Source organism: Butyrivibrio sp. FCS014 (genome assembly GCF_000526935.1).
Lineage (GTDB): Bacteria > Bacillota > Clostridia > Lachnospirales > Lachnospiraceae > Butyrivibrio.
Genome location: NZ_JAHA01000010.1, coordinates 57,672 through 115,342 on the forward strand (window position 1 = coordinate 57,672; position 57,671 = coordinate 115,342).

Here is a 57,671-nt window from a genome sequence, read left to right on the forward strand (position 1 = left end):
CTTAGGCTGAACTGAAACTGTTAATGTAAGAGGAGCTTCATCCTCACTGCTGTCTGCTGTAACAGCCTCAACTGCAACTACCTCACCCTCTGCTCCGATAAAGGTAACATAGTAAGTAGTCTGAACCTTAGCTCTTACAGTGTACTTAGCCTCATTTGTCACATCACTCTTAACACCAAATTCAACCGGTTCTCCAAAGTCGTTTGCATCAGTATCCCAGAAATACCATCCTTGGAATACCTGATTTTTGGTCAGTGAAGGAATCTCCGGACATGCAAGCTCGTCACCACTGGTAATGTCCTGCTCGGAAACTGTTTCCCAAACATCTGATGAATTTTTTACTTCAAAGGTATAGTGCTCAACCTTACGAAGGATTTCATCGTCATTATCAGTTCCGGCAACAATGAATACTGAGAACTCGTTTGATGTAAAAGTTGCCTCAGTAGCATTACCTTCTGCATCCTGGCTGATGCTGGCGCCGATGGTCTCTACATCACCATGATCATGAACAACCGCAAAGTTGTCGCCCTCAAGAGCTGCTTTAAGTGTCATTGACACGTTAACATACTTGCTGTTCGCAGGCTGAATCTCTTTTCCGTCTACATCATGGAAAGTGATATCAACACCCTTAGCTGATGTTGCAGCAGGGATAGCTTCCTTAGCTGTAGCAAGTGCCTGGTCATCACCAATCTCTGTAATTGTAACTGTTGTGCCAGCGGGGAATATACCAGCCTCTGCACTAACAGTGACTTCCAGAGTGCTTGATGACAAAGAACCTGATACTTTAGGCATCAGCTCTTCAATATTATCAACAGCAACAAACTTAGCTGTGAAGGTAGCATCTTCTGTAAGACCAGCAGGAGTAAAGGTTGGCTCTGTGCAAACCTGAATACCGTCTGCGTCTACCCACTCTGTAAACTCATACTTGTCATTCCAAGCTGTAGCTGTAGAACCCTTGAAAGCAGCATCCTTGTCGTTTACGTTAATAGTCTCTGACTTATCAGAAACGTATCCGCCCTTGTCTGCTGTATAGGTTACAGTTACATTCTTCTCTTCAGTTGCTTCTTCAGAAGCTTCCTCGTCCTCTTCTGCCTCTTCGGCATCCTCATCGGACACTTCATCTTCATCCTCTGCAGGCTCTTCCTCTGTAGGCTCAACTACTTCGGGAACCTCCTCAGGATTCTTCTCCCCCTCAGGAACAACCTCGGGTATCACCTCAGGTACAACCTTAGGCTCATCCTCTACTGCAGGAGGTGTAGTCTCCTCAGTAGTGGGTTCTGTGATCTCGGACCAAGTCTCTGTCTCTGTCTGTGTCTCAGCAGGGGCTTGTTCTTCGACAGTTATTGTTTCATCCGTGCCTTCTTCCGCATACGCCTTAGCACTGGCGAAATCACTACCGAAAGTTGTGATCACAAGTGCGATTGACAGCATGAACGCAAGAATTCTGTTCCACTTCTTCAACATATCTTTCTCTCCCTCTCATATATTGTTAATATTGTTAAAAAATAATAACCAACTGTTACTGCAACAGGTCATGCCTGCTGCTCAATAGATATCTGCTGTCCGGAAGCCATGGCTTCATCCATCAGCTTGACAAGTTCAAGCATGCTCCGGAACCGCTCTGTTCTATTTTCTTCAGCCCAAACAACCTTGCCCTGCCATGTCTCGTTCTGACAATACTCAATCTTCACAACGAAAGTGCCTTTTCGGCGGCCGGGATCCGGATTGTTTGTGATGCTCAACGCTTTTCTACCCATAATAGTATCCTCTCGCTTTTATCATTGTAGAAAAAGAGTCATCATATCACCCATCATATTTTGAATTATTTTTGTTCTTTTTGTGAAAAAAATGTGAACTCCCTTAATAGCCATTATACTAGCTAAGTTTATAATCAAAAATTAAATTTCAATAAATTTTAATTCGATGTAAACTTTATTTCGTTGAAAATCCTTGGAGAATCGGTAAACCTATCTGGAAGCATTTATTCACTGCCTTTATTTAACGGTATAATCTATTGTGTTTTACCCTCATTGCTCTTGCCAAAGGCAAGGATGCTGTCAAAGAGGAGTCAGTGAAAATCAACGCCATAGAATAGAATGCCCCGCAAGCTATGTATTCATGAGTTCCAACGAAAACTAAATCACGCTGCAATCCAGGCCGCATGTTGATTGCGGCCTTTAATAATGTTCCAATATAGAAATAGCGGGCAGTCGGTGTTAACCGGCTACCCGCCATCTTATTGTTTCTTATTCGGGAAAAGAGCTATCGGATTATGCCTCGTCCTCTTTCTTCTTTCCCTTGAACATAAGAGAGATTGCAACTGCTGCTGAAACAATGATTGCAAGCAATCTTGCTGCTGCATTTGTTGTCTCATCTGCTGTTCTTCCTCTTCTTGCTCCGAGTACTGCTGCGCCGTTGCCTTCAAGCTCTCTCTGTGCTCCCAGGACTGCGCCCGCAGGCATTGCTGCGAGAGGTGTAGGATCATCAGGGATAGGTGTAGGATCATTGCTAGGCACAGCTGTAATAGCAAGGCTTCCTTCACTAATCTCAATATCATAGTTGTTTAAGAAGAGTGCTTCATTATTAATGTACTTCTCTGCACTAAACTCGTATGCTATCTTGTTTACAACAGCAGGGCCAACATCAGTTACAGATCCTGTCGCGCGAAGGTTTGTGATCTCTCCATCAACAAATCCACTGCCACTTACATGTACAGTAGGTTTTGTAAGCGGTGTTCCATCATAAGTCTTTGTTCCAGAATCAGATGTGAGTTTAACATCTCTCTTTGTTACAGTCATTGTTCCGATTGTGCTTGTACCTTCAAATCCCTCAGGTGTAACAATCTGAACATCAAACATCTTAGCAACATTCTCACCATTGAGTGTGATCTTCATTTCTGATGTATCAAGCTTGGTTTCATACAAGCCCGCATCAATTCCCGTCTCACTGATGATCTTTATGCCTGTAACATCAAAAGTAACAACATCATCACCATCGCCATATTTGATTGAATCATTGATCTTTGTTTCCTTGATACCCTTTTCAATCTGGAATGATTCTGTTTCAGGAGCAGCCTGATCACTGATATCTTCGTCAAGCGCATAAACTGTAAGTACTCCCAGATGTGCCATTGTATGAAGGAATGATCTAATGATATCACCACTATCTTCTGTTGCTGTCTCAAGAACTGCAAGTTTTTCCTCAGCCTGATCTTCAACTACAGGATCATCATATCCCGGAAGGTCAACACTATGTACCTTTTCATCGGTAATCTCATGTGAAAGAATTATCGAAACAGGAAGCTCGTGTTCAGCACCGTCATACATCATAGAGTCAGTGTTCTTGCCGTTTCCATCAATGTCAAGTTTGACATAAAGTTTAAACTTGTCATCTCCCTCAAGCTCTGTCACTACAAGATCACCATCACGAAGATCAACATCGTAGTTCTCTGCATTGAAGGTTCCTTCCTTGAAGTTCCAGCTTGTGATAACGTTCTTACTGCTTCCGAAGAAGGTCTGTGAACCCTTTACATATACTTCAAGTCCGCTAAACTCATCAACATCTGTGCCGTCATCTGTATACTTGGCAAAAGAGCCTTCCTCAATCTTATAAGAACTCTTAACAAGAGGAGTTCCATCAAACTTCTTGGTATCGTCAGAAGCACGAAGTGCTACAAAACGCTTGTTAATTTTAAGTGTTGCTACTGATCCTTCGTCGAGTGTGTACTGCTCAATTACTGACTTACCAGCACCATCAACAACATCAGCCTTAAGCATAAAGCTCTTGGATCCTGCATCTGTGATCGAAAGCTGATTTGAAGGAGTTCCCTCAACACCATCTACAACCTCAACATACTTAACATCGAGCGAATGGCCTTTCTTGACTTTACCTTCGATTACTGAATAAGATGCAACAAGTGGTGTTCCATCATAAGTCTTTGCAAAGGACTGAGTGTCTACAGCAGCTGCTGCAAGCTTGATGACTGTCTTATCTTCATACACAGCTGTGTAAGTAGCATCCTTGAGAACTTCCATTGCGCCAAGGTCTGATGCAGTCCATTCTATGCCTTCCTCATCTACCCACTTTACAAAATACTGAGTGGATGGTGACTCAGGCCTAGCCATATCAAAGCCATCTCCAGCTGTAGGAGTGAGATCCCAGTGCTTTACATTAAATGTCTTTGTCTGATTTCCGTAGTCATTCTGCCAATCAAATGTCACAGTATGTTCTTTAATTGTAAAGTAGCCATAAAGATCAACATTATAATCAGGCATTGTGAACTGTACGTTATCCTCGTCCGCAACTTCCTGTCCAAGTATTTTTCTTACATAATCCGCAATCTGTGTAAGAATTGGCTTCTCAGCATCCTGTGTCTCAACAGATGTATACCATCCCGTAAAGTCAAAGCCATCCGCAGTCGCTTTAGGATTAACTTTTACTACTGCTCCATATTCATACTGCATTCTGGTCAATTCGCTCTGCGCAGGATTAGGAACCGCTCTTTCCGGTACACTTGTGTATGAATATGTTACATAGTACTTATTTCTTGTGTAGTAATAATCTACTACTGTTGTACCATCTGCTGCTATTGTTACCTCTTTGGCTGCAGGTGATGTAAATCCAGTAATCGTAAGAACTGCAGGGGTTACCTTTGCATCGGATGTTCCTGTAAGGCTATCTGTCTGATAGTTTTCATAGTTAGTATCATTTTCCGGTGTAGCAGATTTATTAAGCTTCTGTGTCCAGTGCCTTACAACATATGCTGTGTCTGTCCTTGCTGTCCATGTTGCATAAAGAGTGAGATCAGCTGCATTTCCATACTCTGCATTCACTCCATAGGAAGCTCCGGTTCCATCCTTCTTTGTGTTCCAGCCTGCAAAGTCATATCCCTTCTTGGTAAATCCGTTATTTCTGATGTTTACCTTGCCAGGGTATGTGAATTCCTGGCTGGATGTTGATCCGCCTGTGTGTCCATTTCCCTCATACGTTACTGTATAGCTGATTCCCTTGTAGTAATAATCTACTACTGTTGTGCCATCTGCTGCTATTGTTACCTCTTTGGCTGCAGGTGATGTAAATCCAGTAATCGTAAGAACTGCAGGGGTTACCTTTGTATCGGATGTTCCTTTAAGGCTATCTGTCTTATAGATTCCATAGTTGGTATCGTTCTCTGGAGTTGATGGCCTTCCTGCCTTCTGTGTCCAGTGCCTTACAACATATGCTGTGTCTGTCCTTGCTGTCCATGTTGCATAAAGAGTGAGATTAGCTGCATTTCCATACTCTGCATTCACTCCATAGGAAGCTCCGGTTCCATCCTTCTTTGTGTTCCAGCCTGCAAAGTCATATCCCTTCTTGGTAAATCCGTTATTTCTGATGTTTACCTTGCCAGGGTATGTGAATTCCTGGCTGGATGTTGATCCGCCTGTGTGTCCATTTCCCTCATACGTTACTGTATAGCTGATTCCCTTGTAGTAATAATCTACTACTGTTGTGCCATCTGCTGCTATTGTTACCTCTTTGGCTGCAGGTGATGTAAATCCAGTAATCGTAAGAACTGCAGGGGTTACCTTTGTATCGGATGTTCCTTTAAGGCTATCTGTTTTATAGATTCCATAGTTGGTATCGTTCTCTGGAGTTGATGGCCTTCCTGCCTTCTGTGTCCAGTGCCTTACAACATATGCTGTGTCTGTCCTTGCTGTCCATGTTGCATAAAGAGTGAGATTAGCTGCATTTCCATACTCTGCATTCACTCCATAGGAAGTTCCGGTTCCATCCTTCTTTGTGTTCCAGCCTGCAAAGTCATATCCCTTCTTGGTAAATCCGTTATTTCTGATGTTTACCTTGCCAGGGTATGTGAATTCCTGGCTGGATGTTGATCCGCCTGTGTGTCCATTTCCCTCATACGTTACTGTATAGCTGATTCCCTTGTAGTAATAATCTACTACTGTTGTGCCATCTGCTGCTATTGTTACCTCTTTGGCTGCAGGTGATGTAAATCCAGTAATCGTAAGAACTGCAGGGGTTACCTTTGTATCGGATGTTCCTGTAAGTCTATCTGTCTGATAGATTCCATAGTTGGTATCGTTCTCTGGAGTTGATGGCATTTCTGCCTTCTGTGTCCAGTGCCTTACAACATATGCTGTGTCTGTCCTTGCTGTCCATGTTGCATAAAGAGTGAGATTAGCTGCATTTCCATACTCTGCATTCACTCCATAGGAAGTTCCGGTTCCATCCTTCTTTGTGTTCCAGCCTGCAAAGTCATATCCCTTCTTGGTAAATCCGTTATTTCTGATGTTTACCTTGCCAGGGTATGTGAATTCCTGGCTGGATGTTGATCCGCCTGTGTGTCCATTTCCCTCATACGTTACTGTATAGCTGATTCCCTTGTAGTAATAATCTACTACTGTTGTGCCATCTGCTGCTATTGTTACCTCTTTGGCTGCAGGTGATGTAAATCCAGTAATCGTAAGAACTGCAGGGGTTACCTTTGTATCGGATGTTCCTGTAAGTCTATCTGTCTGATAGATTCCATAGTTGGTATCGTTCTCTGGAGTTGATGGCATTTCTGCCTTCTGTGTCCAGTGCCTTACAACATATGCTGTGTCTGTCCTTGCTGTCCATGTTGCATAAAGAGTGAGATTAGCTGCATTTCCATACTCTGCATTCACTCCATAGGAAGCTCCGGTTCCATCCTTCTTTGTGTTCCAGCCTGCAAAGTCATATCCCTTCTTGGTAAATCCGTTATTTCTGATGTTTACCTTGCCAGGGTATGTGAATTCCTGGCTGGATGTTGATCCGCCTGTGTGTCCATTTCCCTCATACGTTACTGTATAGCTGATTCCCTTGTAGTAATAATCTACTACTGTTGTGCCATCTGCTGCTATTGTTACCTCTTTGGCTGCAGGTGATGTAAATCCAGTAATCGTAAGAACTGCAGGGGTTACCTTTGTATCGGATGTTCCTTTAAGGCTATCTGTCTTATAGATTCCATAGTTGGTATCGTTCTCTGGAGTTGATGGCCTTCCTGCCTTCTGTGTCCAGTGCCTTACAACATATGCTGTGTCTGTCCTTGCTGTCCATGTTGCATAAAGAGTGAGATTAGCTGCATTTCCATACTCTGCATTCACTCCATAGGAAGCTCCGGTTCCATCCTTCTTTGTGTTCCAGCCTGCAAAGTCATATCCCTTCTTGGTAAATCCGTTATTTCTGATGTTTACCTTGCCAGGGTATGTGAATTCCTGGCTGGATGTTGATCCGCCTGTGTGTCCATTTCCCTCATACGTTACTGTATAGCTGATTCCCTTGTAGTAATAATCTACTACTGTTGTGCCATCTGCTGCTATTGTTACCTCTTTGGCTGCAGGTGATGTAAATCCAGTAATCGTAAGAACTGCAGGGGTTACCTTTGTATCGGATGTTCCTTTAAGGCTATCTGTCTTATAGATTCCATAGTTGGTATCGTTCTCTGGAGTTGATGGCATTTCTGCCTTCTGTGTCCAGTGCCTTACAACATATGCTGTGTCTGTCCTTGCTGTCCATGTTGCATAAAGAGTGAGATTAGCTGCATTTCCATACTCTGCATTCACTCCATAGGAAGCTCCGGTTCCATCCTTCTTTGTGTTCCAGCCTGCAAAGTCATATCCCTTCTTGGTAAATCCGTTATTTCTGATGTTTACCTTGCCAGGGTATGTGAATTCCTGGCTGGATGTTGATCCGCCTGTGTGTCCATTTCCCTCATACGTTACTGTATAGCTGATTCCCTTGTAGTAATAATCTACTACTGTTGTGCCATCTGCTGCTATTGTTACCTCTTTGGCTGCAGGTGATGTAAATCCAGTAATCGTAAGAACTGCAGGGGTTACCTTTGTATCGGATGTTCCTTTAAGGCTATCTGTCTTATAGATTCCATAGTTGGTATCGTTCTCTGGAGTTGATGGCCTTCCTGCCTTCTGTGTCCAGTGCCTTACAACATATGCTGTGTCTGTCCTTGCTGTCCATGTTGCATAAAGAGTGAGATTAGCTGCATTTCCATACTCTGCATTCACTCCATAGGAAGTTCCGGTTCCATCCTTCTTTGTGTTCCAGCCTGCAAAGTCATATCCCTTCTTGGTAAATCCGTTATTTCTGATGTTTACCTTGCCAGGGTATGTGAATTCCTGGCTGGATGTTGATCCGCCTGTGTGTCCATTTCCCTCATACGTTACTGTATAGCTGATTCCCTTGTAGTAATAATCTACTACTGTTGTGCCATCTGCTGCTATTGTTACCTCTTTGGCTGCAGGTGATGTAAATCCAGTAATCGTAAGAACTGCAGGGGTTACCTTTGTATCGGATGTTCCTTTAAGTCTATCTGTCTTATAGATTCCATAGTTGGTATCGTTCTCTGGAGTTGATGGCCTTCCTGCCTTCTGTGTCCAGTGCCTTACAACATATGCTGTGTCTGTCCTTGCTGTCCATGTTGCATAAAGAGTGAGATCAGCTGCATTTCCATACTCTGCATTCACTCCATAGGAAGTTCCGGTTCCATCCTTCTTTGTGTTCCAGCCTGCAAAGTCATATCCGTTCTTGGTAAATCCGTTATTTTTGATGTTTACCTTGCCAGGGTATGTGAATGTCTGGCTGGATGTTGATCCGCCTGTGTGTCCATTTCCCTCATACGTTACTGTATATTGTTTGCTTGACCAAACGGCATACATAACAACAGGCTCACCGGTGAGAACAGTAATCTTGTTATTAGTAAAGGTCTCAGCCTGGCCTCTATCAGCACTTGCCTTATCCCTGTTCCAGCCTATGAGAGTATAGCCTTCCCTCGTGAATTTAACGTTATTATTAGTCTTGTAGTCAAGAACCGTGAAATCACGAGATGTTTCCTGCTGAGTACTTGATCCCGATGAAGAATTAGGATCCTGATAAATTTTTCCATTTCCACCATTAGGATCATATCTTACATCAAATGAGTATTTAAATTCATCGTATTTGGCATAAAAATCGAATCCTGTTTTCCCGCCGCAATCTTTAGCAGCCTTAACAAAGTCTTCATACTCATAAAACTTTGTTCTCTTCCACTCAGCGGATGTCTCACCAGTACGGAATTCAAACTGTACCGTATCCTTGGTTGATACATTGATATCCAGCAGTGTAAACTCGTAGCAGTTGTCCTCCATGCCATCACGCTGAATCATTGGATACGGAGTACCATTAATATATACATACATCTTGCCTTCAAGTTTTCTGAATTCCTCTTCGTCCGGAATACGCATATCAACATGTGTTTTCCTTATTACCGGCTTTGTCGGATCAGTAGTTATATTGTTATTGGTATAGAAGAAGAATATTTGTGAATCTTCAGGAATAGTTCCTAAAGCTCTATTTCCGTCGTACAACTTTACTTTTTTAGTAGTAGTAGTCCAAAGCCAAAATCCAGATGTTTCTTCGGTGTATTCAACATGCGTAATCCTTGTTACTGTGTTCTGAGAATTCACAACTCCCGCATGATTATATGTATATCCGTTAATCTTAGGAGCGATTGTATTAATTGCAGTCTTGACCTGCTTAGCTGAAATCTGTAGCTCGTTACCTGTTGCTCCGGTATCGATTTCTCGTACATATGCTGAATCTTCAGGATCATACTCATATGTAACGGCATATATAGAAGCATAAGTGGAATTTGATCCACTTTTATATACTGCAACTGTATATGTTGAGAAATGCTTAGCATCAATAACGATGGCATTAGTTGTATTATTCTCTAATACCTTTTCCTGATTAACGCCCGACATATCATCTTCTACGTGATAAACCGCAAGGCTTGTATCAGAACTTGTTACATCACTCTCAGCTTTGCTGATATCATCAAAAGTAACCCTGACGGTTCCATCCTGTGGCTGAACCTTACCTTCAGGATTCTCATCTGTGATCATGCTCTTAGCAAAGAAGTTGATGTCAAATGAAATAGTCTTCTGTACTTCGATTTCAGCTTCAGTATCTGCATTCAGATCCTCTTCGATCATGTCAGCAATCTGAGCTTCTTCTTTTGAGCTTAAAGTATCAACTGTGAAATATACATCGTCAGGAAGAACATCTTTAGCTGCAAAGAAAGAAATCTGGATACCATCAACAGTTGTGCTGTCCTTGAAGATCATATTGTATGTAGGACCTTCTGCATCCTCCTCTTCTTTCTCTTCCTTATTCTCAGCAAATACAGCTGTGTATGTATAGGTCAGCTTTGCGCCTTCTGCTTCAAGTGCCTCTTTTTCGGGAACAGCAGGAACAAAGGTGGGTTCATCGGTAATGAACTCGCCGTCCTCATCTTCCCATCGGATGAATTTATATCCTTCTTCTGCCTCGGCAGTTGAACCCTTAAGTTCAAATTTCTCCGCATCAAGAGCAATCTTTTCACTCTTTGGAGATACCGAGCCGCCCCCGTTAGTAGAATACTTAACTACAAGGTAACCCTCTTCAGGGGTAGCATCCTCATCAGTTGCCTCATCAGTTGCATCATCGGCAACTTCCTCGGTCTCCTCATCGGATGCCTCTTCATCGTCTCCATCCTCGGCCTGCTCTTCTTCAGTCTTGTTGACCTGCTGTTCAGGATCCTGTACTTCTTCGGTAGATCCCTCTACAGACTGAGCGGCGCCTGAGGCCTGAGCTTCATTCCCGGAAAAGGTCTGCTCTGCAGGCGGTGCTGTCTCCTTCCCATTAGTTTCCTCGACAATCTCTGACCAGGTGTTGCCTTCGGCATCATTGGTCTCGTCTGTCTGTGCTTCGATTTCTGCGGCATCCATAGCATATGCTCTTGTGCTTGCAAAGTCGCTGCCAAAGGTGGTTACGACCAGAACAAATGCCAGTACGAACGCCAAAAATCTGTTCCACTTTTTCAACATGTCTCTTTCTCCCTTTTATAATAATAGTTGCTTGTGAATAATAACCTTGTTTAGTGCGGAGGGGTTATGCTTCCCTCTCGTATGAAATCTCCCGGCCCTGGGCCAGTGCCTCATCCATGAGCTTCACCAGTTCAAGCATACTCCTGAACCGCTCGCTCCTGTTCTCATCTGCCCAGGTAACTTCCCCCTGCCAGGTTCCGTTGCTGCAGTAATCCACTTTGACGATAAAAGTGCCCTTCTGCCTCCCGGGGCCATGAGTAGTGCTGTTTAATTTTGAGTTGTCCATAGTTGTATCCTTTCCATCTTTTCCATTTTAGGAAAAGAGGTATCATATCACCCATCATAATTTAGAAATTTTTTGTTATATTTCTAAAAAAATCGTGAACTTTTGAATAATTATACTATGTTTTCGCCATATTAAAAGACTGAATTTCATAAAGAAAGCCTTCGAAAACCCGTGTTTATGGGCTCGAAGGCAGTATCAATCTAATTGCTCGCAATTTATAAAATTTTTATAAATTTTTTTGATTTTCAGATGTACATGTTTCGCTGCAATTCCTCTCTTGATAAAAATGGAGCCATATCTTCCAAAGGCGGGCTTATGATTGAGCCGTCCGCCTCACATTTTGCGGTGTTTTTGGGCTCCCAGACCTGTTTCGTGTCGGTGAAGACTTCACAGATAAGAGGTCCCTGGCTTTCCAGTGCGTTTCGGATTCCTGCCGACAGCTCTTTTCCCGAGGTGATGGATAGGTAGCGGTAGCCGAAAGCCTCCGCGATCTTCCTGTATGAGGGAAAAGAGATATCACCGCTGTCGGGGCCTATGCCAACCTTGGGGGCATCGCCGAAGAAGTTGTTCTGGGTGATGCGGATGGACTGATAGCCTTCGTTATTAATCAGGAATATCTTCACCGGAAGATTACCTGTGATGATGGTCTGCAGCTCCTGAAGGTTCATCATGATACTGCCGTCACCTTCAAGGCAGACGGTGTCTCTTTTGCCCGAAGCGATGCAAAGACCGATAGCGGCAGGAAGGCCGTAGCCCATGCTGGCTACCGCGTTGTTTACGATAAACCTTGTGCCGGGTTTTATGACGTAGGCCTGGTGGCCGGCGACGCAGCAGGCGCCGTTGCTGACTGCGGTAAGGCTCCCCTGAGGAAGCGCCTCGGAAAGCGCGCGGATGAAGCCGTAGACGTTGACTTTGTCATCCCCGGTGTTTATCTGGTCCTCTCGGACAACGGGATAGGTCTTTTTCCAGGAAAGGCATTGACGGCGCCAGTCCTCGGCGGGCGACAAGTACCCGTCACGGGGAAAAGAGCCATCGAAGGAATCAAGTTCCCTAAGGGCCGCCTCCATGAAGGCTTTGGCGTCGCAGCGGATTTTGAGATCCACGTGGATAGTGTGTTTGTTGAGCTCGGCTTCGTCTATATCCACCATTATTACTTTGGCGGCGCGGGCCCAGGTGTGGTAGTTGTAGCCCACCTGGCGGATGGAGAGGCGGGAGCCGATGACCAGAAGAAGGTCAGAGTTCTGGACGGCAAAATTGCCGGCACGGCCCCCCATGTTGCCGGCGCGGCCGCAGTATAGAGGGTGTTCGTCCTCTATAAGGTCAATGGAATTCCAGTAGGTGCAGACGGGAATGCCCAGCTTGTCCACAAGTTTGCGGAAAGCATCAAAGCCGCCGGATATTCGGACTCCGCCGCCTGCGTAGAGAACGGGACGCTTTGCGGCGCGGATCATGGCAAGGATGTCGCTGATAATGGAGGGAGCCGGTTCCGAATAGTTGTCATCCGGGGGCTCGTAGCCGCGAAGAGTATCAGGATCGATATCCATGGACTGGAAATTCACGGGAATGTCGATCCAGACGGGGCCGGGGCGGCCTGTTTTCATAAGGTGCCAGGCTTTTTCCAGGTGGTATCTTATTCCCTCGGGGCTTTCGATCATGGCGGCATACTTGCAGAATCTTTCTGCCACATGGGTGATGTCGTATTCCTGGTCTCCGATGGACCTGGGGAGGCCGGACTTTCTTGTTCCGTAATGCGTATCCGTTGGCTGGATCGACTCGGAGTCGCCGGAGAGGCCGGCTTCGTACCTGACCGTGGTGTCGTAGCGGGTCTGGCCGGAGATTATGAACATGGGGATGGAGTCGAGGTAGCCGCCGAGAACGCCGGTGATGGTGTTGGTGCCGCCGGGGCCGGAAGTCACGCAGAGCGCCGCCACCTTATTGCCGTAGCGGGCGTAGCTCTCCGCGGCCATGGCTGCCCCCTGCTCGTGGTGGAAGTGGGTGCAGGTCATGCCCTTGGCGTTGGCGAAGCTGGCATTTAGGAACATGGCGCCGCCGCCCACTACCGTGAAGCAGTCGGTGACGCCTTCTTTATGTAAGAATTCTACTACGTAATCGGAAAGTCGCATGGTTGTAATCTCGCCGTGGAATTATGAGTGTAGTTGGTGCGTTATGCACGCCGTGTGGCCGGGCCACAGGGTTTAGGACCTATGGCGCTTTGGCCGGGGCCACCGGCCTTTACAGCAGGTAGCGCTCGGGCTCGTTGAGGAAGACGTCGGTGACGCCGGCCTTTTCGAGGGGCGCAAAGTCCATGATATTGCCTGTTGGCTGCTCAGGGAAAAGATGGCCGCCAAACCATCCGCGAACTGTGCGGCCTTTGAAACGCTCGGGAGCGATGTCCGTGGCATAGCCGTAGGGGTGCAGGGCAAAGGTGAAGGGAGCTGCATTGGCTCCGTCGGCTGTTGCATTGGCTGCATTTCCGGCTGCGGCGGGGTCTGCTTCCAGACGGAAGGTCTCTTCCAGGCCCAGGGCCTTGTAGAGGCAGTCTGATACCTTGGTATCAAGGACGCCAAGCTCTGCCTTGGGGTCAAGTTTGTGAACCTTATACAGCGAATTTGCGTAGAAGGTGGAATATACGATAGCATCCTGAACGCCGTATTCGTGGACCATTTCCACGATCTTCTCTTCAAGCTGCGGGTAGTCGTAGATGCTGTTTTTCAGCTCGATGTTAAGACGAAGGCCTTTTGAGGCGGTGGCGGGCTGTGATGGCTCTTTTGACCAGGCCTTAAGTCCCGGCCGGAGAAGATCCAGAACTTCTCTCATGGTTGGGATCTGCTCGATCTTGTCGGTGCCGGTGTATATGTGAAATTTCTTGAGTTCGCTGAGGGAATAGTCGCGGACAAAGCCGTAGCCGTCAGTGGTGCGGTCGACGCGCTCGTCGTGGATCACCACCAGCTCGCCATCCCGGGTGATCTGAACGTCCAGTTCGATGCCGGCGATTCCGGGGATGTTCATGGCTTTTTCAAATGCTGTGAGTGTGTTTTCGGGATACATCTGGCTGCATCCTCTGTGTGCCCAAATATTCATAGGTTGTCCTCCTTGAATGAGTGGATGTGGTGGCTGTAGGATTTGCGCAGCCAACTTTATTGTATCACAAAGGAGGGACTTTGGCGGGCGATGGAGGGCATAGAAAAACCCACAGCCGAAACTGAACATGATCAGTCCCGGCTGCGGGTCTATAAGGGTATATGTTGCTGGCGCGCCTTGCGCTTGTGGTCTTGGTTATGGCCGATTATGCGAAGAACATCTGTGTCTTCTGGGCTTCGTCTTCCTGCTGCTTCTTCTGGAGCATTACCTGGTACTGGTCGGTGGCCTGCTTGGCCTTCAGCTCCTGGAGAGCGCTAACTGCGCGGTCTTCCTCTTTGTCCATGCCGTAGCCGTTGAGTTCCAGCGATGCTCTGCTGTTGTAGGCGCTGGCGTAATCAACGCGGTTGGTCTCGGCTCCGGTGTTGGCCCTTGCGCTGTCTACTTTCTTGATGGCCTCGTCGATAGCGCTCATGTCAAAGTCGGGGCTGGTGACATCGAGGCCCTCGAGCCCGAGGCTCTTAACGCTCATGTCATAGGTGGAAACATCTGCTTTGCTGCCGTTTCCATCTGTTGCTACCGAGAGCTTGCCCTCGCCGTCAAGAAGGGGCTTCTCGTTGTACAGGGCGTTCTTGGCTGTCTCTTCGACGCCCTTTAAGTACTCTTTGATCTGGCTCTGTATGCTCTGCTTGTCGTCATCGCTCAGTGTCCCGTTCTGGGATTTTACCGCCAGCTCTTTTATCGAATTGAGGTAATCCGCGATTCCTTCCATGGCGCCGTCGGCCACGTTCTGGGCAGATTTCGCATCTCTTAAGTTCTCTGTTCCTTTATCAAGTGCTCCGGTCTGAGCCTTTGTCTTTTCCTCAATGGCGAGTCCGGCCGCATCCTGAGCTGCGCTCTGAAGGGCTCCGCCCGCTGCGATGGTTGAATAGGGCGAATACGACGATGAATAGCCTCCAACTGCTCCAATGCTCATAGTGTGACCTCCTTATCTATAAAACACGGACCACGAATTCCTTTTCTGGCTTAAGCGTAACACGTGTTCTTAAAAAACATAACCCCTAAAATGCAGAAAATATGGGCAAAAAGAAACCTTATTACGGGTGAGTAATAAGGTTTCGGGAATTATGTTTCAGATGTTATACAGTCCCTTAAGATATTCTTCAACATTAAGATACTGCACCTCGCCGTCATTGCCTCCCCGGTCGCCTTCTCCCGAGTAAATGACATATCTGCCGGCGATGTCGCCGTACTGCATGCTCACGTATTCCAGTTTCTGAGTGTCTGTAAGGTGCCTGACCTGCTTGGGGTCCCTTAGACTGCTGTGCTTAATCTCATATAGGCGGCAGGTAATACTCTTTGGATCAAACAAGACCATGTCAAATTCACCGACAGGGAACTGTAGCACGAAAACTTTTTGGTCCGGCAATGCCTTTTTTGTCTCAAGAAGAATTATGTCTTCCATCATTCTTCCGCGGATTTCGTCCAGTATCCTGTCTGTAATGCGCATTCTTTCCCTGATGTGGATATCCCTGAACACGCTATCCTGCATCAGAGATACTATAAGCGCTTCTGCCTGGGAAAATCGCAATCCGGCCTGGGTAAATGCAATCCGCTCATTGGCGGTATCGGCATCTGAAGAAGACACCACTTCGATGTTCTCTATAAGTTCCAGCAAAGTAAAGTATTCTTTGATCTCTTTTAAATGGACCTCATTGAACTCTTTCTCATTGTATACAGCATTCCTTATCTCCAGTAGATCCATCAGCCTTGAAGTCACGGTCTGCGTATCAACATCGTCTAAAATATCGGTCGGGGCTGATTTATCGCTTCGCAGATTGTTTCTGGATATTCCAAGATCATGGGATACAAATGCATTTCTGATAACCTCGAGAACAAATCTGTGATTCATGTCCTCAACGATCCTGTTGATCACGTTTGTCAGTTCACCCTTCTCATAAAGGGTCTGAAGATTCCTAAAATGCCCGGAATACTGATAGTTCTTGAGCGAATGCTGAATATTATTGGCAATGGCAGAGTCTATATACTCATTCGTGGACTTGACCGTTTCAAACGGATTTATAGCCTGATTGTAGTCATTCCCGCCAAGGCACATGGTCCCGCCATATCTTATGTACTCGTCGATCCCCTTCTCACCCAAAACGCCTTCGAATTCCCTGTATGGGATAAATGTCGTATGGATCATAATCGCTCTGTCGTAGAGCTGATCATCCTGAGAAAAGACAAATCCAAGGGAATCAGTTCCACTGAGAACAATTTTCATACCGCTGGCCGCAAAAATATCTGAAAGAAGCGCCGCATTTTCAATGAAATCCTCAAGAAGCGTTACTTCATCTATAAAGACATATTTGATATGCTTTTTCTCCAGAGCGCGAAGGTCTTTATTAATATCCTTGATGCCATCCCCTGCCTTCACCTGTATAAATGCAGTCCGGAAAAGAGCTGTCTCATCCATTCTGCATATAGCCTGCCGGATCATAGTAGTCTTGCCTGTACGCCTAAGTCCGTATAAGATCAGAACTTTGTCTATCACGGGGCCATACAGATATTTCTCCAGGATATCAAAGCACCCTCGCATTTTGAAGGATCTTACCGGCTCTGAAAAAGCCCGAAGTTCCTCACCGATGCGGACAAAACTTGAGTACTCCTCAGATTGAGCAGGGGTAATCACTGCCGGAATCTGATGATCCACTCGGCCATCTGTCTTCAAAAGCTGCTCCAGCCTTTTCCGCTCTGCAATTCCCTGCTGCAAAAATTCCAGTTCAGTGCCTTTGACGCGCTTTGTTATCTGCTTCCCATCCTCGCGGTACTGCCAGTATTCATACTCCCTGCCATTAATACGCTTGGTGGTAATGGTTCCCTTGGGAAGGCTTTCTATCTTACGGGTTATGGTGGATAACTCTTTTTTGTTCATAATATTACCCTCTTAACCCCATTTTAACTTTTTTAACCTTGTTGTCAATGGGTGGGGTTAAAAGGGCACGCTTTAGAATTTGAAATCCAATTGTTGATTTTGACAGTATTTACATCTCAACCATTACTTTTACATACTCCTCGGATTTGGTGCGCATGATCTCGAGGCCTTTTTTCATATCGGCAAGGCTGAATCGGTGGGTGATGAGACCACCGGGAAGAAAACCGCCGGTACTGCAAGATTCTCCATCGCAGGGCTCTTTCTCGTCTGCCGCACTGTGTCGGCTCCAGTCCACAAGCCGCCCAAGCGCATACCTCCAATCGTCGTCAGCTCCGTCAATCCCATAAAACGCCGAATTCCAGGTGCCGCGAAGCGTCAGCTGATGCCTTAGGATCTTCCAATAAACTTCCCGTGGCAGGCTCATGTCTGATGCCGGATTTCCCACCAGCATGATCCGCCCCAGCGGAGCCGTCAGATTTACCGCCTGCTCATAGTTTACCGAGCGGCCTATGCACTCAAAGTAAACCTCCACGCCGCGGCCACCGGTCTTTTCCATGATGGCAGCGACAGGATCGGATACACGTATATCAATGAAATGCGAGGGTTCGTAGCCCATAGCCAGCAGCTTGTCCCGCTGTACATCCTTATTTCCCAGGCAAAAGACATTGCGATATCCCGCATCTCTAAGAAACAAAGCCACCAGAAGTCCGATGGTGCCAAGGCCGCAAACGGCGATGGAAGGTGCGGGTGCGTCTGCGCCGGCAGAATAGCGTGCTTCGTAATCCGCAGCATCATCTGCGCCGGCAAGCCCTATCATTCTTATGGCATGTACAGCAACGCACATCGGCTCAAGCATTGCCGCGTCATCATCCGCAACTTCATCGGGTATAGGCAAAAGATTCCACAGCGGAACCTTCACATACTCTGCAAAACCACCATCACTGCGAGACCCAAGGTAATCGTAGTGTTCGCACATTTCATAGTGCCGCGCCTTGCATTGCGAGCATTTCTTGCAGGGAATCAGCGGGAAGATGCCGGCTCTTTTGCCCAAAAGATCGGGACGCGCCGGGCATTCCACAATCGTTCCGGACATCTCGTGACCGGGGATCAGCGGCATGTTGTGGGCTCCTGTCGTGTAGATCCGCGGAACATCCGAGCCGCAGATGCCGCAGCGGTTGACTTTAATAAGGGCCTCGTCCTCACCCGGGACAGGCCCTGCAATATCAGTGTATTTAATGTCGTTAATTCCGTATAGAATCTGGGCTTTCATAGAATCATCCCCTCGGCTCTCTCCAGGTCTTCATCAGTGGTGATCTTAAAGTTTCGCTGGTCACCGGGAATCATGGCCACATCCAGTCCGGCCATTATCGCAGGTTCCGTGGAGCCGCGGATCATCAATATCTGATCGGGCAAAAGAGCCTTCGTGGCCGCCAGATACTTCTCAAACCGGAAGGCCTCCGGGGCCTGGCCAGCGTAAATGCAGCTGCGGTTTAAAAGTTCGTCCACCCGCTTGCCGGTACGGCTGAAATAGACGGTGTCGCTCATGGGCAGCACAGGCATGGCTCCATCATGGGTCTCAAGCGCCTTCAGGCAATCCTCTATGCATTCGACCGTAACAAAAGGGCGCGCCGCATCGTGAATGATGACATTGCTGATCGCACCCTTGCCGCTATGGACACTGTCTGCCCCATCGTTTTTGGAGTTTTCATGTAATTTCTGTAAATCCACCATCGCATTATAGATGGACATCTGCCTGTTCTCACCGGGATCGGAAAAGCCCAGAAATTTCTGCGCTACCGGTGACTGCGGTTCCTCAAAAATGGCATCCTCAATGTTGCTGCGCCATTCTTCAGCCGCAACAATCTGTATGTTATCCACCATGCTGCTCTCCCCAAAGGGGGCCATGGCGTGCATTATCATCATCTGCCCGGACAGCTCAACGAACTGTTTGGGAATGCTTGTGCTCATGCGGCTTCCGATGCCGCCTGCAAGAATTATTGCTATGGTCATTCAGGATTCTCCTTATGCACCACCGGGGACGGTTCTCAGTGGCTACACGTTCTTAATCCCCTGTGGATTCTATTATCACGAGGTCTTCATTTTCGGGTTCTGCTGCAGTTTCCTGAATAACAGTCTCTTCCTGTGACTGCTCCTCATTATCCGGATTGCCGTCACCCGGCTCCGGTGAAGGCTCACTTTCAATTATCTCTATAGGGGATTCGATTCCAAGCTCTTCACTAATCTTAGCATATCTCTCGATAGCAAGTCTGTTGACTTCATCTTCTATCATGGTTTCAAGAGCAAGTTCTTTTAACTCCTCAAGATTCTGCTGAATGAGCTCAAGGAGTCTCTCCTCCACAAGCTCTGCGGTCTTGACCATAAGGAATGCTTCATACTCTTCCTTGTTGGAAAGAAGCTCTGCTCTTCTGGCTTCAGGATCTGAATTTATCGCATCCCAATCTGTAAGAACCGGCTCAACAACCCAGCTGACATTGACAACAGGCCTTGATACAACGCTGCTCCAGTCGGCCTCAGTATTGCAGTCTGCTACAACGCCAAAGGAGTATGAGTCGAACCTTGGATCCTCTTTTTCTTCAGGGATCTCAATCGTCTCATCAGAATTTATGTCTTCCGGAAACTCTGCGTCGATGATTTCTTCCGCTTCTTCCGGCGCGTCACTCAAAACATAGTTATACTTTCCTGTTTCTTCATCCCACGTAAAGCTGTAGGAGCCCTCGGGAACCGGCTTAAGAACAGTCTCTATAACTGCTTCTTCCTCATTGGTAATAACAGAAGCAATGCCGGCATCATCGGTTAAAGCCATGAACAGACTGGGGGTTTCACCTTGCAATTCCGATGCACCGGAAACAAAAGGAACCGAATCAGGATTCCCGATGCTTGCCGTAATGATCAGCTTAACGGGAACATTACTCTTGTTTACAACCTTGAGCATGTCGCTCTTATGGGAAAAATCATATTCTCCGGCGGTATTCCTGAAAAGAACGCCGGCATTTTCCTCAACTTTTTTTCCGCCTTCAAATGAAGCGCTGGCCTGATATATGAAGTGCATAGGGTCGACAACAAAATCAAAGGGGCTGTGCTCACCAATGATGGGAAGCTGCATGTTGATAACATCCATGGGATGCTCATCTACAGGTTCCATCGGAAGCCTCACCTTGAAGTTTTTCACTTCACGGCCATCTTCAAGGATACGGGTTTCTTCGCTGATTATCTGTGCCAATGAGTTGTCGAATACAACCACTTCTTCACTATCGGAGTCAAAGATAACTTCGGAATCAGAATCCAAAGTAACTTCCGGCTCGGTCTCTGTCTCAGTTTGTGCATCAGCCTCTGTATTGCTCTGTGTCCCAGCCTCTGCTGCCTGCTCCTTTGAAGCCACTATCTCTCGCCGTGTCTCAGTCTCTGCAGCCGCTGTCTCGCTCTGCGTCTCAGCTGCTGTATCGCCAAGTGCTGTCTCGACATTTCCTGACTCAACTCCATCTATAACGATGGCATTACCATCTTCATCGATCAAGAAGCTCTCGCCTGCAATCTTTCTCTCTACAAATTCATCTTCCAGCTCTTGTACTGACCACTGTGCAATAAGCTCTGCCCCGTCTATCTCAGCGCGAAGCTCGTCCCTGTCAATACTGTCAAGAAGTGCAACCTCATCAATGCTCTCTTTAAGGCTTTCCACGTCAACAAGAGACCTCAGCTCATCCTTATCTATCTGAGCCCAGATCTCTTCATTATCCAATATTGCAGCTGCTTTTCCCTGTACGTATCCGCCAAGATCGGCATTCGCGCTGCTCTCGTTATTTTCGCCGATAACAATCTCTTCTCCATCAGAAGAAAAGATCACGATTTCCTCATCAGAAGAAGGCTCTTGGGCCAATGCCAGAACCGGATCCACAACCATGATCAAAGCCATGATCAGCGCAGCTATGCCCATTCCCTGGGGTTTTGACAGAACATTTCTCTTGCGAAACATCCCCGCGCCTTTCTTGCGCCACAAAAAAACATACTACTGGTACATATAGTATATCGACAAACAGAGGAAAAATGATTAGTTTTTATAAAAGTTTAAGAAAAACGCACCATCGGGAACCGTCCCCGGTGGTGCGCAAAAATCACTGTTGGTATTGATATGAATCTGTCCTTACCGCGCAAACGATGAATCTTTCCTCATCATTGTTTGTACAGGTGGCAAGGGTGATCACGTGGTCTGATTCGTTGGCCTCAATTCCTGTGTTTATGAAGGAATTCTGTTCGACTTTCTTGAGCATCCGGTAGTAATCCACCGGCTCTTTTCCATAAACCCAGAAAACGTCGTGGTTATCAGGAACTACCTCGCAGGCAAAGATCCTGTATCTGTAAACGGAATCCTTGGTAAATACCTGGAAGTACTGATGGTCCTCATAGTAACCGGGCTCGTTCCTGTAGTAGCGGAGCTTTCCGAACATGGACAGGTCACGCATGTTGTGGCCGTAAACCAGGCTGTGGGGATCGGAAAAATCAGGTGTTGACTCGCCATCAATGAATATTGCCCCGGCCTTGGCTTTCTCGCCGGTGTAGGCTGTGCTCAAGTACTTGGCATTGTCCCCTGAATACATGATCGGATAGCTGATATCCTCGTTTTCAAAGTACAGCCAGCCTACCACATCGGGGTATTCCTCGGAGAGTTTTCCCACGTTTACATCAACGCAGTCCCACCAGTCGTGACCGTCAACCACGGTCTCTTCCTGATTCCGCTCCACCGGAACCGGTTGTTCTTCCTGCGACTCCTCGACATATATCTCTTCCGCGCCGACATACAGGTCTTCTGCCGTCTTATACTGGAGCACTGTTGTAGCAAGAATTACAGCTGAGATAACCACAACAGCTCCGCTGGCGGTCAAAAGAGCCTTCGTTTTATTTTCCTTTATCTTGCGAACCACAAACTTTGCAGTTGCGCTGATAAGAATACCAAGCAGCAAGATGGCTTTCTTAAGGCCCGAAATCGGTTTTCTTTCCCCTTCAGGCTTATTGGCATTTACCAGTTCCCTTAAGGTCAGGGCAAAGGTAACTGTTCCCGTTGCCAGAACGATAACCCAGAGCCATACTATCGGAAGGTTATCTCCCATCTTGGGTGCCCTTGAGCCATTCTCATCATCATCGCCTGTGTTGGATTTTTTATTCTCTTCATCCTTAACTGAGGACCAGCCGGCAACAAGGGTAATGTCTTTGGTGATCGCATTGTCAAAATTGTATAACGACGCCGTGGTGGACGTTACGCTTGTGGTAGTGCTTCCCAGGGTTCCTCTTAAGTACCATCCCTTAAATACATAGCCCTCTTTCGTAGGATCCGAAGGTTTGGAAACCTTTTCTCCGGCTTTGACCTTAACCGCATTCTTATTGGTTCCGTCATCAAAGGTTACGGTGTAATAAACATCCTGACGATAAGCCACCGCATATTGAGAGAACTTATAGGAATAGACGTAGATCTTTCCGGCATTTCTATCGAGAGTATAGGTGCCGTCCGCACCATTGTTATTCTCGGTAAGCTCCTCAACATAGCCGTTATGCTCTCTTAAGATCTTGATCTGATCCTTATTGGTGAAATCATAAGTAAGCTCCATCTTAAGGGGCATTGCTGCGCTGCCGGAGTCCTTGCTGTTCCTTCGTACTTCTTTTACCGAAACGTTATTGTATGAAGCATTATCGGAAGTCTGGTAAATGGATATATCCAGATAATCAGCCTTATAACTCTGGGCAGAGGATGTTGAGCCGGAGGTGTAGTTCTTTATCTTTGTTGAAAGCAAAGAGCTGACTGACGAGGGACTCCTGAATCTCATTGTCTCCAGAACGGAGTCGGTCGGTCCGGCAACTGTTATGGCATATTGTTTGAGTTCATTTCCAATGAGTCTTCCGCCTTTAATATTTGTTGCGCTTGCAGTGTACTCCGACTTGGCATCTTTTACATTCTTAAAGGATGTGGCAGTCGCCAGCGATCCAATCTCAAACTTGAACTCTACAACGCTGTCAGGTTCCGCATCGAGCCAGGATACAGCTTCAGCTGAGCGCTTTTTCTCGCTGAGTATTTTTACGTTGGAGTATTCCTGACTGTCGACTTTGACTGTTGTTGATCCGGCCGCAAATTTATAAGGCTGCGGCTCACCATTACTATTAATCCATACACGCAGGCCATGGGTTGTGATAGGCACCAGTGAAACGGCAGGATAGTTAACTCCCTGGTCATTATTCATGGCAGTCTGCGCTTCGTCTCTGCTTCCGATGCCGATGAATGATACTTTGGTAATATTCTTATTGGAGTTAAGACTGCCGATCAGCGTTCCAAGAATCGGCACATTATCCCTTATCTCTCCGTTTCCTACGGTACAATGTGCTCCGACAGCAAGAGCTCTGGCTGAAGAGCTAAGATCCGCCTCCACATACAGCTCCTGAGGAGCATCATCGGAGAAGTAGAAAAACAGCTCGTCAAGATCTGTCGTTCCGGTTATAAAATCACCTGATGTAGGCGCTGCATTTGAATCCGTGATGATCGACCAGCCTCTTCCGTTCAAACTGGTCCTAAGCATATATGCTCTGCCGTCCTTGGAAAACTGTCCCACGACATCGACGACTGTTTTCCCGGAAGCGATGTCAACTGTGTAAGCAACCGTGCCGTTACTTACATAGCATCTGTCATTGTCATCATTGTATGCGCCGGTCCAGATCCTGCCTGTATCCGCATTGGCTGTAATGATCTGAACTTCCCTGCTGGGCTCTCCGTTCAAAAGACATCTGAACCAGTCCCCGGCTGCATACGGGGCTCCTGCAAAAACACCTCCAAACATGCTGGTATGAGCAAGGTCAATATTTACCCAGTCTCCACCGTTACTCTTTTTGTACTGCCACTGGTAAAGAACTCCCTCGTCTGTCAGATTGGCAGACACAGTATCAACTACAAGAGCAAAATCAGGAACAGACGTGCCAACCATAGTTGCAGGGTCAATACCGTAAGGATACTCATGAAGGAATGCTGCATCTACAGTTCCGTTCTGTGTGATATTTATCGTGATGGTGCCTACTGTTCCATCCCTGTCACAGGTTACCTGCAACGACTTGGTCTGGCCCCTAAAGGGCTTTCTGAAGATAATGTACCAAGCGGCATTGGTCGCGCCGGCATCACTGATCTCCACATAGGATCCATTCGAGGTGACCGGATCATGGACTGTATTATTATCAGCGTCTGTGGAAACGGAGCTTTCAAGGCGTTTTAGGTAAAAGAACTTTGAATCTTCCGGATCGTTATAGACGATATCACTGTCAGGATCTGCTATTACAAGGCTGCCTACCAGGCGCTGATTCTGTGCCAGCGCATCATCCAGGCACACATAGGATTTGTCATTATCCCAGTTAATGTCAAATTCAGTGCAGGAGAAGGTCAGCGTATATATCGAGAATCCATCCGTCAAAGCCTCAACTGCCTTGCCCTCTTCACCGTCAACTACCGCTGTCTGGAGCTTCTCAACTACCCATTCATCGCTGCCTTCCGCTTCAGCAGCCGGATCTTTTTCCTCTTCCTGTTCACTGTCCTTGATGTGATAAACTTCGGCTTTAAGCTCTTCGTCTTCGGCTTCCTCGGTTTCAAAAGACACAATGACGCGGCCCTTCTCAATGTCGGGCTCGATCTCTTCGCCGTCGCTGTTAAGGATCTGAATATCAAAGGAATAGGACTTAACTACAAAGCCCTGGTCCTCAGACTGCTGCGAAACGGCTTCCTCAACCTTCTGCTCTTCCTCTTCTTCAAGTTTTTCAGCCTGAATTCTTGCGCCTTCGGGGAATACTCCCTTATCCGCTCTGACTCTGATCTTTACGCCGTCAACCTCTACGGTCTCGTCGAAGGCAAACTTCTCCTCCAGAATCTTTACCGTGATAGTGGGAAGATCCGCTTCAACATAATAGAAATCGGGCAGAATAAGGATCGGAGTGAACACGTACTCCTTGCCGATCAGTTCGGGGTCGTAGGTGTCGGTTCCGCTCAGGTTATAGTCAACGATCCATCTGACATCAGAAACCATCTCATGGCTTACGCCGTCTTCGTCCTGGAAATCATTTTTATCAATTACAGTTTCGTCAGATGATGACTCTTTTCCCGCAGAATCTTCTGTGGGCTTTGAATCGTCTGCTGCCTCTGTATCCTCTGCAGCATAAACAGTCAGTTTGCCAAAAACTGACTTGATCATGCCTATGAGGTCCCCTGCTGGTGCAGCGTCATCCGTGGCTGCCGGCGTCTCAACGGGATCTGAAGCTTCTTCTGTGGCTTCGCCGCTACCTGTATCGGCCGCATCTTCCTGCTCGGGTTCGGGCTCGGGTTCAGGCTCGTCAATGATCAAAACCTCGTCGGAGCTTCCGCCTGATGTTTCGTCAATCTGAGTGCCGGGTTCTTCCTGAGGATTTGGCTGCTCAGGCTCCTCTTCCCGGTAATCCGGCTCCTGAGTATCGTCTTTTTTATCGATGACGCCTACAGAGGACTCGCCTGTTTCGGAGTCAAAAAAGATCACTTCTTCGCCGTCAGCATCCAATGCGCTTTCACCGGCCTCATCTTCTTCGTCCTCAAGGTCCTCCTCATCAGAAGAAAGCAACGATGAAGCATCGTCCTCCTCTTCTTCGGTCTGCTTCTTCCTTGCTTTTCTCTCTTCGCCCAGCTGCCTGATGAGCCTCTCTTCTCTGTCAGGATCCGGAACCACATCTATTCGCAATGTATCTGGAAATTCAATATCTTCAATAGCGGTGCCTGCCTTAACCTCCTGATAGACCACATCTTCAGGCAGCTCACCAAAGCCCACGATTTTCACATCCGCAGGCTCTTCAACAGAGTAGGTTTCCTCCGAATCATATTCGAAATCTTCCTCATCGACCGCATCCTCGTCCTTCTCACCCTTATCGGACTCATCCCCGATAGGCTCCAGCGCAAAGGCCGTAGTGCTGTCGAAAGACGCAAATCCTATGTTTGATAAAAAAAGAATGCTCGCGATAAATAAAGAAACTATCCTCTTTTTCATAACCTTCTCCAATAGAAATATAAAAATTAATATACTCCCGCTTATATTTTATCGGAATTTTGTTGCAAAAAATTTATGGTTTCTGAAAATTTATTTTTATTTAAGAAATTGCGTGCCAACGGTGCCAACGGGGACGGCTCGCCGTGGTTCAATTCAAGAAGCACTTGTCCGCGTAAATAACCTTGTATTCATCCGCCTTCATTCGGAAGAAGTAGGTTATAAGCCTTTCCGCGAGGAATCCCGGATAGCGGTTCTGATAGGAATCCTCCAGTGTTCCGCATTTCTCAAGAACAGCAAAAAGCACCGGGAACAGCCACTCGCACAGCTCGTCGTATACTTCCTTTCTGGAGATCAGCATGTTGCACGGGCTGTAGCAGGACGTGGTCTCAAAAAAGTGCATGGCGTCCTCCGCGCATTCGGGGTGAATATCCGATAGCGCCTGTTCCATAGCTTCCCAGGTTTCAACAGTGTGCCTCTGACAGTAATTGTCCTTTAGCGTCGGATGCACATACAGCGGCACCGGCAGAATTACATCCGCCTCCCCGGACTCAAACGCACCAATCCAGCCATCGGGCAGCATGAATCTTCTTCTGTAGTGCTCTGCTCCTACAATCTCTCCGGTGTAGTTCTTCCAGATCCAGTACATGGCAGTAAGCTCGCACATCTGCCTATTGCGCTCCGAGATACCCTCTCCCTTATCATCAAAATAATCGCAGTTATCAATCCGGCTTTCTGTCAGTGCGCTTCCCGCCTGAATATAACACTCATAGTCGCGAAGGGGCACGTCTTCAGAGAGCGGCTTATCAACAGCAGATTTGATCACAAAAACACGGTCCACCGGGGACGGTTCTCGGTGGTTCATTTCGGGGTCCACTAGGGACGGTTCTGCGTGGTTCATTTCGTGCCAATAAGAACCGTCCCCACTGGAGCCACTGGCGTCGCAAACGCGCCTGAACTCCCATCCATGACTCCTGAAATACTCCGGCACAAATCTGTTCCTGAGTTCTATGTCCAGTGACGCATCAACAGGAATAATATCTTTAAATCCAAGCCCAAGAAGCCTTTCCTTTATCGCATCATAATATACGCCCCTGGTGGCCACATATACGCTGGCACCGGTATCAAGCCCGTCAGCCATGACAGCATTCCCGGCAGCGCCGAAACCATCCGCCGGCCCTGTAGCTCCGTCAAGCCTATCCGCGCCTCCGTCAAGCCTTATAACCGGCTCGCCGTCAACCTCACCCGGATTCTCTTCATCGTTATCGTACAAATATCCCAGGAACCTCCGCTCCGGGAAAAGCCCCTTCATATAAGCCCTCATGGTCTGCCCACGGGAGTGGGCACCAAAAACGTAGTAATCCCTATTCCAGTCAACCACGCCGATTCCCATCCACTTATCAGGATACTTTGAAAAAAACTTGTGGCCACAATCCTCTGTCCCGGCAAGCACCTCATTCCAAGCTCTCACCGTTCCGCCATTCTCTCCATCGTACTCATGGGCATAGACATCGTGGAACGCAGTGATCACCCGGGCATTGCGCCCCACATTGTTATAATCCGCCATCACCCCATCATAGGAGTGATCCGCGTCAATAAATACAAAGTCATAACTCTCGCCCTTATAGTCCGCAGAACTGGACGGAATGCACTTCTCAAGCTGCGCCTTTGCTACATAGTCAAAGTAGTTCTCAACCCTCTCATCTCCTAGCGCCGCCTGATTTATATCGATCACTTTGGGTAAAAGAGCCACATCCATCTCACCAATTTCTTGGCACGCCCTTTCAATCTCAGGATTCTCATTGGTAACAATGATACGGTCAAACTCAAACTCGCCAAGCCTCTGTCTGCCTATCACAGGAATCCGGTCAAAAGAACCTTCACTTCCCGCTTCATCAACGAATGCCACTATATTGTAATTGGCTTTTAGCCAGCCATAGTACATGGCAGTGCGAGTGCCCGTGCCCCAGATAATAACATTCTTAACAGGCTCAGACTTTAGCATTTCCGGGTCAAAACAGATAATCCGCTCCTTGGCAACTCCCCGAGAAGTCAGGTACGCAGTTATACTTCTTACTGCACGCGCATCAAAAACCGCAACAATAATCGGGCAGTCCTCCGGGATATCAGTCTCATCCGGAAGCGCAACGTCATACCCCAATGCCCTAAGATACTCTGCATCCCTGTCAATCCAGGCTTCCACATTGGCTCTTAAAGAGGCGTAGCTGTAAACAGCTTTCCCCAGCTCTCCGGCGCCATATATCACAAGCTTTTGCGGCATGGTTTCAGTAAAACCGGCAAGCCCGGTCGTCTTAAGATCGCGATTTGTCTTTTCATAACATCTTGTCATCAGCTGGTTCACCAGGAATCTGTGCAGCCCATCTTTTGCTTTGTCAGACCGGTTCATTTCATTACTGAGGCCGGCCAGATACCTGTATATCCTGCAGGCATTTACGTATTCCTTATTCTCTCCGGCCGCTCCCCGCATCATTGACGACTGCCTTTGACAATAATGATAGCCTGCGTACTCGCTCACCAGAATCCGATTTGCCGCCATGATTGCAGGGAATCCTATCGCAACGTCCTCCCCCACAGTAAACCTGTCATCTGCGCGAAGGACATATTCTTTTATCAGTTCTGTTTTCCACAGTTTATTCCACAAAAAAGGAAGCAGCGCCATAGTGCAGAAATCCTCAGCGCAAAAGAGCTTTGCCGCCAGCTCTTTTCCCTGGTCATCTGCATAAAGCTTTGCTTCCACATAATTCTTAGCTACTTTCCTGTTAGCCGGGCTGCCATCCGCCTCAAATATGGCTCCGCAGGCCACAACATCAGCCTGATTGTCCGCGGCCAGCGCAGCCATTTTCTCTACCGCATCAGGCTCAAGATAATCATCACTGTCCACAAAAAGCACATACTCACCCAGAGCCTTGCTTATCCCAACTTTCCTTGAATAAACAAGCCCATGATTTTCCTGCTCAATCAGTCTGATCCGCCGGTCCTTTTGAGCCAAAGCCCTGACCTTTTCTGCGCTTCCATCCGTCGAACCATCGTCGATCACAATGATTTCCAGGTCCGTATAGCTCTGGGCTGTCACACTGCTAAGGCATCTCTCTATGTAGTTTTCAGTGTTGTACATAGGAATAATGACTGTAATCATAAAAAACTCCTGATGTAAATATCATCATACATTACATCAGGAGCCATATTACTGAAGGTATACTCTTATCGTACTTATACAGGCATTGATTTCCGCTTTTTCTGAAGCTCATCAAACACTTTGTCGACATCACAATCCATTTCCGAGCGACAAGCTATTTTGCAGATTTCTTGAATATAATCTAATGATTCTTCTGTTTCGATTGCAATTGCATCAGGAGTAAGGCCTCGTTTAAGTTTCTTACAAACCTGATTTACCAAATACTTCTGCTCTGCTTTTCTCCACTCTTCCTGAACATCAAAGCCAACGTAATTGTCAAAAAGTGCCATACCCTTTCTCTCCTTTAACTGGTCAACCAGATCGTTAATAGCATCTTCAGGTATATTCTGCTTTCGAAGAACCACAGCGATTACTCTCGCGATTACACTTAGCACATCCTTTGGCGACTCGGTTATCAACCTATCTATATAATCCTTCGGAAGATTTAAAGCCCTGAACTCCTCAGCATTTCTTATCCTGTTAAGGAGCATTACCAAAGATAGACTATCATTTCTACCGATAAGCTCTTCCTTACCAAAATTGTTGATACTGATAAGATGATACTTAAAATCGGGAATGTACTCGGAAAACACCCTTTCCAAGGCAATCCTTGGATGCAACGTCTCAGACGCATTCCACTCAGATCTGTCCTCATAATATACGATTGGGAGAATTGGTGGATACTTAAATCCCTTTGTATGAGAGATTCCAGGATGTAATGTCTCCATCTGCTTCTCATAATCCTCCCAAATGTACACCATATAGCGAAGGATCTGCATAACTACATTATATTCCACGCCCGACTTATGTTCAATCAGAGCGATAAAAACATCATCGTCATCTTCATCACCTACGCCGGTAAGATGTACCTTCTTAACAACATCCGCTTCTCTTTCATCCGTAAACATTGGGATAAATCTCTCGGTCACATCTTCGATATCTTCCGGTTTGACATCCTTTAGAATCTCAATTCCCGAATATTCACGCAGCAGCTGTGAACACAGTGTCGGATTCTCAAATATCAGCTTCCCACCACTATCCGCCACATTATGGTTACTGATTTGCCTTCTTTCTTTAATTTGCTCTGTTGTTTCTTCTTGCATACACATATGCTCCTTTCGTAATACTTCAAAACTCAAAATCATTGAAAAACAGCATATGCAGAATGCATAGCTTTTCCCGATTGGAATTGAAACTGTAGCAGATTTGCGACAGCCACTTAAAAATATCACAACCGGAAAAGCTTTTCAAGAAAAAGCTGATGTAAAGTATGAAGTTGTCAAGGAACTATTCCACTGGGGACGGTTCTCGGTGGTTCATTTCGTACCAGCAAGAAACACCCCCTAGTGGTTCACTTAAAATACTTCCTGATCAAGGGTTCTCGCGCCTCCATTGACGCATTAATGTTCTTCCTATCCCTTTCGTCAAGCCAACCGCCATTGTGCCAGTGTATGCCCAGCCTGGCATTATTAACGGCAGCTTCCACGGAATAAGTCGTAATGTAATCATTTGAAAGAACCAAAATATCCCCAACTACCAGAGAATCGTGATTTCTGGTAATTCCATTCCTTTGAATAATCGGATTCATCAGCTCCGGCTGAGCCGTCTTATCAACACTTCCATCAGGTAAAATGTAATGCCTGTCTTTGTAACTCTCCAGCATTTCTCTAATGAGTTTGTTGCCCTTCTGCGCTCCAAATCCGGACCCCAGATCCAGCATTCCATCATCCTGCCTGCAGAAAAAAGCATCCGCGCGAAGGTACGGACTTAAGCCCGCGACCAGTTCCACGTCCATATCCAGGTACACTCCGCCATATGTATGAATCACATCCAAACGCGCAAAATCGGACACGAAGGCCCACTTCCTCTTCTCAAAAGCCTCCGCCATATACGTATTCTTGGAAACATCATAGTTTTGGGTATTCCATTCGATTATCTCGAACTCAGGACAATACTTATACCAGCTTTCAATGCATCTTTTATACAGATCCGGTTTCTCCTCACCGCTGAACCAGAAGCTGTGGATCTTCGCCGGAATAACTTTATCTTTCCTATCAGCAAAGTACTTATCCACTGCGCTGTTATCAACAGTCCCGGTGCTATATGCCATCAGATACAGCGAATAACACTCAACGTCATCGCCCAGATTCATAGAAAGGAGCTGTTCACATATAGCCTCATGATGCGCAAGTATAGCGGTTATAAGAATCACATAATCGCTCTGCTCCGGCAGAACATCAGGACTTTTAACCTCTATTTCTCTATCCAGCACTTTAAAGGACTGCCCCTGCTTCTGTGCCGAATTATCCACTATAGCAGAAGTCCTATCAACAATATCATTTTGAATATTAGGGAAAAGATCCAGAAAATACTGCCACGCAGATGAAGCACCGAACTGAATGACTTTTTTCTGAACAATTGATTCTATGAATGTTTCATAAGAGCAATTTACAAATTTCACAAGTCATCCTCCGATTAAAAAACTCCTGATGCAAATATCTTCATACATTACATCAGGAGTCATATTACAGTAGTTATACTCTTATCTTACTTATACAGGCATTGATTTCTTCCAAATTTCTAATACCTTTTGCGCGTCGAAATCCTCATCTCCAATGGATCTGATTGCTTCAATCACCTCATTGACAGATTCAACAGATTCTTCTACTTCATCTGCTATAATTTCAGGCGACTTTCCACGTTTAAGCTTTTTAGCAATCTGTGTTATTAAGAGGATATCTCGTCCTTCTTCTCGTCCTTCAGATCTACTATCTTTTCTTACCTTTTGGATGTCATAGCCTTCAAAGTGTTCAAACAATCTGTTCATGTCACCCTCCCTGATCCTGTCAGTAAGATCATATATCTTCTTCCTCATAGTAGACTATCAGAAGTATTGGTGGAGCATCTGCATACTTACATTATAGTCTACATGCCAACAACAAAAAGAATTCATGGAAAAAATTTGGGCATAGCCCCTGATGTAGAGTATGAAGTTGTCAAGGAACTACTTCTCAACAATCACACAATCAATGGCTTACACCATTTGATCACATCCTCTTTTATCCCCAGTCTCATTAGGTTATTTCGAATCTCAGCGGCAATATTCTCCCGCAAATTAGCTATAAGAATATAGTCAAATTCATTTGACAAGATCTCACTAATATCAATAACCGGGACACCATTAAATTCCAATCCAGCCAGAGATTTATCCGCTATCGCCACGATATTGGCATATTTTGTCAAAAAGAGATATCTGCAAAAAGACTTACCGACCACCCCAAGTCCGTATATTACCAGTCTGCTCCCCTGAGGAATCTTGCCAAACGGGAAAACATAATTCACATCCGTTAGTCCAAATGCATTTTTCTCAGCAACTTCCAACAATTCTTTCAGATTCCGTTCAAACGAATCCCTGACAGAATCATAAACACCATGACTGATATAAAAGTCTCTCATGTACTTCCACATCAGTTCTATCTGCTCAAATCCGGCTTTTGAAACATCATGACATAAAGAGTCATCATGAATCCTATAATGGTAATATGCACTATGCGTGACGATGAAGCGCTTGGCAGATAAAAGAGCTGTATAGATAATTGCCCTGTCATCGCCCAGAGATATTCTTTTATCAACTGAAAGAAAAGCCTCCAGTATATACTCTTTTCGAAAAACCTTGTTCCATAAAGGCGGAGTAATCCCGCACTTTCCACTATTAAAATCCCACAAAGCCTCTTTTACATATTTTCTATCTTTGCTTTGGAAATACATTCCTTCAGCCAAACCATCAACGACTACGTCCTGAGTACGACTCTCAAATATCATTCCGGAAGTAATAAAGTCTGCACCAGTGTCTCCCAGTTTATGCATCAGGTCAGAGTACATATTCTCGTCTATCCAGTCATCAGCATCGACAAAAGAAATATACTCACCCTCCGCATGTTCGATGCCAAAAAGTCTTGAACAGATTGCTCCCTGGTTTGTTGTATGAAAAACCCTGACTCTGTCATCAGTCAAAGCAAGTCTGTCGCATATTTCACCTGATGAATCCGTCGATCCATCATCCACAAGGATCAGCTGTATATCCTTGTATACTTGACTAAGAATACTCTCTATGCACTTCTCTACATATTCCTCCGCGTTATATACCGGAACAATTATACTAAGCATAGGTCTATTCCTCATCATTCCTTCATAGCGTTTCATCATTTGGCATACCTATTACCTCTACGAAATGGAATAACTATCGATATATCCATTTATATTTCTCCATGTAATCTGTGGATTGCTCCAAATAATCTTATCTTTGCTAATTTCAAATTGCTCGATTAAAGAACTTCTTATTGACTCGTATATCTTTTTATCCAAAATAGCAACCATTATCACGTCATAATCCATAGTGGTAAGTGCATCTATACTATTAACCTCATGAAATCCATAGCTATATTTTTGAAAATTTCTATCAATCCACATGCATATATTTATATCCTCACACGCGGCAAGTTGCTTGAATAGATCTTTCCCAACTTTACCCGCGCCATAAATCACTACTTTCTTTCCCCTCATCATTTTTATATTATTCGTATAAAATGTCTGGATAAATGAATCTCCACCGATAATATTTTTACTAATTTCTGACATCGTTTCGGCTATTATCCAGTTATCCAATACATCTTTAGGTACATCGAACCCTTTTTCTATCTCTTGTGCCAGAAAGCCAATCATTAGCTCCCTTGATGCCATGCTCTTCGTACCATCTGAAGATTGTGACACAGACCCCAGTCTACTAACATAATGATACAGCTTAATATCTAATACACAGACTTTCACCCCATGACTTATTAGATAAAAAAAAGCAATAACATCCTCGCCATTACTTAAGTAATTGGGGACTGACTCATACACACTTCTAAACAAATCCGTTTTGTATAGTTTATTCCAAACAACCTCTATACAGTTCAATTCACCATTAAGCCAATCTATAGCAATTTTATTTTTCTTCGTTTCAGTGATAGTGAAATTTGAGGAAGGCCAAGTATATTCTTCTCGCTCATCCCCCTCTCTCCAAAAACCACATACTGCGATATCAGAGTCATCTTTATGGATATTCTGAACAAGCAGTTCAATCATGTTTTCTTCTATCCAATCATCACCATCAATATTCAGGAAATACTGGCCTGTCGCCTCTTTTATTCCAGCTTTTCGTGCCGATACTACTCCGCCATTCTCCTTATGGATGACTTTAATCCTGGCATCCTCTGTAGCTAATTCCTCGCATCGTTTGGCAGATCCATCTGTCGATCCATCATCGACTAGTATGATCTCAAGTTTCTTATAAGTCTGCTTGCTGACACTTGCTACACACTTTTCCAAATAGTCTATAATGTTATATATCGTTATTACTACTGAAACCAATTCATCAACCATTGCGCCCCCTAAAAATGATCATATTAACTCCATAAGCCAAAATCTCGGCAACAAATTCTTATATCTGCTATAGATATAGCCGCAACCCAAAATTCCGATTTTAAGCACTATTCTCCTAAGCGGTAGAATCATAGTCCTAGCTTATTGGCTCATACTCCATAGATAAGAGCATCTATCGTTAAAACATCCTTTTTGTTTATTCCTTTATTGACAAGCGAATTATAGATTTCTTCAGCAAATGAAAGATTACATATTACTATTTTTTCAATTTCAGAATTCAAATAATCATTTACAGCCTGATCAGCGGAGAGTACTTTTTTTCCAAGATAGAGACCTTGGAATTTCTCATTGTGTAAATCATATATTCGAACAGTTGCAAGGCTTGTTATGCTCGAATCTCTCAAAGCATAGTCCATAAATTCATTAACCGCATAAAAACCAACACGGGTCACACCCATGCTCATAAAAACATCCGCAACATATTTATTAAGTTGAGCATTTTCCAGGCATTTTTTTAAAATTGGATAGTAAAACACGTTCCTATTAATCTGTTGCTTTATATCAGATATATCAGTGCATACTTCTGGAAACATTCTTTCTCCAAAAACAGTCATGACTACTTATCGCCTTTCCAATGCTTTTTCCAGGAAAAAACAACTCTTTGCTCTCCATTCCTGCAAATTTCCTGTGCCCCTATTATATGAACCCAAATCCCAGTCCTCAGTCAGCCAATTATTCGTTTCAACCACTCCACCTAAATCAATTATATCCTTTAGCTGTTCAAATCTGTCCCATCCGTAATCACTATGAATAACATACGTGGGTCGTTCCAAGATCCACCCTAATATAGCTCCATGGTATGATGATGTAACAACAACTTTCGCATGCTTAATATACCAAAGGAACTCTCCTATTCCTTCATACATCATGCTCCCTGTGTCAGAAAAAAGCATCCCTTTGGGTGCGTTCACTATGGTATGAACAATCTGAAGTCCATTTTCCCTAGCGACCAAATTTACAAATGGGACCCATTTTCTTATTTCATCACCAATTTTATATGAAAAGAAAAGCAGATAATCTTGAGGCTTATCAACCGGCTCTTCTATTAAGGGTTCGTAGTCATCCGCATCAATAAGGAGTGTTGGATCAATGACCGTTATCACATTTTTGATGCCGATGTCTTTCAGTTCCTGCTCACTTGCTTTTTCTCGAACCGAGATTGCATCAAAATTATTCAGGCATTTCTGAAACAGCGTCACATCGCTCCTTTGAATTGGCCCTCCAACACTTGCAGCATAAGATATTCGCCTAGCTTCTCTGTCCAGATTAGGAAGCAAGTATTCATTACTTACATTTTCTCTAAATCCCAGGTTCCATACCTGATCTGAGCCCACAATGTAATAATCAAATTCATTACCAATCACTGCATTCTGAATCGGGCTTGTAACTAGTTTTTCCCTCACAAGGAAATCTTCGTACTTTGTCCTTTTTTTTTGCATCATAGCAATTCCATGAGGTGTCTTTTCATATGGATATATCTGATAATTATCAGGAACATAATTGATTATTTCAGCACAAACACCAGGCATAGAATTCAAATATTTCTTCAACGCCCATGACTGTAAAACTGCCCCGTAATTGTCAACGTAATGAAATGTAAGAATACCAACTTTCTTTTTATTAAATTCGCTCACTCCTATAATACCTTTCCGAAATCAAGTGCCTTTTCTTTGTATGACGGCATAAAATTAACCAAATGTCTCTGAATCTGATCATGTTTTTCCAAAACATAAATAAACTTTTCTAGGAGATCTTTTTTGTTACGCAGTTCTCTTACCTGACAAACATAGTTCTCATTCTCGCCAAAAATATCTAGAGCTATACCAGACGATTTAACAGAATATCCGACTACTAATGTAGGAACATTAGTCGAATATCCTGCTATAGAAGCATGCGTTCTTGCTGTGACAAGCATATACAATTTTGAGATTATGTATTTTATCTGGGATGATGACAATAATTCTGATTGAAGGATAGAAACTCTTTTTTCCGTGACATAGTTTTGATAGATAAGTTTAGCTGCATCCAAGTCAAAACCATTGTTTAAGATATGCTGTATTATCATGACATTATAATGCGTATTCTTAAGTATATAGTCTATTACTTCCATGTAATTATCTAACACTATTTCCGAAGGCGCACCAACTCTTTTTCCCATGATAAGATTGCTAATATTGATTCCTATTGTATTTCCTTCAGAAAAGCCAAAGGGCAAGTTGCACTTTTCCATTGGAAGAATAAATGCAGGATCAGGAAAGTATAAAACCTTATCATTTGCAAACCAACCTTTTAGCATCTTTTCCGTAATAGATTCTCTTACAGTAAGAAGAGAAAACCTGCTTATATCTTCATATATATCTTCGTTCATGTTGTTCTTATTTAAGGAAAGATCATATAAAATAGTTTTAGCATTAGCTTTTTCAAAGATAATGTCGTTAACCGAACTCATATGTTGATTAGTTCCACCGTAATCATAATTATCAGCGCCGGTAACAAGTATCACATCTGCATCTTTGATCTCGTCAACCAAAAATGAAAGTCCTCCAGTTGCGTCGAACTTTGGAACCACTTTATTCGCATCCGTAACATCCTTTAATATTTCACCATATTCCCCAGTCACAACTACAATCTGAGCCTCTGGATGCCAAAATCTGCATATTTTTGTGATACTCTTAATAACAGCCTCCGATCCTCTGTTATACATTATCGAATTGTTTGTTATAACAATTTTCATTCCTGCACCACCATTTCTATACATAATTAGTAAGCCAGTTTTTTACCTGGTCAAAATTATTAACATTTAAATCGAGTAATCCTTGAATAACCTGGCATACGGTAGAAGCATTCTCTATCATTATGATAACAAAAACATTATTCAATTTTGAAATACATTCAGGAGAATCACAAGGGATACCAATTTCTGTCAGACGGCCCCATTTCTCAGGGTTACTGTCTACCACAAGCTTAACACTTGTATTCTCTATTACAATTGGTGCCAGTTCATGAAAACACTTACCCGTCCCCCACAGTATGGTATTCATATCAGAATTCCATTTTGACCTTTCAGACACACTACTGGATAATCGCTTTCTCACAGCATTATGCAAACCGATTGAATTTATATCATTATCCAACGATATCCAATCATTATTCGAAGGATGGCAATCAAAATACCTTGGGCTATTTCTAAGTGCAAATTCTGCATCTGTTTCCATAAGCGTAAATGTTTCCGAATTGATTTTGTCCAGCATTTTCAGCCCTTTTTCAGTCTGTACATATATGATTGAAACGCCATTAGGGTTATACTCGTTCATTCTTCCATCACATCCCCAATAGTCTCCGATCGTTATGTCCGCATATCTGTTTTTCTTTTTGAATCTGCACTCGTAGCATGTTCTTTTTTTATAATTCAAAAAAGCATAACCATAAGCAGTATCATAGAATGGGACAATATGCTCTTCACCATTTTCAAATGAAGCCCAAATATATAATGGGACCCATCCATCTCTCTTGTTCCGAACCGAAAAAGATACAATTTTTGAATTATGTACTGCTTCGATATGTTTTATATAATTCTCGTGTACTCGTTCACCTGTCACACCATCGCACAGCAGTTCAACTGTAAATAGCTCTTTTGTGTCTACCTTTCTTACTTCTAGCCACTTTTTAACAGCAGCCACGTCACAGCTCAAGCCAATAAACAATACTTTTCTTCCAGTATCAACGTCTTTTTGTACTGCCTCATAAATTGGAACGATTTCATCACCATAGGCAACTTTTTTTTCTACAAAAACATATTTACTGCCCTTTAATCTATCCAATTCTGTTTTTTTACTCACCCGAAGATAATGGGCCGAATAAAAATCATCCGAATATGTTGCTCCGTATACTACTCCACCAGTCTCGATAACCATAGATGATAATTCGGTAGCCACTCCACCGGATGACGATTGCAAAAGCAAATTGTCATCTTTGTAAAAGCCTGCAAATGCTGCTAAAATATTGGTTTGTTCTAAATATTGATGATCCATTTCATCTCCGCTAATTATTTATTGGATACAAAACTTAGAAAATCCGAAATTCCAAATAATTCATTCTCACAAACCACTTCACCGTCAATAACACTGTTTGAATCATTCTTTACTGCAAAATTCTTTATCGCTTCCTCATGTAATTCTAAAAGGTCTGTGTGCCTTAGTCCATCTTTAATCCATGTATATTCATTATTATACCGCAAATAATGTATCTTATTATCGATAATGTTATAAAAAAAATATGCAGGCTCTCTTTCACCTTCATCTTTTGCTTTATCGCAATCAATCACAATAGTTTCATTATCGCGATTGACATAAACTTTATTTTGTACCGCGATAATACCTCTGTTAATGCCTCCATTACTTGTATGTATTTCAACTTTACCCATAAGAGTTTTCCCATCCCAGAGAACTACTCTTTTCTCATCTTTTCTGGGTAATAGCCAGAACTTTTTTCCATCCCATGCTATTCCCGAATATCCATCACAATTCGCACCTACCTTTTTCCATTCATACGTTTCTCTGGTCATATCAAATGCTAAGACATAGTCTCCCCCACAATATGCTGCATAAAGCATATGATCAAAACAAACAACATCCGCCCTAAAAAAGGTACTGTTACATATTCCTTTTGTTTTGTCTTCAATATCGATGTATTTTATTTCATATGTCAGAATATTAAGAATTATCACTCTCCTATACTTACTAGGAAGCAGATACAATTTGCTACCTTTCCGTATAGCCCTCATAAATTTGTATTTGCAATCCTCATCATCAATTCTAATACCATGCCAATTGCGATTATCGATGTCAAAGATCCATATTTTTTTTGCATTTAATGGTATCATTACAATTGTATTATTTATATGAAGCATCTGAGAAACTAATGATTCTGCATTCAGTCTTTCATCAGGAATACATCCAATTATTTCACATTTATTATCTACAGTAGATCTTATAAGCATGTTAAACTCATTACTGATATAGTAATAATCATTCCCAACATGTAGAACGTCATAAGAAGTCATCTTCTTTTTTTTCATATTTTCCTCCAAACGCAGAACACACCTGCAAAATGAAAAGAATTACGATTCCTCCAAATTGCAGGTGTGCCAAATAACTAATTCAATTTACTTTACGTCCTGTGCCCAAACAATCTAATTACATTTTAGTTTCCAGCAACTATAGGAATCTCAACAACAGTATCATCGCTAAATGTCAGGACAAATTTCTTATACTTTGTATTGTCTAAGAGAACTTCTTTTCCACTAACAATAGCAAAGGTATTGTTTGTATAAGTATACTGTGTAGTTACTGAGAGTGCAACCTCACTGTCATCAACCTTTATAACCTTTACGGAGGTCAACGTAGCTTCAGCATCAATTCCACCTATAACTGCTGACTTAGCACTTGTACTCATGGATTCTGGTGTAACTGTAGGGCCTGCAGGAGTAGCCGGCTCTGTTGTAATCTGATTAAATCCACCATTCTCATAGTCTGTTTCTGTTCCGTCTGCATCGTCAACTTCATATGTAGGAGTGATCTTTATAGCAGAAAGCTTTGCCTTTGTCCAATCTGCATTTGTGTTCATAGCTCCTACAAATGTGAATCCTACAATGCTTCCAAGAGTCTTGGGCTGAACCATATCAGCCATATCAGCTGATGTAGTGCCAAAATCAAGCACTGCGTCAGCTGTCAACTCATAAACAGCCTTGTTAAGCTTGTATGCAATAGAAGCATTACCATCATCATCGCCGGGCATAAAGGCCTGTAATCCACCTTCAGCAGCTGTCATGTCTACATCTGAAAGCAAAGCTGAAGTTACTGTACTTTTGTGCTCCGAATCCACCGTAAATGCGACCTCAGAAGCATCATCTGCTTTATATCCTTTAGTCACTGCTGCAGCTGCAGGTGCAACAGCAAGATACAGCTTGTACTCACCAAACTCTGCTCCATCGGCATTCTCAGCTGACTTCGCTGTAGCCTTCTCTTCAGAATCTACAAAAATAACATCACCGCCATTATCACCGGCGGTTCCTTCTGCCGCAAAACTAACTGTAACCTTCCTGTTCATTGTTGCCATGGAAGATATACCATAATTCAGTGAAACTATCTGTGAATTTGATTTAACTGCATCATCTCCCGTGCCTCTTATTGTAAAATCCCAGCCCTGAGGGTTGAATGAAACTTTAACAGCTGTAGGTACAGTAAGTGTTTCAAAACTATAAGCTACGATGTTACCGGCACCTTCTGTTGTAGTTGCCGGAGTGGTGGGGGCAGGATCTTCCGCAAAAGCTGTGATGGGTGATGCTACGATCATTGTTGCGCTGCAAAGAATTGCTACTACTTTCTTAAAATTAACCATGATAAATTTCCTCCTTGAAATTTAAAATTTAGTTTCCAACTTTGATTTTAATTACGAACCCTGCTGAACTGATTTCTTCCTGACTTTCCTCGTCCTTCAAAAGAGTGTACATGACTGTTGCTTTATATGTACCCGGATCAAGCGATTTATCAAGTGCAATGTTCGTAATTTCTGAGTCAACAGGAAGTACCGGGGAAGAATAAACCTTCTCACCCGTATCCTTCAGAATAACGTCAAAGTATATCGGATGTGTATTATTCTTACTGTTAGCCACATACGCGTCTTTGGACGGCTGAGTAGTATCATCAAAAGACCATGTCATAGACATGTTACATTCGAACATTCCCTCAGCAACTGCACTGCGCATATCCTCCATGACATTCGCAGCACTTTCCTGGTCTAGAATGACTCTCGACGGTTCTACTACTTCTCTGTTGCTCGGTGTGTTGTCGGCTTCCGATGCATTATCGGAACCGCCTGTGTTTCTCCCTAACAGGAAGGCTATGACTCCAACAAGGGCTACTATGATAACCAAAAAGACAATTATGATTATCAAACCTTTCTTTGATGATCCTGCCTGGTCATTACCGTTTCCATTGTCAGACATCTTTTTTGTTACCTCCTTATCCTATCTGGGCGAAACAGATAATATTCAGTTGTATTGTTTATAGTTCTGTAAATCTTACAGGGTCTTAGCAGCCTTTTTTCCGGACAACCTCATAACTGAGGCCCAGCAATATCCGAATCCAAATGCGCGATTTCTTTTGCCCTGTATGTCCGATGTCACTTAAACAGGTGGTTCTCTAACCTCCCGGTTAAGTGGCTTATTATGATCCTCTGTTTCTAACCACATCGGCATCACCCCACTTCCGATATCCTCTTCGCACTCGCAACAAGTTTCGCCGTACTTATTTTTTGGCAAATTAAGTCTATCAATAGGAGCTCAAATGATATATCGGTCACTCACGGTAAAACTTTAGTCCAATTTTTTTATTTTTGGATATCTTGATTACTACCCTACCGGTGCTGCAAATGGACTCAAAATTTCACTTTTAGCGTAGAGACATTGTAGCACTATATTATAAACAAAAAATAAAATAGAGATTAAAAGATTGGGGATTATTAGATTTTGCAGGGATTAATTTCACGGAAAGATTCAAATTCTGAAATTTTATTTAAAAATGCGCTGCCACTTGGGACGGTTCTCAGTGGCACACTTTTCATCCTGCTTAATCCATTTCCTGAGTGCTGCATCAGAGACATTATTAGCTCTGCAGAAATCACTCATCTTGATTGTTGGATTGCTTTTGTACTGCTTAACAAGGAACTCTTTCTCTAGTGGATTTAGATGTTTAGACATAATTAAAGTGGACTCCTTTCTGGTAGAGCATCTCCCTTATATTTTATATAGGGTAATTTTTCTACCATTCCGTGTCCACTTTTAGAGTAGCATCAGACTTGCAGGACTTGTAGGACTGTAGGAACTACCAATAAATTTTAATTCGATTAACCGAATCCGATTTATCGAATTACATTGGAGGCATTATGTAGATAGGTTCTAAAGCTTTTTCAATATTGAAGGAAAGAGGGATTTCTCAGAAAGAGTTTTCCAGGATGACCGGTATTGCGGAGAGCACCATCTGCGATTGGAAGAGGAAAGGTTTTAATCCTTCTTCCGGAAAAATCAGCCATTTGTAAAGCACTTGATATATCTCCGATTGAGCTGTTTTATGATGAGGATATTCCCAAGAAGGAATCGCCACAATTTTCATCTATAGAAACCTTAAGGGATAGATATAAGGTAAATTCTGTACGTGCATTGCCTGAGATATTAGAGCGGATAGAGCTCAATATTATTGAAGAATAAGAAAAATTATGGCGCAGCCCTATGATCTGGGCTGCGTCTTTTCTTTTATCATTTCTTCAAATATCCAAAATCCATCTCCCTGACGGATTTAATTATCGTTGCATAATCTGCTTTCTGTCCGAATAAAAGTGTGGTTCCTAAAACAAACCCATCAATTCCATGCGGTGCATATTTTCGTATCTTATCAGCGCCACATGCTCCATCCCATATCAGTTTGAAATCCATTTTTTCGCGAAGTGTAATAAGCTGCTCGATCTTTTCTCCAACAAAAGGCAGAAACATCTGGCTGGCATTTCCGGGGTTAACCGCCATTACCAAAACGCGATCCACAATACGAAGCATTTCTTTCACGGTTTCCACACTGGTTCCCGGATTTATGGCTATTCCGGGATGCATGCCACGATCCCTTATTTTCTTGATTGTGGCTGATGGATGATATTCCGCTTCTGTATGAATGTACAAAGTGTCGCCCTTCCTTAAGGAATCAAGAAAGAGATCAATATTATTCCTGGGATGTTCTATCATAAGATGTACATCCAGTGGAATTGTCGCGGTCTTAGCGATGTACGCCATATCATACAGCGACATGGCAAAGTTATTCACATAACGTCCATCCATTATGTCTATGTGAAAGGAGTCAATTCCTGCCGCTTCCAGGCTTTTTACCTCATCTTCAAGATGCCCGTAATCCGCACACATCATAGATGCAGTTAAAAAAAACTTATTCTCCATTGCCAGTCCTCTCGTTCTTATACGTCAATATTCTGTATCATTACAGGTATATCCGCATTCTGAGCGTCATATATCAGATCACATACATCTCCATAGTAGCCATCACAACCAAGAAGAATCTCTCTTGCCTCAGATAAGGATTTGCTCCTATCCAGCTCTCCCCATCCTTCCCTAAGATATTTATCGACAATTTCCTTATACTCATCTATAACGTCAGAGCTGTTAAGCTCCAGATATTTCAACATACCGGACCAGGGGTGCCATATCAGCTTTATGTTCTTCTCTGCTTTAAACACCTCAAGGTTTCGGTTTATTTTATTTATTGCATCCTTCCCTCTTGAAAGAAGCGGAAGAGCATCAGTGTAATAGAATATCTTCTTCATATCGGCCGCCAAAAGTATACGTATTTAAGAATATTTTATCACAAAAAATGTACCAATTGTTGTGATATGATAAAAGTGAGGTGTTGTAAATGGCACATAATGTGGACTTTTTTCGAGACGAGATAAGAAACGGCTTTTACATTCCCACAGCAATCAAGCAGTCATGGGCTTCTGCTTTGGATGTACTCTCCGAGATTGACCGAATCTGCAAAAAGCACGACATTAACTACTTTGCAGATTGGGGCACTTTTCTTGGTGCTGTTCGTCATGGCGGAATAATCCCATGGGACGACGACATAGACATCGCGATGCTGCGAGATGATTACGACAAATTTAGGGCGGTAGCTGATTCAGAACTACCCGAAGGCTATGCCATTCACGACTATGAACGCCAAGAAAACTACCGGCTTTTTCTGACCCGCATAGTTGGCAGCACACACATCTGTTTTGATCCCGATTATCTTAACAGTCACTACAATTTCCCCTGGATTGCAAGCGTAGATATCTTTGTCAAAGATTATCTCTATAAGGACTCTTCCGAGGAAAAGACACGATGCGATGAGATAATGCTTATCCTTGCTGTCGCCGATGGCATTATGGATGGCACCCTCAGGGATGATGCCATATCCGAGAAACTACAATACCTGGAAAAGAAATATGATATCGGGCTGCCATTAGCCTCCACCAAAAGAGAACTCTTTATCGCTCTTTACAGACTTGCAGAAAAGCAGATGGCACGCTGTCCCAAGGAAGGATCTGACCGGATAGGCCAAATATTCCCCTGGGGCCTTAAAGGTAACCCCGGAGAACCCGCTAGCAGATATGAGTCCTTTGTCCAAATCCCCTTTGAAAGCACAACTATACCTGTGCCTTCGTACTACAACGCGGCTCTTTCCGCTCGCTATAGCAACTACAATAATATCTCTAAAAACTGGGATGGCCATGCATATCCTGCTTTTGATATGCAAAAGAAACTTTTTGAAGCAGATCACAATATTAAACTTCCCACCTTCACATTTGATTCAGCTATGACAACACGACCTGCTGCCGATAAAAGCTCATCACTAAAATCCTTGGCCCATGAATGCCTCTGCGAATTAAACACGCTCTATGAAAGCAGCGTAACAGCACTATCAGATGGAGACACCAAGGAACTCGAGCGTCTCCTTAATTCAATGCAGCAATTAGCGGCCGATCTGGGAACCATGACCGAGAATGTCAAAGGCGAAGACTCTCCACGGGCCAAGGCAATTGTTAAATGGCTCGAGGAATTATGCGAAGTAATTTTCAAGTGCTTCCAAAGCGCAGCTGAATCTGCCCAAGCAAGCAACATACTCGCCCCTATAAAGGATCATCTTTCAGCACTGCATGATGTATTAGACAACAACCTGTTCAATGTAAAAGAAATCCTGTTTCTTCCTGTAGGTCCTGTCGAATGGAGGGGCTTTGAACAGACTTACAACCAATTTATAAACGACCGGCAATATGATGTTACGGTTATACCGTTGCCTCTTTTGACCAAGAATTGCACAGGACAGATCACGTCAACACAGGAGGAAATCGCAGCAGCAACCCGCATTTTTGAATATCCCTCTATGCTTAAGCTTACATCCTGGGCAGACTATGACTTGTCGCTCCACTGCCCGGACGCAATCTATATACAAAATACCTACGACGGAGAGAATCCCTGCATCACGATTCCTCCTTATTACTATGCGTCTAATCTTACTAATTTCACCGATAACCTCATTTACATTCCCATAGGAAAGACCTCAGAGTTTACTGCCAAAGATATACCGGATCAGATGAGCCTTGGATTCTATATCACGAAACCCGGTGCGGTTTATGCGGATGAAATACTGGTGCAGTCAGAGAACATAAAAGCCCAATATGTGAATGCTCTGGCTCGCTGGGCAGGTAACGCGACTCTGACCTACTGGGACCGGAAGATTCATGTAAAAGAAAACCTCTACGCTCCAGCGAATAATAGACTGACAGAAGCTCCCATACAAAAAGAATTGCTCTTCTGTGTTAGCCTGTATGAATATACCGAACATAAGGATGACTTCAGCAATGCTCTGACATCCAGGCTTACCATTATGTCAAAAAATAAAGACACACTTCATACCTTTGTGTGTCTCTATCCCGATTATTCAATTGATGACCCGGACATTCCCGGGGAATATCAGGAATTCCATGCCCTTACTGCGGAGCTGTCTGATAATGCAGGCATTGATGTTATTTCTTTTCCCGAAAAGGATCTCGAAGGATTCTCAAAAAGATTCGCGGCTTATTATGGCAGTTCATCTCCTCTCGTTCCGGTCTTTTCTGCCGAAGGAAAACCTGTGATGGTAGCTGACTATAATATCAGGCTTTAAGCACGACAGTCAGCAGGATCTACAACCAACTTTCCGTTCTCATCGTATTCCAGGAATTCATCCGGGATTTTCCATTCTCTGGCATTATAAGCCTTGTATAACTCACTCCTCTGATATTTGTAGATAGGATACTCATGTTGTGAAGTATGCTTACGAGGAATCTTATAATCACCAAAAATATTACTCAAAATACCATCATAATCCCGGGGAATCGGAACGTCCATCACGCCTTCAAAAGGAACAAATATCCTGTCTGTAAAGTGCTCTTCTCTAAATCCCTTCTCGCCGTAGTATATTACCTGTTCCCTGTTTTCCACATGTTTAGAGCCGCAGTCCTCACATATACCGCAAGCCAGATCAAGGAGTCTTAGTATCTGCATTGTCATAGGCTCTGCATCAGAAAAACAGTAAGCCAGTTCCCTTTCAATCGTCCTTCGGATTTCCATATACTGCTGACGCAATTCTTCAGAAATAGTGTTCTTATCCACATCCCATTGCAGCATCAGCATTCTGTCCAGAAGTCTTATGAGCCTGTCCTGATATTCACTTTCCTGAGGATCATCCGAAACCCTGTCAAACACGAAGACATCCACTCCTGTTGTATAGGGGCAGCCGTGGAACTGCTCCAGAAACTCCGGAGAAGTATCCAGCATACCTCCATTGCAGACATTGAATGACATCTCTTTCGGTGGAATTGCTCCGGGAAGAAGTGATCTCGTCTTAAAACACGGTGGCAGTTCACTTAAAACAACACCGCAAAACTTCTCATAATCCGCCCTTAGCATGCCAATATCCAGATCATCATCCCAGGGGACATAGCCCTTGTGTCGCACAGCACCTATCATTGAGCCGTAGCACATGATGTATCTGATTCCGTACTTCGTACACACCTCGTTGATCCATGCCAGAATCTCCAGCTGAGATGCCCACAAACGCTTCATCATCCCGGTGATGTGAAAGTTACACCGGGTCTCATTTTCGAAATATTCACTTGAAAATTGAAGCCTGGGTGCCATATCACATATTCCTCAAAGTTATTGATCACGTGTCTATAGTTGATTAAAGAGTCTTTATATAATCCATAAATTTCTGCTTATTCTCAAGCGCTGTTGTCGTGGGTCTTCCAAGATCCTCACGGGCTCCGATGGAGCATTTAACTTCAATAAATGACAGTTCATTCCTATCTCTTGCCTGTTCCAGCTCTCTATCCAGGCTTTCGAAATCATTGACACATACAGCATGAGGATATCCACATGCCTCTGCAATCGCCACCAGATCTATCTTTGCTGCGACAGTCGGCATTCCGCCTACGGTCTCGTGTGCGCCGTTATTTATAACTACATGTACAAGATTAGCCGGCTTGTTTGCTCCGACTACGGCCATTGCTCCCATGTGCATCAAAACGGCACCATCACCGTCAACGCACCATATACGTTGGTTCTTTTTATTCAGCGCAATGCCTAAGGCGATAGAGCTGGAATGCCCCATGGATCCCACTGTAAGGAAGTCATATTTATGTGACTGTCCGTTTGCTGCTCTTGTCTCAAATAATTCTCTGCTGGCCTTACCCGTTGTGGAAACTATCGGATCTTCACCTGATACAGCCACTATGTGCCGTATAATTTCCTCTCTTACCATCGAATTATCGTTACAATACTTAACCTTCGGAGCATCCGTCAATGCGCCTTTTCTGATAACAAAGGCCACATCCAGCCCCTTGCTCAGCTTCTGCCTGAACTGCTCCATGACCTTTTTTGTTTCATCATCTGTGGTATCAGGCCCGATAACGAAATAGTCTATTCCCATGTTCTCAAGCAACTTTGTAGTTACCTCGCCCTGATAAATGTGCTGAGGTTCGTCATGGATACCGGGCTCCCCGCGCCATCCCACAATAAACACTGCAGGTATCGCATACACCCTGTCATTCAAAAGACTTGCAACAGGATTTATTATGTTACCCTCTCCCGAATTCTGCATATATACTACGGGAATCTTACCTGTAGCAAGATGATACCCTGCTGCCAACGCAGTACAGTTACCCTCATTTGCCGCAATAATATGATGATCAGGATCAATCCCGTAAGTATCCATCAGATAATTGCAAAGGGCCTTCAGCTGTGAATCAGGCACTCCTGTATAGAAGTCCGAGCCAATAATATTCACCAAAGTTTGTACTTTCATTAAGAAATCTCCTCAGCCAATCAGGCTTGTCTTTATCCAAGAATATCGTTATACAATTCTTCCATAGTATCCCCTGTCAGTTTCACCGGATGATTCACCAGCCTGTCAGGATTGACCCCATCTAAAAGCTTGGTGATGACAGCGTGTTTATCTAATGCCGAATCTTTGCTTTCCTGATCAATCTTTTCCAATTCCAGTTTCTTTAATATGCCGTCAAACTTCTCAGCACCTTCCATGGCTGAACTGCATCCCATAAACGACGCCAATTCTTCAAGCGTAGAAACCAGATATTCTTTTCCACGTTTATCTATACAATCATCCACATGCCTGATCATATACGGCCATAATCCGGCAACGCAAAGCGCAGCAGCATGTCCATGGGCTATTCCAAATATACCGGTCAGCATATAGCACATAGCATGGCCTGCAGTAGTCTGCGTGATATTGATCGCCTGTCCTGCCAGCATAGATGCCTTTTGCATTGCGATGTTACCACTATCTTCATTTGCAATATAGGAATCAATATTCTCAAGAATCATTCCTATTGCTTCTCTTGCATATGCTTTGCTCTTATCGGTGGAATTTACAGACCAGTAGGACTCTATGCTATGACAGAGAGCATCCAGCATTGTTGCTTTTCTATTATAGAATGACACTGTCTTTAGAAATGACGGATCATAAAATACAGCTTTGGGAATGCAGCTCTCATGTGTTACGGATTGCTTCTTCCCATCGTGGTAGATTACCGCATATCTTGTCACTTCACTTCCTGTTCCCGCCGTAGTTGGTATAGCCATAAAAGGAATACTGTTTTCCTCGATGCTCTGGTCCAAGTAACTTTTGCTATGGTCCATTGTGGCAAACAGTTTTATACACTTCGCCACATCCATAGTGCTGCCTCCGCCAAGGGCAAGGATGCTGTCGCACTCCTTACTGTTAAAAAGATCTACTCCTTTACACACGGACTCATACTTTGGATTGGGAGAAAAATCCGAGAATCTGATAACTTTTATTCCAAGCTGCTTTTCCATTTCGCATATGTGCTGATACAGCAGATGATACTCAACCGCTTTGCCGCACACAAACAACAGTTTTTTTACACCATTGTCCCGCACATATTTATCAAACTCATCATACCGATCTTCTATGAAAAAAATCTCATGTGAAGTTTTTTTTTGCGTCAGATTTTCAACAAGCTTTGAAACCACTGCCAAATCTTCCGGAGTATCTACTTCTCTGCACAGCATGTCCTTCATATCCAGCGGATGAATGAGGCATCGGTCACTTACAACATTGAAAGCATTTTCTGCATAACACTTTCGCTTTGCCGGCTCGCCGCTTTCACAGAATTCAGTTATGCTTTCAAGCCATATTTCCCAATCCTCTCTGTTGAGCTTATACAAGGGCTGAGCAGCAAGGGCCTGTTCAAAAAACTCTATTCCGACTTTTAAAATTCTGTCATTCTCAATTACCGCCTTAAAGTCCTTCTCCGGAAGCGGCACCGTAGAACTGACAGCCATGCAGCTTTGCGGGCACGAGAGTATTTTGTTCAGAGCGGCTCTCTCAAAGACAAGATCCCCATGCATCATTACGATGTCATCATGAAGTTCCTCTCTTGCACAATAAATAGAATAAATATAGTTTGTCTCTGAATAGATCTCATTACGAACAAAGCTTATGGAAATAGGAAGGTTAAGCCCCATAACATATTTCCTGAGAATATTTTCATGAGCTCCAACAGTTATGACAGCTTCTTTTACACCTGCATCCAGAAGCTGCGCTAATTGTCTTCCGATTATGGTTTCCTTGCCATAAACTTCAGTCATGCATTTGGGCTGATCTGATGTGAGAACCCCCATTCTGGTCCCCATTCCTGAATTCAGTAATAAAGCTTTCATCTTTTATCTCTCTATCTTCATCACAGTTCATCAATCAGGGTGATAATCTTTTTAATCGACAGAATCTCGCTGTCAATCTCTTTTGCTCTATGGTGTATCAGAATACTTCTTGCAGCATTTTCCATGGCCGGGAATGCTGCGCGAAGAAGCTGGTTAGCATAGATGCATATGTTAGCGCCATGCTCGGCAAGTTCGATATCGGTGATACTGTCGTAGGAACTGGGAACAACAACTATAGGTGTGTCCTTATCTTCCTTCCTGAACCTGTCACAGAATTCCAGAATCTCATCGGGCTCCTTTTTTCTGCTATGGATCATAATGCTGTCAGCACCTGCCTTCACATATGCACGAGCCCTCTCCAATGCATCCTCAATTCCCTTCTCAAGGATAAGGCTCTCGATTCTGGCAATTATCATGAAATCTTCCGACAGCTGAGCCCTTTTTCCGGCAGCTATCTTGTCACAGAAATGCTCAATTGTATCCTGCGTTTGAGCAACCTCCGTGCCAAACAGACTGTTCTTCTTAAGTCCCGCCTTGTCTTCAATGATTACTGCGCTGACGCCCATTCGCTCAAGGCTTCGTACCGTATACACAAAGTGCTCAGTCATTCCGCCGGTATCTCCGTCAAAGATAATAGGCTTTGTCGTAACTTCCATAACATCATCGATTGTCCGGAATCGTGATGTCATATCCACCAGCTCAATGTCAGGCTTTCCCTTATTGGTACTATCGCAAAGAGAACTGATCCACATTGCATCAAACTGATCAATAACGCCTTCCTCTCCAACAATGGTTTTCTCGGCTATAAGTCCGGTAAGACCGCTGTGTACTTCAATAGCCTTTACTATCGGAACCATTTTGATTGCCTTGCGGAGCCTTCCACGCCTGAATTCAGGCATAGCAAGCTTTTCCTTCATCTGCTTATCAAGCTTTGAAACCAATTCATTCCGGGTATATGGAATCTCTATCAGTTCTCCTCCATACTTCCCGGTAAGCTCCAGAATATTATTCTTGATCGCCATCATGAACGACGATGACCAGTTGTCACCATGAACAATGTAGTCAGGGTGCAATGTCTCAAAAATTTCGTCATACATTATCTGATTCTGGACAATCACATCGGCGACTCCCGGAAGACCCTTTATCAGATTTACTCGCTCTTCCAACGTGATAGAAGGGAACCTGTTATATTTGACCATCGCACTATCTGACAGAACGCCAATGGTCACTTCGCCGTACTTATTGGCTTCTTTGATAATGTTTAAATGTCCTTCATGAATAATGTCAGTACAAAAGCATGCGTAGACTTTTTTCATCATTTCTCCTTCCTTCACGTAAGGTATTCTGTATAAGGTCTATCCGGATCCAATATTCCTATTCTGTGATCCGATGCGTACATTTTGCGTTCGTTATAGTCCCCGTAACGGGCAGTCAGGATTTCGTGATATCCTACCGGCGCATTAAACTCATAGCCCTCAAAGGGAAGTTTGACAACACCTCCGTACCACTCTTTTTTGCATGGAGGCGTTGTGAACATTTTGGAAAAGACATTTATCTCACCGAGACTGTCGTAGCAGGAAGCAAGGAGATTCTCAAGCAGTGTAAGTCGCTCCTCATATGGCATTCCCAAAACTTCTATCATCGAATCAAATCCAAATTTAGGCTCTTTCCCTTCAATCATTTCCATCAATAAATCTTTGGGAGTAAAGGTTGCCGTCCACAATTCCAAAAGAGTGGATATTATCTCCGGAGCTGCTTTGCCATCAAGTACATCCGCGGCAATATCAAGAGGGAAAATATCGATAAATATTCCCTGATGAAAGTTAGCATTCGGAATGATCGCACTTCCCATCATGGTGGTATTATCATTTCTCAATCTCGAAAATGAAGTCATTCTGTTGTCATTGTGATCAGTATGATAATTCTGTACAAAAAAAGGAGTCTCAAACCACTTCGGAGCAATCTCCAAAAACCTTTGATAATCAGGCCTTGGCATGGTCACATCTATATCGTCGTCCCAGGGAATGAATCCCTTATGCCTCACTGCACCAAGAAGAGTCCCAAAATCAATGAAATACGTAAGTCCGTTCTCCGCGCAGAACCGGTCAAAAAGCACAAGCATATCCAACTGTACTTTCCAGACCCTTTTCATCTTTGCAGCAATTACATGCCCTTCACGTATTTCTTCTTCCAAATTAAATTCCATATGGACCAGCCTCCTAAATGGTTGCCATTTCGTATATTAATTGTATCACAAAAAGTGCACAGTGCTGAAAAACACCGTGTTTTTATCCCTTGAGCCGATCAACTATTCTATCTTCCCAGAACTGTCTCGTAGATTCATTTGTCATTTCAACCAGCCTATCGATATAGCATTTTCTGAGTTCCGGAGATTTTACAACAATCTTATCCGAATAAAAAACCGCGGGCTGTTCTATCAGCTCCAACAAGGAAGCATATACGACATCGTCCGGGGATAAAGGTGGGGCAGGGGAAGCAAAAGGTATATATACCAGTTCGTCGGTATACTTCATAAGGTTACTTGTGTAAAACAGTTCGGACACACCTAATATCCCACTGTATCCGTCAAAAGGTAATTGAATTACTATTTTTTCAGGATGTCGCTTTTCCGGATTGTATTCCTCAAAGCTTGTCAGTTTTCCCTGTAATTCCGGAATTTTCTCAAACTCAGCAATATCTGTTCGGCTGTCTCCCAGCTTCTTTTCGTGATCATGATAAAAATACGGTATCGGAATCACTTCCACATTGAAGCGATCATCTTCCGCCACTTCCAGGAAAGCATCTTTCATGGCATTCCACCAGGAAGCTTTGCATGGCAGAAACAATATATCTGCCTTGCCGGCGTCATAGAGCCTATCGATACTTTGCTCTATCTCCAGGACAACACTGTCTAATCCGGCCTTTATTGCATCATCCCAATTACCTATGGCCTCATAGATTTTCTCGCAGTATTGTTCTAACAGATTTACGGCTTCAGTCCCTTCTCCGAACTTGTTTTCCAGCGCTGTTCCGACTGCAACCGCTGCTTTCTGGCAGCTTTGAAAAAAAGGTATCAGATTTTCATTATTGCCTTTTCCCTGAATTGCTCCTATCTGTTCATGAATGCCAAGCATAAGCTGCAGAATATCTTTCTGTTGCTCTTTGTGAGGCGTTCTTTTCCTGGGTTGCACATAAGCCGCCTTATTAAAGCAATACCTGGTTGGATTTTTCCCAAACTTATTCCTGTATATATCCTCCAGCTCCCTGTACACAGGGTACAGATGGCCGGCGGAGCCTCTTACAACAGTCATATAATCGCCAAAAGTAGATGTCAGCACTTCGTGATAACCGACAGGCGCTCTGAGTACGGTGTTCTCAAACGGCAGTTCAACAAAGCTCTGATAACACGATCTGACAAATCTGCAATTGCCCTTCGACACCCATCTGTACATCACCGCTATATCAGTTGATTCTTCGCCATTTGCTTCTGTCGAGATCCTATCGAATAAAATCAGCAGTTTCCTGTATGTCTCTTTTCCCCTGCCAATAGATGTATGGTTCTCCTGCTCTATTCTTTGTACCCTTTCATTGATTTCGGTATCTGAATATGCCTTGTTAAGCATGCCTGTAAGCGTTTCGAATACGTACTTTCCGCGCCCGGTTCTCTCATCCTCTTTGGCCCGGTCCTGAAAAATCCTGTCCAAAGGAAAAATATCCACTCCTGCCACAAAGGGGCATCCGTAGTTTACAGATAAAAAATTTGCCCCTGCATTAATGGCATTACTGTTTGTCACTCTGCAAAAGGGAAGATCATATTCTTCACAATTGTTTGCATTAAGAATTACGTATCCGTCAGGCAACTCATCTTGGGCAACCTTAAGAAATTCATCCAACTCATCTCTTTTCATAGCGATATCAAGGTCATCATCCCAGGGAATATATCCTTTATGACGAACGCAACCAAGCAGTGTCCCGCTATCAGTAAACCAGTTGTATCCATACTTCTTACATATCTTATTAATTTCTGACAGCACAACCAACTGTGCCGCCCAATAATGTTTCATGGTTTCCGACACATAAAATCCTTCTCTTATCTCATCGCAAAAGAATTCTGGTTCAAAAGATAAATTGTCGAGACTACTCATGGCTGTTTACTCCGTAAGCTGGTATGTTTTATCTGTCATTCAGCAGTTTATTTATAATCATAATAACATAAACGTGTGTGCTATAATAGAATATGGGTAGACGTTGCTATAGGTGATAATATGCTGAAAATATCTGATTCTTTTTACAAAGAAGAAGTACGACTCGGATTTACAATTACAGAAACCATGAAAAGAGCATGGTCAGTTCAGCTTGAAATGCTTGATGCCATTATGAACATTGCTCAAAGGCACAACATATCTATCTGGGCAGATTATGGAACCCTTCTTGGCTCTGTCAGACACAAGGGCTTTGTCCCGTGGGATGACGATATAGACCTGTGCATGTTCAGGAAAGACTATATGGCATTCCACACCATACTCAAAGAAGAGTTGTCAATGGCTTATAAAATCTCCAGTTTTTACGCCACAGACGACTATGATCAGCCCAATCTGCTGGTTACCAACAGGCATCATCTTGATCTTGGAAACAATCCTCACGAAAAAGCAATTACCAATATGCAGCATGGCTGTCCATATATTACCGGGATTGATATTTTTCCATTAGATTATGTTCCGGCTGATGCTGAACAGCTAAATCTCATCAGCAATCTTTATATTTCGGCATATGATCTTGCCTTTAACTTTGATTACTACAGATCGACCGGTGAACTTGAAAGCAATCTTTTGCAGCTGGAGAGTCTTCTAAGCACAAAGCTGGAACGCAATGATCATCTCAGATCGTCAATATGGAAGCTGGCAGATGCCATCGCAATGATGACTTATGAAAACGAAGCTGCCGATATCGCCCACTACTCCAGGTGTGCGGTTTATGGTTTTCATAACACGTGCAAAAAAAGCAGTTATAACAAAACCGTATATCTCGATTTTGAAATGATACAAGTCCCTGCTCCCGAAGGATATGATGATGTACTTTCATCACTTTACGGAAAAGATTATATGACTCCAGTGCCGGGCACAGCATGGCACACTTATCCCTTTTATAAAGTGCAGGATAAGCGAATACTTTTTAACAGCAAATTAGGACAGATGGGAGATATCTTCTGATCATGAAAAAAATAGTTTTTCTGTCATTATCCCCCGAAACCTGGGACGGACTCGAAACTATATGGGATAACGCTACAGCCGATCCCGAAAACGAAGTCACTGTTATTCCTATCCCAACTTATAAAAGGAATAGCGATGACAGCCTGTCAGATGCCCATTATACGCTTTCAGGGTATCCGGATAATGTTCCCATTACCGATGTTAATGCATATAGTTTGAAAACAAATCATCCCGACATAATCTACACGCAAAATGTACAGGATACGAGCAATCCCGGTTTCTGTGTCCATCCTGCTTTTCACACTGATGCCTTAAAAGCCTGTACAGATCAGCTTGTGTATGTACCGTATATGTGTACGGAGGAAATATCCCTTGATAACAAGCCCTATCTGGACAGCATAAAAATGCTGTTTATTTGCCCTGCCCTGCTAAGCAATGTTGACCGCATAATAGTTCAATCAAACAATCTGAAAGAGCTATATCTTTATTATCTTGCCGGCGGTGATCCGGAGCTCATCAAACACTGGTCCGGGAAAATAAGCTGCGACGATTATCCCAGAAATGAGATTCTGAAAAAGTATGATCGCCTGACTGTGTACCGCCCCGATGAATGGGACACTCTTTTATGCCCCGATTCTGATGACCACAGAAAGGTCGTTTTGCTATGTACATCAGTCATGGGGATTCTTACTAACGAGCACCATGTGATCAATAAACTTAGAGAACTGTTTGAAGACTTTATGAATAATACAGATGATCATGTACTAATTTGGCGTCCTTATCCGGCCATAAAGGAAGCCATTAAAGACCTTCGTCCGGGACTTGTTGACGACTATGACAACCTGATTTCTTTTTATCTTGATAATCATGTAGGAATACTTGATAAGCTTCCATCTCCGACTTCTGCCATCATAATCAGTGACGAATATATAGGAGACGAGTGCGGCGTCATGGAATTATATAAAACCACAGGAAAACCGGCATCCAGGCTGGACTATGGAGTTTAAAATTCATTCATTTTCTGCCAGTTTGCGCAGAATTCCTCTACTGTATTCTGATTGCCTGCCTCTTTCCACATTTTTGCAAATTCCTCTTCCTGAACACAATAGAAAGGATATTCATGGCTGGCAGAAAACTGCGCGGGGGTCATATAATTCTCCCCATACAGATATGTGAGCACCGGTGCCGGTTCGCAAGGAGCTATTACCGTGAATTCTTCAAAGGGTAATTCTACGCCCTCCCCAAAACTCTCTTTTTTCATTTCAGGAAACCCTGAAAAATCATCCCTTTCTTTTGGATATGGTATATATGTAATGTTGGCAATGGCATCCGATTCACTTTCAGGAACTGAACTCGCATACCGATCACAGGCACATAATATTTCGTGAATGGATAGGATACTATCTCATCTTCTTTGTCAAAAGAAATCCCAAGATCGCGCTCATACTGTTCCAGCCTGCTTTCCAGCATATTGTTTTCCTTTAACATGGACCACTTCTCAACAATCCACTGCAAGTCATTTATCTTTCTGACAAGTTCCAGCTGATCTTTGGGGTCCCGCGGCAGATTGTCCAGCGGAAAAATATCTATACCTATTCTTGGGTACGGATAAGCATGAAAGTAATTCATATATTTAGGCAACGAAAAATAGGTTTCATCAGCCATGACTCTGCCCTGGTATCCTTTGTTTATTGCCCATAGTCTGGAAGACTCTGCA

General features: G+C 43.9%; 40 protein-coding genes (2 of these 40 cut by a window edge). 4 read left to right on the forward strand and 36 right to left on the reverse strand.

Translation table 11 applies throughout. The features are described 5' to 3' along the window. The 26 genes from T456_RS0111070 to T456_RS0111195 form a co-directional block, all read right to left on the reverse strand. A protein-coding gene (locus T456_RS0111070; protein ID WP_024866201.1) for an InlB B-repeat-containing protein crosses the window boundary here: on the reverse strand, positions 1-1,464 show its start. Its footprint begins 4,620 nt before the window's first position; only the first 1,464 of its 6,084 coding nucleotides appear in the window; its start codon is at positions 1,462-1,464; the stop codon falls past the left edge of the window. 68 nt (positions 1,465-1,532) lie between these two features. Further along, positions 1,533-1,757 carry a hypothetical protein gene (locus T456_RS0111075; RefSeq protein WP_024866202.1) on the reverse strand — a complete coding sequence of 75 codons (225 nt, stop codon included), beginning with the start codon at positions 1,755-1,757 and terminating at the stop codon, positions 1,533-1,535. Between the two features lie 513 nt (positions 1,758-2,270). Then, complete coding sequence (locus tag T456_RS0111080; protein WP_024866203.1) at positions 2,271-10,883, reverse strand: InlB B-repeat-containing protein; 8,613 nt, start codon at positions 10,881-10,883, stop codon at positions 2,271-2,273. 64 nt (positions 10,884-10,947) lie between these two features. After that, a complete protein-coding gene (locus T456_RS0111085; RefSeq protein WP_024866204.1) occupies positions 10,948-11,169 on the reverse strand; it encodes a hypothetical protein in 222 nt (73 codons plus the stop codon). Positions 11,170-11,414: 245 nt separating this feature from the next. Further along, positions 11,415-13,292, reverse strand: coding sequence for a thiamine pyrophosphate-binding protein (locus T456_RS19875; RefSeq protein WP_035801932.1), 1,878 nt, complete (start codon positions 13,290-13,292; stop codon positions 11,415-11,417). A 109-nt stretch (positions 13,293-13,401) separates the two neighbouring features. Next, positions 13,402-14,250 (reverse strand): glycerophosphodiester phosphodiesterase family protein, encoded by an 849-nt coding sequence (locus tag T456_RS0111095; RefSeq protein ID WP_024866205.1) that lies wholly within the window; start codon positions 14,248-14,250, stop codon positions 13,402-13,404. Between the two features lie 205 nt (positions 14,251-14,455). Further along, positions 14,456-15,223 (reverse strand): flagellin, encoded by a 768-nt coding sequence (locus T456_RS0111100; RefSeq protein ID WP_024866206.1) that lies wholly within the window; start codon positions 15,221-15,223, stop codon positions 14,456-14,458. Between the two features lie 156 nt (positions 15,224-15,379). After that, on the reverse strand, positions 15,380-17,182 hold the full coding sequence (locus tag T456_RS0111105) for an AAA family ATPase (protein ID WP_024866207.1): 1,803 nt from the start codon (positions 17,180-17,182) through the stop codon (positions 15,380-15,382). 109 nt (positions 17,183-17,291) lie between these two features. Continuing rightward, the gene (locus T456_RS0111110) at positions 17,292-18,452 is read right to left on the reverse strand and encodes a galactitol-1-phosphate 5-dehydrogenase (RefSeq protein ID WP_024866208.1); all 1,161 of its coding nucleotides are present in this window, start codon (positions 18,450-18,452) and stop codon (positions 17,292-17,294) included. Continuing rightward, the gene (locus T456_RS0111115; RefSeq protein WP_024866209.1) at positions 18,449-19,192 is read right to left on the reverse strand and encodes an IspD/TarI family cytidylyltransferase; all 744 of its coding nucleotides are present in this window, start codon (positions 19,190-19,192) and stop codon (positions 18,449-18,451) included. Before T456_RS0111115 ends, T456_RS0111110 begins: the two co-directional genes overlap by 4 nt. Positions 19,193-19,244: 52 nt before the next feature. Next, positions 19,245-21,173, reverse strand: coding sequence for a hypothetical protein (locus tag T456_RS0111120; RefSeq protein WP_024866210.1), 1,929 nt, complete (start codon positions 21,171-21,173; stop codon positions 19,245-19,247). A gap of 139 nt (positions 21,174-21,312) precedes the next feature. Next, complete coding sequence (locus tag T456_RS21350; protein ID WP_024866211.1) at positions 21,313-26,229, reverse strand: class B sortase; 4,917 nt, start codon at positions 26,227-26,229, stop codon at positions 21,313-21,315. Between the two features lie 148 nt (positions 26,230-26,377). Then, a complete protein-coding gene (locus tag T456_RS21355) occupies positions 26,378-29,383 on the reverse strand; it encodes a DUF4422 domain-containing protein (RefSeq protein ID WP_024866212.1) in 3,006 nt (1,001 codons plus the stop codon). A gap of 74 nt (positions 29,384-29,457) precedes the next feature. After that, a complete protein-coding gene (locus T456_RS19895) occupies positions 29,458-30,525 on the reverse strand; it encodes an Rpn family recombination-promoting nuclease/putative transposase (RefSeq protein ID WP_024866213.1) in 1,068 nt (355 codons plus the stop codon). A 248-nt stretch (positions 30,526-30,773) separates the two neighbouring features. Next, positions 30,774-31,883, reverse strand: coding sequence for a glycosyltransferase family 32 protein (locus tag T456_RS21360; RefSeq protein ID WP_024866214.1), 1,110 nt, complete (start codon positions 31,881-31,883; stop codon positions 30,774-30,776). A 90-nt stretch (positions 31,884-31,973) separates the two neighbouring features. Next, on the reverse strand, positions 31,974-32,297 hold the full coding sequence (locus tag T456_RS0111145; protein WP_155838077.1) for a hypothetical protein: 324 nt from the start codon (positions 32,295-32,297) through the stop codon (positions 31,974-31,976). A gap of 143 nt (positions 32,298-32,440) precedes the next feature. Then, a complete protein-coding gene (locus T456_RS0111150; protein ID WP_024866216.1) occupies positions 32,441-33,589 on the reverse strand; it encodes a glycosyltransferase family 2 protein in 1,149 nt (382 codons plus the stop codon). A 57-nt stretch (positions 33,590-33,646) separates the two neighbouring features. Next, positions 33,647-34,846: a glycosyltransferase family 2 protein gene (locus T456_RS21365; protein WP_024866217.1), complete on the reverse strand. Its 1,200-nt coding sequence runs from the start codon at positions 34,844-34,846 to the stop codon at positions 33,647-33,649. 149 nt (positions 34,847-34,995) lie between these two features. Continuing rightward, positions 34,996-35,460, reverse strand: a complete 465-nt coding sequence (locus T456_RS0111160; protein ID WP_024866218.1) for a hypothetical protein — start codon at positions 35,458-35,460, stop codon at positions 34,996-34,998. A 6-nt stretch (positions 35,461-35,466) separates the two neighbouring features. Further along, positions 35,467-36,540 carry a polysaccharide pyruvyl transferase family protein gene (locus T456_RS0111165; protein WP_024866219.1) on the reverse strand — a complete coding sequence of 358 codons (1,074 nt, stop codon included), beginning with the start codon at positions 36,538-36,540 and terminating at the stop codon, positions 35,467-35,469. Between the two features lie 2 nt (positions 36,541-36,542). Further along, a complete protein-coding gene (locus T456_RS19910) occupies positions 36,543-37,640 on the reverse strand; it encodes a polysaccharide pyruvyl transferase family protein (protein WP_024866220.1) in 1,098 nt (365 codons plus the stop codon). 16 nt (positions 37,641-37,656) lie between these two features. Then, the gene (locus T456_RS0111175) at positions 37,657-38,937 is read right to left on the reverse strand and encodes a Coenzyme F420 hydrogenase/dehydrogenase, beta subunit C-terminal domain (RefSeq protein ID WP_024866221.1); all 1,281 of its coding nucleotides are present in this window, start codon (positions 38,935-38,937) and stop codon (positions 37,657-37,659) included. A 14-nt stretch (positions 38,938-38,951) separates the two neighbouring features. Beyond that, on the reverse strand, positions 38,952-39,983 hold the full coding sequence (locus T456_RS0111180) for a hypothetical protein (RefSeq protein WP_024866222.1): 1,032 nt from the start codon (positions 39,981-39,983) through the stop codon (positions 38,952-38,954). Positions 39,984-40,108: 125 nt separating this feature from the next. Beyond that, positions 40,109-41,305, reverse strand: a complete 1,197-nt coding sequence (locus tag T456_RS0111185; RefSeq protein WP_024866223.1) for a hypothetical protein — start codon at positions 41,303-41,305, stop codon at positions 40,109-40,111. Positions 41,306-41,333: 28 nt separating this feature from the next. After that, positions 41,334-41,912 (reverse strand): hypothetical protein, encoded by a 579-nt coding sequence (locus T456_RS0111190; protein WP_024866224.1) that lies wholly within the window; start codon positions 41,910-41,912, stop codon positions 41,334-41,336. 564 nt (positions 41,913-42,476) lie between these two features. Then, positions 42,477-42,665 (reverse strand): transposase, encoded by a 189-nt coding sequence (locus T456_RS0111195; RefSeq protein ID WP_024866225.1) that lies wholly within the window; start codon positions 42,663-42,665, stop codon positions 42,477-42,479. A gap of 215 nt (positions 42,666-42,880) precedes the next feature. Between T456_RS0111195 and T456_RS24340 the strand changes: the two genes are divergently transcribed. After that, positions 42,881-43,003 (forward strand): helix-turn-helix domain-containing protein, encoded by a 123-nt coding sequence (locus T456_RS24340; protein WP_197026883.1) that lies wholly within the window; start codon positions 42,881-42,883, stop codon positions 43,001-43,003. 217 nt (positions 43,004-43,220) lie between these two features. Here the strand turns inward: T456_RS24340 and T456_RS0111205 are convergent, their stop codons facing one another. Both T456_RS0111205 and T456_RS0111210 read right to left on the reverse strand, forming a co-directional pair. Continuing rightward, a complete protein-coding gene (locus T456_RS0111205) occupies positions 43,221-43,904 on the reverse strand; it encodes a ribulose-phosphate 3-epimerase (RefSeq protein WP_024866226.1) in 684 nt (227 codons plus the stop codon). Positions 43,905-43,921: 17 nt separating this feature from the next. Continuing rightward, on the reverse strand, positions 43,922-44,287 hold the full coding sequence (locus tag T456_RS0111210; protein ID WP_024866227.1) for a hypothetical protein: 366 nt from the start codon (positions 44,285-44,287) through the stop codon (positions 43,922-43,924). An 89-nt stretch (positions 44,288-44,376) separates the two neighbouring features. On the opposite strand from T456_RS0111210, the gene T456_RS0111215 reads away from it, so the two are divergent. Next, positions 44,377-46,665 carry a LicD family protein gene (locus T456_RS0111215; protein ID WP_024866228.1) on the forward strand — a complete coding sequence of 763 codons (2,289 nt, stop codon included), beginning with the start codon at positions 44,377-44,379 and terminating at the stop codon, positions 46,663-46,665. On the opposite strand, the gene T456_RS0111220 is transcribed toward T456_RS0111215, so the two are convergent. The 6 genes from T456_RS0111220 to T456_RS0111245 form a co-directional block, all read right to left on the reverse strand. After that, positions 46,662-47,597, reverse strand: a complete 936-nt coding sequence (locus tag T456_RS0111220; protein ID WP_197026884.1) for a LicD family protein — start codon at positions 47,595-47,597, stop codon at positions 46,662-46,664. The two genes, T456_RS0111215 and T456_RS0111220, sit on opposite strands and share 4 nt — an antisense overlap. A 127-nt stretch (positions 47,598-47,724) precedes the next feature. Continuing rightward, entirely contained in the window at positions 47,725-48,846 is a 1,122-nt protein-coding gene (aepY, locus tag T456_RS0111225; protein ID WP_024866230.1) for a phosphonopyruvate decarboxylase, read from the reverse strand. 32 nt (positions 48,847-48,878) lie between these two features. Next, complete coding sequence (locus T456_RS19920; protein ID WP_024866231.1) at positions 48,879-50,744, reverse strand: iron-containing alcohol dehydrogenase; 1,866 nt, start codon at positions 50,742-50,744, stop codon at positions 48,879-48,881. A 20-nt stretch (positions 50,745-50,764) separates the two neighbouring features. Continuing rightward, positions 50,765-52,063 (reverse strand): phosphoenolpyruvate mutase, encoded by a 1,299-nt coding sequence (aepX, locus tag T456_RS0111235; RefSeq protein WP_330369740.1) that lies wholly within the window; start codon positions 52,061-52,063, stop codon positions 50,765-50,767. A gap of 11 nt (positions 52,064-52,074) precedes the next feature. Beyond that, the gene (locus tag T456_RS21370; protein WP_024866233.1) at positions 52,075-52,950 is read right to left on the reverse strand and encodes a LicD family protein; all 876 of its coding nucleotides are present in this window, start codon (positions 52,948-52,950) and stop codon (positions 52,075-52,077) included. Between the two features lie 82 nt (positions 52,951-53,032). Next, on the reverse strand, positions 53,033-54,889 hold the full coding sequence (locus T456_RS0111245; RefSeq protein ID WP_024866234.1) for a LicD family protein: 1,857 nt from the start codon (positions 54,887-54,889) through the stop codon (positions 53,033-53,035). Positions 54,890-55,009: 120 nt separating this feature from the next. Between T456_RS0111245 and T456_RS0111250 the strand changes: the two genes are divergently transcribed. Further along, positions 55,010-55,954, forward strand: coding sequence for a LicD family protein (locus T456_RS0111250; RefSeq protein WP_024866235.1), 945 nt, complete (start codon positions 55,010-55,012; stop codon positions 55,952-55,954). Positions 55,955-55,956: 2 nt separating this feature from the next. Then, positions 55,957-56,961, forward strand: coding sequence for a hypothetical protein (locus tag T456_RS0111255; RefSeq protein WP_024866236.1), 1,005 nt, complete (start codon positions 55,957-55,959; stop codon positions 56,959-56,961). Here the strand turns inward: T456_RS0111255 and T456_RS22475 are convergent. Both T456_RS22475 and T456_RS19935 read right to left on the reverse strand, forming a co-directional pair. Next, positions 56,958-57,215: a hypothetical protein gene (locus T456_RS22475; protein WP_155838078.1), complete on the reverse strand. Its 258-nt coding sequence runs from the start codon at positions 57,213-57,215 to the stop codon at positions 56,958-56,960. The genes T456_RS0111255 and T456_RS22475 overlap by 4 nt on opposite strands. Beyond that, positions 57,212-57,671 carry the 3' portion of a LicD family protein gene (locus T456_RS19935; protein ID WP_024866237.1) on the reverse strand. It continues 299 nt past the right edge of the window, so only the last 460 of its 759 coding nucleotides appear in the window; the start codon falls outside the window, past its right edge — the gene reads right to left on this strand; its stop codon occupies positions 57,212-57,214. The genes T456_RS22475 and T456_RS19935 overlap by 4 nt, the downstream gene beginning before the upstream one ends.

Coding starts and splice junctions, on each gene's coding strand:
- T456_RS21355 (WP_024866212.1), bottom strand. CDS start 29,383: ATGATTACAGTCATTATTCCTATGTACAACACTGAAAACTACATAGAG.
- T456_RS0111145 (WP_155838077.1), bottom strand. CDS start 32,297: ATGAGGAAGAAGATATATGATCTTACTGACAGGATCAGGGAGGGTGAC.
- T456_RS0111195 (WP_024866225.1), bottom strand. CDS start 42,665: ATGTCTAAACATCTAAATCCACTAGAGAAAGAGTTCCTTGTTAAGCAG.
- T456_RS0111115 (WP_024866209.1), bottom strand. CDS start 19,192: ATGACCATAGCAATAATTCTTGCAGGCGGCATCGGAAGCCGCATGAGC.
- T456_RS0111250 (WP_024866235.1), top strand. CDS start 55,010: ATGCTGAAAATATCTGATTCTTTTTACAAAGAAGAAGTACGACTCGGA.
- T456_RS19895 (WP_024866213.1), bottom strand. CDS start 30,525: ATGCAAGAAGAAACAACAGAGCAAATTAAAGAAAGAAGGCAAATCAGT.
- T456_RS19910 (WP_024866220.1), bottom strand. CDS start 37,640: ATGAAAATTGTTATAACAAACAATTCGATAATGTATAACAGAGGATCG.
- T456_RS22475 (WP_155838078.1), bottom strand. CDS start 57,215: ATGAAAAAAGAGAGTTTTGGGGAGGGCGTAGAATTACCCTTTGAAGAA.
- T456_RS0111245 (WP_024866234.1), bottom strand. CDS start 54,889: ATGAGTAGTCTCGACAATTTATCTTTTGAACCAGAATTCTTTTGCGAT.
- T456_RS0111080 (WP_024866203.1), bottom strand. CDS start 10,883: ATGTTGAAAAAGTGGAACAGATTTTTGGCGTTCGTACTGGCATTTGTT.
- T456_RS0111075 (WP_024866202.1), bottom strand. CDS start 1,757: ATGGGTAGAAAAGCGTTGAGCATCACAAACAATCCGGATCCCGGCCGC.
- T456_RS19920 (WP_024866231.1), bottom strand. CDS start 50,744: ATGAAAGCTTTATTACTGAATTCAGGAATGGGGACCAGAATGGGGGTT.
- T456_RS0111120 (WP_024866210.1), bottom strand. CDS start 21,173: ATGTTTCGCAAGAGAAATGTTCTGTCAAAACCCCAGGGAATGGGCATA.
- T456_RS21370 (WP_024866233.1), bottom strand. CDS start 52,950: ATGGAATTTAATTTGGAAGAAGAAATACGTGAAGGGCATGTAATTGCT.
- T456_RS19875 (WP_035801932.1), bottom strand. CDS start 13,292: ATGCGACTTTCCGATTACGTAGTAGAATTCTTACATAAAGAAGGCGTC.
- T456_RS0111085 (WP_024866204.1), bottom strand. CDS start 11,169: ATGGACAACTCAAAATTAAACAGCACTACTCATGGCCCCGGGAGGCAG.
- T456_RS0111095 (WP_024866205.1), bottom strand. CDS start 14,250: ATGAATATTTGGGCACACAGAGGATGCAGCCAGATGTATCCCGAAAAC.
- T456_RS0111215 (WP_024866228.1), top strand. CDS start 44,377: ATGGCACATAATGTGGACTTTTTTCGAGACGAGATAAGAAACGGCTTT.
- T456_RS0111150 (WP_024866216.1), bottom strand. CDS start 33,589: ATGCTTAGTATAATTGTTCCGGTATATAACGCGGAGGAATATGTAGAG.
- T456_RS0111205 (WP_024866226.1), bottom strand. CDS start 43,904: ATGGAGAATAAGTTTTTTTTAACTGCATCTATGATGTGTGCGGATTAC.
- T456_RS0111175 (WP_024866221.1), bottom strand. CDS start 38,937: ATGGATCATCAATATTTAGAACAAACCAATATTTTAGCAGCATTTGCA.
- T456_RS0111180 (WP_024866222.1), bottom strand. CDS start 39,983: ATGAAAAAAAAGAAGATGACTTCTTATGACGTTCTACATGTTGGGAAT.
- T456_RS21365 (WP_024866217.1), bottom strand. CDS start 34,846: ATGGTTGATGAATTGGTTTCAGTAGTAATAACGATATATAACATTATA.
- aepX (WP_330369740.1), bottom strand. CDS start 52,063: ATGATGAAAAAAGTCTACGCATGCTTTTGTACTGACATTATTCATGAA.
- T456_RS0111255 (WP_024866236.1), top strand. CDS start 55,957: ATGAAAAAAATAGTTTTTCTGTCATTATCCCCCGAAACCTGGGACGGA.
- T456_RS0111185 (WP_024866223.1), bottom strand. CDS start 41,305: ATGGTTAATTTTAAGAAAGTAGTAGCAATTCTTTGCAGCGCAACAATG.
- T456_RS21350 (WP_024866211.1), bottom strand. CDS start 26,229: ATGAAAAAGAGGATAGTTTCTTTATTTATCGCGAGCATTCTTTTTTTA.
- T456_RS0111160 (WP_024866218.1), bottom strand. CDS start 35,460: ATGACTGTTTTTGGAGAAAGAATGTTTCCAGAAGTATGCACTGATATA.
- T456_RS0111210 (WP_024866227.1), bottom strand. CDS start 44,287: ATGAAGAAGATATTCTATTACACTGATGCTCTTCCGCTTCTTTCAAGA.
- T456_RS0111100 (WP_024866206.1), bottom strand. CDS start 15,223: ATGAGCATTGGAGCAGTTGGAGGCTATTCATCGTCGTATTCGCCCTAT.
- T456_RS0111105 (WP_024866207.1), bottom strand. CDS start 17,182: ATGAACAAAAAAGAGTTATCCACCATAACCCGTAAGATAGAAAGCCTT.
- T456_RS0111190 (WP_024866224.1), bottom strand. CDS start 41,912: ATGTCTGACAATGGAAACGGTAATGACCAGGCAGGATCATCAAAGAAA.
- aepY (WP_024866230.1), bottom strand. CDS start 48,846: ATGAAAGTACAAACTTTGGTGAATATTATTGGCTCGGACTTCTATACA.
- T456_RS0111110 (WP_024866208.1), bottom strand. CDS start 18,452: ATGAAAGCCCAGATTCTATACGGAATTAACGACATTAAATACACTGAT.